The sequence below is a fragment of the Streptomyces cinnamoneus genome, assembly GCF_014650495.1.
Classification (GTDB): Bacteria; Actinomycetota; Actinomycetes; order Streptomycetales; family Streptomycetaceae; genus Streptomyces; species Streptomyces cinnamoneus.
This window is the reverse complement of the sequence record NZ_BMVB01000004.1, coordinates 169,897-225,373: the sequence shown is the minus strand read 5'-3', so window position 1 is coordinate 225,373 and position 55,477 is coordinate 169,897. Positions and strand designations below refer to the sequence as shown.

Here is a 55,477-nt window from a genome sequence, read left to right as displayed (position 1 = left end):
CGCCTCGCGCTGGCGGACGGCCAGCTCGTGCATCGCCTGACGCGTCTCCTCGGAGCGGATGACGACGAAGTCCCACGGCTGCGAGTGGCCCACGCTGGGCGCGGTGTGTGCCGCCTCCAGCACGCGCAGCAGCACCTCGTGCGGGATGGGGTCGGTACGGAAGCCCTTACGGATGTCGCGGCGCTCGCGGATCACCCGGTGCACCGCCGCCCGCTCTGCCTCCCCGAAGCCCTCGGCCGGAGGGCCGAGCGGCTGCTCGGGCACGGAGGGCTCTGCCTCCGCGTCAGCCTCCCCTTCCGCCTCCGCCTCCGCGGCGACCTCGGCTGCGGCTTCGGGTGCAGTTTCAGCTGCGGCTTCGGGTGCGGTTTCAGCTGCGGCTTCGGCCTCGGCTACGGCTTCGGTGGATTCCTCGGGGGCCGGCGCCTGCACCGCTTCGGGGGCCGGGGCCTGCACCGCTTCGGGGGCCGGGGCCTGCACCGCCTCGGGAGCCGGTGCCTGAGCAGGGGCCGCCTCTGCGGCGGTGGGGGCCGGGGCCTCCACCGGGGCGGGTGCCTGCACTGCTTCCGGGGCCGGCGCTTCCGTCGCCTCCGGGGCGGGGGCCTGCACCGCTTCGGCCACGGGCACCTCGACGGCAACTGCTTCGGGGGCGACTGCCTCCGCCTCCGCCACCTCGGCGACGGGAACCTGCACCGCTTCGGGGGCAGGGGCCTGCACCGCCTGGGCGGCGGGCGCCTCCGCCACCTCGGGGACTGCAATCGGCACCGCTTCCGGGGCGGGCGCTTCCGTCGCCTCAAGGGCGGGCGCCTGCGCCTCTTCCGGTGCCGCGGCGTTCGGGTCGGTGGGCGTCCCGGCTGCGGGAACGGCAGGCGCCGCCTCCGCCTCGGGGGTCGCCTCGGCTTCGGCAACGGCCACCGGGGCCGGCGCCTCGGCCTCGGCGCTCGCCTGGACCGGAACCGCCTCCGGCTCGGGAGCCTGAACCGGAACCATCTCTGTGGCCGGCGCGGCCTCGGGAGCCTGTGCAGCCGGCGCCTCGGCCTCGGGGGCCGCCTGAACAGCAGTCACCTCGGCGGGCGCAGCCTCCGGTGCCGCCTCCGCAACGGGCGCGGCAACCGCCGCAGGGGCTACCACCGGCTCCGGCGCGGGAGCCGCAACGGCCGGCTCCTCCGGGGCAGCGGCAGGCACCGCCACGGCCTCGGGCGCGGGCGCGGGCGTGGCGACAGCCACCGGTGCCGGCTCCGGCTCCGGGGCGGGAACCGCCGGAACGGCCTCCGGCGCGGCTGCGGCGGGCGCCGCCTCGGGCGCCGGAGCAGCCTCCGGCTCCGCCGGCTGTGCCGGCTGTGCCGGGGCCACATGGATGATGTCGGGCTCGGGGGCGGCGTCCTGTACGGCGTCCGGGGTCGCCACCGGCTCCGCCGGGGCCTCGGTCACGGCGGGCACCGGCTCGGGGGCCGACTGCTCGTCAGCCGGGGCCTGCGCCGCGGGCGGTTCGGCGGCGGCAACCGGCGCCGTGGCCTCGGCCGCGGGCTGCGGGGCCAGGTTCGGGACCAGACGGTCGACGAACGCCTGTGCCGCGCCGGGGGCCACTCCCCCGGCGGGCGCGACGGCCTGGGCGCGCTGGCCCGGGACGGCCTGTGCGGCGGCGGGTGACGCCGCCTCAGCCACCGGAGCGGCCGCCTCTGCCGTTATGCCGGGCGCCGCGGCACCGGTGCTCTGCGGAGGGACGAAGGCGGGGGCGTCGTCGAGGTACTCGACGCCGCCGACCTGCGGGGCCGGGAAGCCGACGGGCTGCTGGGGGGCCGCCGGGCCGCGGTCGGCGAGGGAACGGACGACACCGCCGGTGGGGTCCGGCACGGGCGGGCCCATGTGGAGCGGGCGGGGCGGCGCGGCGGCCGGCGCCGGGGGCGGGGTGCGCACGCCGGTGTAGTCGAGGGAGCCCGTGTCGCGGCCGCCGGTCTCGTGCGTACCGGCCTGGGGGGCGGGCTGCTCCATCCAGGCGCCCTGGGCGCCGGGCATCAGCAGCAGGTCGTCCTCGTCCGCGGTGTCGTTGTCGAGGAAGGCATACGTGGAGGTCGCGGGGGTTCCGGTGTCGGCAGGGGCTGCGGCGTCCGCGGTCAGCGGCTGGCCGGGCAGTGCGCCTGCGTTCTCCGGCTGTCCCTCGTCCGGGAACCGGCCGGTGTCGGTCATGCGTACCCCTCGCCCATCGGTAGTGCTCCTTCCAACCGCTCACGCCCATAGACAAGAACGAGCGTGGATGCCTCGCGGCACGTTGTGTGCCGTCCGGTGTCACCCTGCCCTGTACGCGCCAAGCGGGGGGTGCGTTCGGACCATTGGCGACTGTGGTGTCGGACACCGAGCGGCTGCCACAACGATCCGCCAGCCTACCCTCCGCAGGTGCCCCCGGACTCAGGGGTGCGTACGACGGCCGCTCAGCAGGAAGGCTACGGCGCGCTCGCGCTCGGTCCAGGCGGTTGTGTCCAACTCCACTGCCTGGAGCAGCGTGCATTCCACGGTGTAGCCGCCCTCGGCGAGGACGCGGCCGATGGCCTCGGCGTCGTCGCGGGTGGCGGCGTGGGCGACGATGCGCTCGGGGCGCCGGTCGGCGCAGGCCGCGACGACGGGCGCGCCGCCGCCGCCGACGCGGACGACGTCGGGTTCGGGCAGGTCTTCGAGGACCTGGGGGGCGGCGCCCTGGACGACCTGGAGCAGCACGCCGTGCCGGCGGGCGGCCGCGTGGGTGCGCCGGCAGGCTTCGGGGTCGTGGTCGACGGCGATGACGGCGGCGCCGAACCGTGCGGCCTCGACGGCGGCGGCGCCGCTGCCGGAGCCGATGTCCCAGACGAGGTCGCCCACGCGGGGGCCGATCCGGGCGAGTTGGGCGGCCCGCAGTTCGGTGGACTCGCCCTCGCCGAGTCCGGGCCCGTAGGTGCCGGCGGGCGGTGCCCAGCCGCGGTCGGCGGGTGCGGTGCCCGGGTCGCGGCCGGCGATCCAGGCGCCGCCGCGGGTGGTGGGCGTGCCGGAGCCGCCGATGACGATGACGACGTTGGGGTCGCGCCAGGTGTGGTCGGCGGCCCGGTCGGAGGTGACGACGGTGACCTGTTCGCGCTCGGTGCCCAGTTCCTCGCAGATGACGAAGGTGCGGTGGACGTTCCCGAGGAGGAGGGCCAGTTCGGCGGGGCCGGCGCCCGGGGAGGTGAGGACGGCGACCTTGGGGTGGGCGCGGCAGACGTTGACGGCGCGCCGCAGGTCGCGGCTGTGGGCGACGACGACCTGTGCGTCGTCCCAGGGCATGCCGGCGCGGGCGAAGGCGGTGGCGACGGCGGAGACGGCGGGCACCACCTCGATCTCCAGGCCGTGCTCGGGTGCGCGCAGGGTGCGGACGACGCCGAAGAAGCCGGGGTCTCCGTCGGCGAGGACCACGGCCGAGCCGCGGTGCTGGGCGATGCGGCGGGCGGCGAGGTCGACGCTGCCGAGACGGATGCGTTCGGCGGTGGGCGGGACCTCGGGCAGGGCCAGGTGGTGGGCGGCGCCGGCCACGAGGGTGGCGGCCCCCAGGGCGGAGCGGGCCGCGGCCGTCAGCGGTGAGCCGTCCCACCCGATCACCGTGACCCGGTCGGCCATCGTCGTCTGTCTCCTGGGCTTGTTCGGGTCGGGGGCCCACGGGGCGCGGCGGGCAGGAGTGAGCGTACCCCGGCCGGACGGCCGGAGCGGGTGGCGGCGTCAGCGCCAGTCGGGGTAGGCGGCGGCGTAGTCGTAGCCGCTGCCGGGGCGGCTCTCGCGGACCTCGTCGAGGTCCTCGGGGAGCAGGCTCCAGACGATGAGGTCGGTGCGGGACTCGGTCCAGCCGGCTTCCTCGGTGCGGGTGCGCGCTATCCAGGCGCTGCGCAGGACGCCCTCGCTGACGCAGCCGGTCTTCTGGGCGACCTGCTGGGCGGCGGTGTTGTCGGCGGCCGTGCGCAGTTCGAGGCGTTCGAACTTCTGGTCGCGGAAGAGCCACTCGGCGACGGCGAGGACCGATTCGCAGGCGTAGCCCTCGCCGCGGGCCCAGGGGGCGGTGACGTAGGCGGCCTCCGTGGCCAGGGTGCGCCAGTCGGTGTTGCGCAGGTGGACGGCGCCCACGAGGCGTTGGGTGAGGAACTCGGTGACAGCAAAGACGATTCCGCGGCCGGAGGTCCGCTCGCCCGGTGCCCGGCGCAGGGCCCAGTCGCGGGCGTCGGCGGTGGTGTAGGGGTACGGGGCGGAGGTCCAGGCCGTGATGAGCTCGTCGTTCATCATCTCGGCGAGGGCCGGGATGTCCCCGGCTTCGAACGGGCGCAGCACCAGCCGGTCCGTACTGATGGAGATGTCCGGAAAGGTGGAAGTCATGCGCTGCTCCAACGCCGGGGCGGGTGGGCTCGGGGGTGATGCGTGTGTGCTCGGGTGCACCAGCATGCAGCATGGGTGGGTGGGTACGCCAAGCGCCAGGCCCCGCGCACGCCGGATGCGTGCGCGGGGCCTGCGGCCGTACGGGCGGCGGAGGTTACAGGGCGTCAGCTCTGCGGGGTGCCGAAGGCGGGGATGACGGCGCCGTTGGCGAACTTCTCCTGGATGAACTTCTTGACCTCGTCGGAGTTGAGGAGCTTGGCGAGCTTGGCGATGCGGGGGTCGCCCTCGTTGCCCTTCTTGACGGCGAGGAAGTTGGCGTAGGGGTTGCCCTCCGCCTTCTCCAGGGCCAGGGAGTCCTGGGCGGGGTTGAGCTTGGCGCCGATGGCGAAGTTGCCGTTGATGACGGCGGCGTCGACGTCGGCCAGTCGGGAGGGGATCTGGGCGGCCTCCAGCTCGGTGAACTGAACGCCCTTCTTGTCCTCGATGTCGGAGAGCTTGGCGTTGCTGCCGACGCCGTCCTTGAGCTTGATGACGCCGTTGTCGGCGAGCAGCTTCAGCGCGCGGCCCTCGTTGGTGGCGTCGTTGGGGACGGCGATGGTGGAGCCGGAGCCGAGGTCGGAGACCTTCTTGTCCTTCTTGGAGTACAGGCCCAGGGGCTCGATCTCGACGTTGACGACGGGGACGATGTCCGTCTTGTTCTTCTTGTTGAAGTCGTCGAGGTAGGGCTTGTGCTGGAAGAAGTTCGCGTCGACGTCGCCGTTCTGGGTGGCGGTGTTGGGGAGCACGTAGTCGTTGAACTCCTTCACCTCCAGGTTCAGGCCGGCGTCCTTGGCGAGCTTGTCTCTGACGAAGTTGAGGATGTCGCCGTGCGGGGTGGGGCTGGCGGCGACGACGAGCTTGGCGGCCGGGTCGGCGTCCTTGCCCTTCTTCGAGCTGGAGGAGGAGGTGTCGGAGGGGGCGCTGCAGGCACTCAGGCCGAGGGTGAGTGCGGCGGCGGCCGCGACGGCGGCGGTGAGCTTGACGGTGGTACGCACGAAGAGTGCCTTCCTTGCTTGGTTTTCTCTTGGTTCCCCGGGTGTTGCCGCCCGGCAAAGGGTCCGGGCTCCTGGGGGGGGTTACGGCCGTGGAGGCCGTGGCTCAGGTGGTCTTGGCGGGCTCCGCGGCCTCGGTGGCGGCGCGGGGCTTGGGTACGGCGGGCGCCCAGAGCCTGCGCAGGCCCACGGGTGCGCTCTGCCGGCCGCTGCGCCGGTTCAGGCGGCGTACGGCCAGGTCGCCGGCGAGCTGAACGACCGTCACGATGGCGATCAGCAGCACGATGGTGACGTTCATCAGGCCGGTCTCGTGGCGCATGTAGCCGTAGGTGATGGCCAGGTTGCCGAGGCCGCCGCCGCCGACCGCGCCGGCCATGGCGGAGTAGCCGAGGAGCGCGATGACGGTGGTGGTCAGGCCGGCGATCAGGGAGGGCAGGGCCTGCGGGAGGAGCACCTTGAAGATGACGGTGAAGGTGCCGCCGCCCATGGACTGCGCCGCCTCGGTCAGGCCGTGGTCGACCTCGCGCACGGCGGTCTCCACCAGCCGGGCGAAGAAGGGCACGGCGCCGATGACCAGGGCCACGACGGCGGCGCTGGGGCCGATGGAGGTGCCGACGATCATGCGGCTGAAGGGGATCAGCCAGACGAGGAGGATGATGAAGGGCAGCGAGCGGCCGAGGTTGACGATCACGCCGATGACCTTGTTCACCACCACGTTCTGCAGCAGTGCACCCCGGTCGGTGAGGACCAGCAGGAGGCCCAGCGGGATGCCGCCGACGACCGCCCAGACGCTGGACCACCAGACCATGAAGAGGGTGTCGAGACAGGCGTCGCGCAGCAGGGGCTGCATCTCGGTCCAGGTCACTTGGCACCTTCCTTCAGGAGCGCGTCGGCAGGTGCCGGGGTCTTGATGTCGGCGACGTCGACCTGCAGGCCCTGCTCGCGCAGGAAGCCGATGGGGACGACGTTCTCCTCGAAGCGCCCGGGCAGCTCGATGCGCATGCGGCCGACCTGCTTGCCGGCGACGGTGTCCATCGCGGCGCCGAGGATCGAGATGTCGATGTTGTACGTGCGGGAGAGCTGGGAGATGACCGGCTGGGTGGCCGCCTCGCCGTGGAAGGTGACGTCGACGACGGTGCGGTCGGGGCCCGACGGTTCGCCGCCCACGGGGAAGAGCTCTGCGGCGAGCTCGGAGCCGGGGGTGGCGAGGATCTCGGAGACGGTGCCGGACTCCACGACGCGGCCGCCCTTCATCAGGGCCGCGGAGTCGCAGATCGTCTTGACGACCTCCATCTCGTGGGTGATGAGGAGGATGGTCAGGCCGAGCTGCTGGTTGAGGTCGCGCAGCAGCTGCAGGATGGAGCGGGTGGTCTCGGGGTCGAGCGCGGAGGTCGACTCGTCGGAGAGCAGCACCTTGGGGTCGCCGGCCAGGGCGCGGGCGATGCCGACGCGCTGCTTCTGGCCGCCGGAGAGCTGGGCGGGGTACGCCTTGGCCTTGTCGGCGAGGCCGACGAGGTCCAGGAGCTCCAGGGCCTTGCGCTCGCGCTCCTTGCCGGAGACGCCGAGGATTTCGAGCGGCAGCTCGATGTTGGCCTGCACCGTGCGCGAGGAGAGCAGGTTGAAGTGCTGGAAGACCATGCCGATGTGGCTGCGGGCGCTGCGCAGCGCGGCGTTGGCGCGCGGGCCGCGGCCGGCGAGGGCGGTGAGGTCCTGGCCGGCGACGGTGACCGTGCCGGAGCTGGGGCGTTCCAGGAGGTTCACGCAGCGGATGAGCGTCGACTTACCGGCGCCGCTCTGGCCGACGACGCCGTACACCTCGCCCTCTCGGACGTGCAGATCGACGCCGTCGAGGGCGGTGACCTCGCGGCCGCGTGAGCGGTAGACCTTTGTCAGGCCCGTAGTGGTGATCACAGGGGTTTCCGTCACTGTCGAGTGCGCGGCGGTAGGGGTGCCGGCACGGGCATTCATTGCGGAAGCGCGGCATGGGATCCCCGGGGCGGGCGCGGGGTGCGCGGCGCGGGGGTTCCTGGTGACGCGGGGCGAGTGGTCCGGTCCGGCGGTTGGATGCCGGGCGCGGGGTCCACGGGGTCTCGCTTCGGGGCGCGAGGCTACAGAACGGGGGCCCTCAGCGGTCACACATTCGACACATGCAACGAGCAGCACCGGGCGTCGTCATCGCCTCGGTCGCAAGGGTGCGGGTGCTCGTCGTGGTCATGCGGGCAAGTAAAACAGACAGGCATGCGAATCGGCCAAGCTTGTCCGAATGCCGGACACGAGTGATCACCAGGTGGACGGGCGGGGTCGGCATCGGGAGGGACGCACCGGGCGATTACAGTCGTCCCATGCCTGTCGAGCCCCCTTCGTCCACCCGCACCGCCCGGGGTGCCCGTTGATCGGCGCACTGACGCTCGCGGCCGGTCTGGCCGCCCTCGCGCTGGCCGCCTGGTGCGGCTTCGCCTTCTCACGCGACCAGCCCACCAAGGACTGGCACTTCATCGGCATGGCCGTGGTGACGGTGCTGGCCCTGCTGCAGCTGGTCATCGGCGTGGTGCGGCTGGCCGGGGGCGACAAGCCCGGCCAGGGCACGGCGATCTTCGTGGCCTATCTGCTGGGTGCGGCGGCCGCGGTGCCGGCGGCGGGCTTCATGTCCCTGGCCGAGCGGACCCGCTGGGGCTCGGCCACCGCGGCGGCGGGCGCCGTGATCCTGGCCGTGCTCGAAGTGCGGCTCTACGACATCTGGGGAGGCTGACCGTGCCGGAGCCCACGACACAGGACGAGGCACAGGACGGGGCGCAGGAGGAGCGGACGGGCCGCGGTCGGGGCGCGGGGGCCGGTTTCGACCTGGGCCAGGGCCCGGGCCGGCTGCTGGTCTGGCTCTACGGGGTCTTCACTGTCGCCGCGGCCTCCCGCTCGATCGTCCAGATGATCGTCGACTTCGACCGGGCGCCCCTGGCGTACGTGCTGTCGGCCGCGGCGGCGCTGGTGTACGCCTTCATCACGTACTCCCTGGTGCGCGGCGGCGAGCAGGCCCGCAGCGCGGCGCTGGTGTGCTGCGCCGTCGAGCTGGCCGGCGTCGTCGTCGTGGGCACCTGGACGCTCGTCGAGCCGTCCGCCTTCCCCGACGCGACGGTCTGGTCGGACTACGGCATGGACTACCTGTTCATCCCGGTGATCCTGCCGGTGACCGCCATGGCCTGGCTGCGCCGGGCCGAGCGCTGAGGCCCGGCCGGCGCGGCGGCCGTCAGGCGCTCGCCACGAAGGCGGGCGCCGGCACGGCCTCCTTCTCCAGGACCACCAGCGTGAGGGCGCGCGAGATGCGCTCGGTGCCGGTGCGCTCGTAGCCGCGGTTGCGGTACAGGCGCAGGCTCACCTCGCTGCGCTGGCCGGTGGTGAGGCGGTACCGCTTGGCGGACCACTCCCCCGCCAGCCGCTCCTCGATCGCGGCCAGCAGCCGCCCGCCCAGGCCGTGCCGCCGCATGCGGGGGTGCACGATGAGGCCGGTGATGACGGCCGTTCCCTCGCCGTCGACGGTGCCGCGCACGGAACCGACGACCTCCTCGCCGAGCCGGGCCACGAGCACGCAGCCGCTGCCCAGTTCGGCGCGCAGGTCGTCGAGGCTCTGCGTGAGGGGCTCGATGGAGTAGTCGCCGTAGAGCTCGGCCTCGCCCTGGTAGCAGAGGTACTGGAGTTTGAGGATCTGCTCGGCGTCGTTCCCGGCCGCGGCCGAGATGGTCACGCTCATGCCCATGTGCGCATGCCTCCCCTTGTGGGTCGCTTACCGCTCCTTTCCCCCGGGTCAAGGAGCCGCAATCTCTGCCATGAGCATTCTGCGCAGGCATCCCAGGCAGCGGGAACGTACAGGTCCTACAGATCCTTGTGACATTCCCAACTTCCCTGCGATTTCCTGGTAGGTCGGGTCACCCGCCGAGAGCAGCGCCCCCAGCAGCGTGGGGCAGCGGCCGGGCAGGCGGCGGACGGCCGCGCGCAGTTCGCGGCGGGCCTCGGCGGCCAGCACCGACTGTTCGACCCCGGGGCCGGCACCGGCGGGCGGGTCGGCGGTGGGGTCGTAGGGCACCTCGCGCAGCGCCCGGCGGCGGGCGGCGCGGGCCTCGGCCCGTACGGCCGTCCGTAACCGGGCCGCGGCGCCGTCCGCGCGGCGGTCGCTCAGCAGCCGCAGCCAGACGGACTGTTCGAGGTCGGCGGCGTCGATGCCGGCGGCGGACGCCTCGGCGGCGCACTCCGCCTTGAGCAGCGGGCCCAGCCGGGTCAGGAGGTCACTCAGCGTCATGGCGGCGGGGACGTCGCCACGCCCGGCGGCGGTTTCCACCGGCGGGGCGAACCACCCTTCCGGGTGGCGGCCCCGTGCACGGTGACGTCACCGCCGCCGGACCGGGTCGGCGGTTACTTGCGGAACGCGTCCCGCGCCATCGCCGCGGTGTCGGGGTTGTCGGAGAAGATGCCGTCGATTCCCGTGGCGAAGTACGTCCGGAACGCACCGAACGCATCACCGTAGGCGTTCGGGTCCGTGCCGCGGCGGAAGTCCGCCGGCAGGAAGCTGTTCTCGTTGCGCATCGTGTACGGGTGCAGGATCAGGCCCGCGGCGTGCGCGTCGCGCACCAGCGTGGTCGGCTTGGTCAGCTTGTCGTTCTTGTCGCGGGGGATGATGAGGTTCAGCCAGGGGCCGATGCCCTGGGCGAAGCCGGAGACCCACTTCAGGCCCTGCGGGGTGATGAGGTCGGCGACCGTGCGGGGGTCCTTGGCCTCGGTGAAGTCCCAGGGGCGGGTCGTCAGGTCGTCGAGCAGCAGGACCTTCGGGCAGTCGACGCCCAGCTTGTTCAGCCGCTGGAGGCTGCTGGGCTCGAAGGACTGCAGGAAGGTGTAGCCGTTGCGGCCGGAGCGCCCGTAGCGGCGCAGCAGCTTGGCCAGGCGCTCCTCCAGGCCGAGGCCGGCCTTGCGGAAGTAGGTGGGGTGCTTGGTCTCGACGTGCAGCCAGATGCGGCGCCCGCGCTTGCGGCCCTGCTCCTCGGCCCACGTGAGGACCTCTTCGAAGGTGGGCACCTGCCAGCGGCCGTCGTAGAGGGTGTTGTGCTGGCGGGTGGCGGGGATGCGCTCCTTGGCGCGCAGCGTCCGCAGCTCGGCGAGGGTGAAGTCCTCGGTGAACCAGCCGGTGTGGGCCTCGCCGTCGACGGTCTTGGTGGTCTTGCGGGAGGCGAACTCCGGGCGCGAGGCGACGTCGGTGGTGCCGGTGATGTCGTTCTCGTGGCGGCAGACGAGGTGGCCGTCCTTGGTGGGGACGAGGTCCTGCTCGATGACGTCGGCGCCGTTGTCCAGGGCGAACTGGTAGGAGGCGAGGGTGTGCTCGGGACGGGAGCCGCTGCAGCCCCGGTGGCCGATGACGGTGGGCACCGGCAGGTCCTTGTACGAACCCCCGTGGCCCCTGCCCGCGTCCGCAGCCGTCCCCGCCGCCACGGCCGGGGCCGCTCCGCCGCCGAGGACGGCCGCTCCCGCGCCGAGGGCCGCCGCGGCCCCCAGCACCGTGCGCCTGCCCGGCCGCTGCTCCTGCTGCATGAACTCTCCTCGTTCCGTGGTGGTGCGTTGGCCGGGCGATCGTATGCACGTACGACTTCCCTGTTGAAGAACGGAAACGGAACGGAGTGAAAAGTCACGTCAACACTCTGTTTCGAGTCGGTCAATCACACGTGCACAAGGGTGGTACCGGCGAGTATCGTCAGCGACCGCGCCCCGTGCGCCTGTCCCGAACATCACGACCGGAGGGTCCGTTGTCCCGCATCATGCTCAAGGCGTTCCTCGGATTGCTCATGCGCGTCCTGTACCGCCCGAAGGTCGAGGGAGCCGAGCACATCGCCGAGAGCGGGCCGGTGATCCTCGCCGGGAACCACACCACGTTCATCGACTCTCTGTTCCTGGCCCTCGTCCTCAAGCGTCAGGTGTTCTTCATCGGCAAGGACGAGTACGTCACGGGCAAGGGCCTCAAGGGCCGTCTCATGGCGTGGTTCTTCTCGTCGTCGGGCATGATCCCGGTCGACCGGGACGGCGGCAACGGCGGTGTGGCCGCGCTGATGACGGGCCGGCGGGTGCTGGAGGAGGGCAAGGTCTTCGGCATCTACCCGGAGGGCACCCGCTCCCCCGACGGCCGTCTCTACCGCGGCCGGACGGGCATCGCGCGCCTCGCCCTGATGACGGGCGCGCCCGTGGTGCCGTTCGCGATGATCGGCACCGAGAAGGTGCAGCCGAGCGGCAAGGGCATCCCGCGCATCGCGCCGGTGACGGTGCGCTTCGGCGAGCCGCTGGACTTCTCCCGTTACGAGGGGATGGACCGCGACCGCTACGTCCTGCGCGCCGTCACCGACGAGGTGATGAGCGATGTGATGCGGCTGTCGGGCCAGGAGTACGTGGACATGTACGCCACCAAGGCGCGGGCGGCCAAGGCGGCCTGACCCGTTCCCCGTCCCGGCCCGGGGTCAGCCCGGGCTCACGCCCCGCCGAGGCACCGCGGCTGGAAGCCCGGGTCGGCGGGGCCCTTGCGGCCCAGGGCGTTCAGCACCCACTGGGCGACGACCGGGTCCTTGGTGGCCTGGTCGTGCATGTAGAGGTCCAGCGGGCACTTGTCCTGGAGCACCACGTTGGTGAGGTGCTCGGCCGGGCCGGTCAGCAGGGCGCTGGTGTAGGGGATGACGACCTCGTCGTAGCGGGTGGTGACGACGGTGTAGTCGGGGCCGGCCGGGGTCTCGTCGCCCTCGTTGAGCTTCTTCAGCAGGTCGGAGCCGACCTGCTGGTCCACGCAGGACGGGCAGAAGGTCCAGCCGGCGGGGATGGCGAGCGGGTTCTTCGTGCCGTGGTTGGAGGGGACGATGCCCACGAGGTCGTCGACCTTGGCGGCGCCGCCGAGGAACTTCACGTAGTAGCGCGGCATCATGCCGCCCTGGCTGTGCCCGACGATGTCGACCTTCTCGGCGCCCGTGGCGCCGCGCACGGCCTCCACGAAGTCCGAGAGCTCCTGGGCGGCCTGCGGGATCGGGTCGGTCTCCATGTGCCCGTAGTTGAAGGCGAAGACGCAGTAGCCCGCGTCCTTCAGTGCCGGGGAGAGCTTGGCCCAGTTCTCGACCATCAGCTTGAAGGTGCCGTTGACCAGCACGACCGGCTGCGGGTGCGCCGAATCCGGCTTGCAGGACCAGTCGTTGGCGCCCCGGGGCGGGATGTCCAGCGGCGAGGCGGAGGCCGGGGTGGCGTTCAGTCCCATGAGGCCCAGGGCGGCCGTGGCCGCGGCGGTGACCAGGAACCGTGCGGTGGTGCGCAGACGCATGGTGGGGGATTCCTTCTGAGCACGGCGTCCGGCTGTGGACGCCCTCGTCCGAACCGCGTTCGACAATGTCGACCGGTGGACGAGATGTTCTCCGGTGCGTCAGGACGGCGTCAATAGGGTTACTGGCCGGTAAACGTCACAGGGGCCGGGGCTTGCCAGCCCCGACCCCTGTGCGGTTTGCTCATCCGAGCTCTACCCGGCTCAGCCGCCGTAGCCCTCCTCCAGCCGTTGCCCGCGCAGCAGGAACCAGGCCGCGACGGACGTGACCAGCAGCACCACGGCTCCGACGCCGGAGGCGATCTGCAGGCCGTCGACGAAGGCGTCCTGCGCCGAGGCGAGCAGCGCCGCGCCCGTGTCCGCCGGCAGGGTGCCCGCCGACTCGACGGCACCGCCGAGGGACTCGTGGGCCTCGGTGGCCTGTGCCGCGGGAACGTCCGCGGGGACGGCGAAGCCGCGGTAGACGCCCGTGACGATCGAGCCCAGCAGTGCGATGCCGAGGGCGGCGCCGAGCTCGTAGGCCGTCTCGGAGACCGCCGAGGCCGAGCCCGCCTGCTCCTTGGGCACGCTGGAGAGGATCACGTCGGCGGTGACGGTGAACGAGAAGCCGGCCCCCACGCCCACCATCAGCAGCACCGCGCCGAGCACGGGGTAGGAGGTGTCGGGCTCCAGCCACACCAGGGCCCCCAGCGCCAGGCCGATCGCCGCGAGCCCGCCGGCCACCACCGACCGCACCGACCAGCGCCGGGCGGCCTGGCCCGCCAGCAGGCCGGCCGTCACCGCGCCGATCGCCGCGGGCAGTTCGGCGAGCCCCGCCTCCAGGGGGCTGCGGTCCTGCACCAGCTGCAGGAACTGGGACAGGAAGAAGACCAGGCCGGACAGGCCCAGCACGGTCAGCAGGTCCGCCATGACCGCGCCGGAGAAGCCCCGGTGGTGGAAGAGCCGCATGTTCAGCAGCGGCGAGTCCAGGGTCAGCTGGCGCCGGACGAACCACCACAGCGCTCCCGCACCCACCGCGGCCACCAGGCCGATCTGCCAGGTCGGGCCGTGCGTGGCACCTTCCTTGACCGCGTAGACGACGGCGATGATGCCCACCATCGACAGCACCACGCTGAGCAGGTCCCAGGGCCCGGGCGCGGGGTCGCGCGACTCGGGCAGCAGCTTGATGCCGACCAGGACGAGCACGGCCATCACCGGCAGGTTGATCAGGAAGACCGAGCCCCACCAGAAGTTCTCCAGCAGGAAGCCGCCCACCACCGGGCCCACCGCGGCGCCCGCGGAGGCCATGGCACCCCAGATGCCGATGGCCAGGCTGCGCTCCCTGGGGTCGTGGAAGATGTTGCGGATCAGGGCGAGGGTCGAGGGCATCAGCGTCGCGCCCGCCACGCCCAGCAGCGCCCGGGCGGCGATCATCATCTCGGGACTGCTCGCGTAGGCGTTGAGCACCGACACCGCCCCGAAGGCCACCGCTCCGCACAGCAGCAGCTTCTTGCGGCCGATGCGGTCCCCGAGGCTGCCCATGGAGACGAGCAGGCCGGCGATGACGAAGGAGTAGACGTCGCCGATCCACAGCAGCTGGGTGCCCGAGGGGCGCAGGTCCTCGCTGAGGAACGGCGTCGCGAGGCCCAGCACCGTGGCGTCGACGGCGACGAGGAGCACGGCCAGGGCGAGGACGGCGAGGGCGAGCCAGCGCCCCGGCCGCGGCGTTTCCACGCTCTCGTGGGCACCGGACGGCGGGGTGCTGGTCCTGCTGCTCACCGGTCCATCCTCCGCTGCGCACCGCCGAGCAACAGCTCGGCGACCATGCGGGTGAGGTCCTTCGCGGCCACCCGCCCATCGTGCACGGCCCATGCCCCCGAGGCGATCAGCCCGTACAGCGCGTCGGTGAGCCAGGCGGGTGACAGGTCGATGCGGAAGGCACCCTCCTCCTGGCCGCGCACGAAGAGCGCGTGCACCCGGGCGTCGAGGCGGTTCCAGCCCTCGTTGATCTCGCCCTCGAAGAGCTGGTTCTCGCTGTAGAGGAAGCCCAGGATGCCGGCGACCGGCTCGGTGCGCTCGATGAGCCGCCGTACGGCCTGTGCCGCGTCGCCTTCGTCGAGGCGGGCCTCGTCCAGCGCCCGCTCGAACTGCTCGATGCCGAGCTGTTCGAGGGCGCGGACGAGCGCGTCGCGTCCGGCGAAGTGGCGGTGGAGGGTGGCCCGGCTGATGCCCGCGGCCTTGGCGATCTCGTCCATGGAGGCGGTCGCCTTGCGGGTGAGCAGGGCTGCGGCTGCTCTCAGGACACGTTCACGGTCGAGGCTCATGACACGACGATAACCCGAATGAGACACTGATGTCTCATTCGGGCCGTCGCCGTGTCGTTTGTTACCGTCGCGAGCCGATGATCAGCTGTGCCGGGCGCCCGCCCACGCGCGCTGGGCGGCCAGGTCCGCCTTGACCTCCTGCAGCTGCACCGCGACGGCCGACGGGGCGGTGCCGCCGCGTCCGCTGCGCGAGGCCAGCGCGCCGGGAACGTTGAGGACCGAGCGGACCTCGGGCGTCAGGTGCGGGGAGATTGCGGCGAACTGCTCGTCGCTCAGCCCGTCCAGTTCGATGCCCTGCGCCTCGCACTCCTTGACGCACTCCCCCGCGACCTCGTGCGCCACACGGAAGGGCACGCCCCGCTTGACCAGCCACTCGGCGATGTCGGTGGCCAGCGAGAAGCCGGCGGGGGCCAGCTCCTCCATCCGGGCGCGGTTGACCGTGAGGGTCGCCATCATCCCGGTGAAGGCCGGCAGCAGGACCTCCAGCTGGTCGCAGGAGTCGAAGACCGGCTCCTTGTCCTCCTGCAGGTCGCGGTTGTACGCGAGCGGCAGCGCCTTGAGCGTGGCGAGCAGGCCGGTGAGGTTGCCGATGAGCCGCCCGGACTTGCCGCGCGCCAGCTCCGCGATGTCGGGGTTCTTCTTCTGCGGCATGATCGAGGAGCCGGTGGAGAAGGCGTCGTGGAGGGTCACGAAGGAGAACTCCTTCGTGTTCCAGATGATGACCTCCTCGGCGATCCGCGACAGGTCGACGCCGATCATCGCCGTGATGAACGCGAACTCCGCGACGAAGTCCCGCGAGGCCGTGCCGTCGATGGAGTTGCCCACCGAGCCGCGCTCGAAGCCGAGGTCGGCGGCGACCGCCTCCGGGTCCAGCCCGAGGGAGGACCCGGCCAGCGCCCCCGACCCGTACGGCGAGACGGCCGTGCGCTCGTCCCACTGCCGCAGCCGCTCCGCGTCCCGCGACAGCGCCTGGACGTGGGCGAGCACATGGTGGGCGAAGAGCACCGGCTGGGCGTGCTGCAGGTGCGTACGCCCCGGCATGGCCACGTCCGGGTGCGCCTCGGCGAGGCCGACGAGCGCCTCCTGGAGGTCGGCGATCAGGCCGCCGACGATCCGCGCGTGGTCGCGCAGGTACATCCGGAAGAGCGTGGCGACCTGGTCGTTGCGGGACCGCCCGGCGCGCAGCTTGCCGCCGAGGTCGGGGCCGAGCCGCTCCAGCAGTCCCCGCTCCAGGGCGGTGTGCACGTCCTCGTCCGCGACGGTGCCGGTGAAGGTGCCGGCGGCGACGTCGGCCTCCAGCAGCCCCAGGCCCTCGATCATCCGCTGCAGCTCGTCGTCCGTGAGCAGCCCGGCCTTGTGCAGGACGCGGGCGTGGGCGCGGGAGCCGGCGATGTCGTAGGGGGCGAGTCGCCAGTCGAAGTGGACGGAGGCGGAGAGCTTGGCGAGGGCCTCGGCCGGCCCGTCCGCGAACCGGCCGCCCCACAGCCGTACGTCGCCGCCTCCGGCGGGGGCCTGCGCTCCGGTGGTCATCGTCGGTTGCTCCTCTGCGTGGCGCGGTGCTGCGGCCTCCCCGGCCAGGGGGCCGGGGAGGCGCGGGGTGGGGGGTGGCGGTGGACTAGTGGGCCAGGTCCCGCTTGGCCGCGATCTTCGAGGACAGGCCGAAGATCTCGATGAAGCCCTTCGACATCGACTGGTCGAAGGTGTCGCCGGTGTCGTAGGTGGCGAGGTTGAAGTCGTAGAGCGACTGCTCGGACCGCCGGCCGGTGACGACGGCGCGACCGCCGTGCAGGGTCATCCGGACGTCACCGGACACGTGCTGGTTGGCCTCGGCGATGAAGCCGTCCAGGGCCCGCTTGAGCGGGGAGAACCACAGGCCGTCGTAGACGAGCTCGGCCCACCGCTGCTCGACCTGCCGCTTGTACCGGGCGAGCTCGCGCTCGACGGTGACCGCCTCCAGCTCCTGGTGCGCGGTGATCAGCGCGATGGCGCCGGGGGCCTCGTAGATCTCCCGGGACTTGATGCCGACGAGCCGGTCCTCGACCATGTCGAGCCGCCCGACGCCCTGGGCGCCGGCCCGCTCGTTGAGCTGCTGGATGGCCTGCAGGACGCTGACGGGCTTGCCGTCGAGGGCGACGGGCACGCCCTGCTCGAAGGTGACGATCACCTCGTCGGCCTCGCGGGGGGTGGCCGGGTTGGCGGTGTAGTCGTAGACGTCCTCGATCGGGGCGTTCCAGATGTCCTCCAGGAAGCCGGTCTCGACGGCCCGCCCGAAGACGTTCTGGTCGATGGAGTACGGCGACTTCTTGGTGGTCGCGATCGGCAGGCCCTTGGCCTCGCAGAAGGCGATGGCCTTGTCCCGCGTCATGGCGTAGTCCCGGACCGGGGCGATGCACGTGAGCTCGGGGGCGAGGGAGGAGATGCCGGCCTCGAACCGCACCTGGTCGTTGCCCTTGCCGGTGCAGCCGTGGGCGACGGTGGTCGCGCCGTGCTTCTTGGCGGCGGCGACGAGGTGCTTGACGATCGTGGGCCGCGAGAGGGCGGAGACCAGGGGGTACCGGTCCATGTAGAGGGCGTTGGCCTTGATCGCCGGGAGGCAGTACTCCTCGGCGAACTCGTCCTTGGCGTCGGCGACCTCCGCCTCCACCGCACCGCAGTCGAGCGCACGCTTGCGGATGACGTCCAGGTCCTCGCCGCCCTGGCCGACGTCCACGGCGACGGCGATGACCTCGGCGCCCGTCTCCTCGGCGATCCAGCCGATGGCGACGGAGGTGTCAAGGCCGCCGGAGTAGGCGAGTACGACGCGCTCGGTCACGGGGTTCTCCTTACGGTGCGGTGCGCTGCGCTCTCATGCGCTGTTAGGCATAACTATGCAGTGCGCCGTATGTTTCGTCAATAGCGCGTGAGGGTGAATGTTCCCGCGTGAACGCCGGAGGGTCGGTCTACGATGCGACTATCGAGAGGCCCGAGTAGGGGAGGTTGGCCATGGCCGTGAAGCACGATTTCCTGCGGGAGACCGTCGAACGCCTTGCGGCGGAGTACGAGGGCCTCAAGATCGAGGTAGTGGGGGACCGGATCATCATGACGCCGCAGAGCAGTGTCCAGAGCTGGACCATCTTCGACGTCCAAACTGCCGCTGTGGCGGCAGGCATCGACAAGCAGCGACTCCTGTCCGATGTGGAGTTCAAGTTCCCCGGGGAGCCCGAGCGGTGCCCAGACGTAGCCATCGTCGAAGAGGGCGCGACTGAGCCCTGGTCGCACGAGGACCTGCTGGCCGCAATCGAGGTCGTCTCATCGAAGAACGATCGGAACGACTACGCGATCAAGACGCGGCAGTACGCCCATTTCGGCGTCCCGCTTTACCTGATCATCGACCCCTTCCGCGGCGAGTGCGACCTGCTCACGCAACCGAAGGGCGACCTTTACGCCCACCGCGAGCAGTACAAGTACGGCGACACCATCCCCCTCCAGCTGGCGGACGGCAGCACAGTCGACATCCCCACGGACACCTTCAAGCGCCGCAGCTGACCCCCACCGGACCCCCGGATTTGGATCACAGCGCGGAACAGGATATTTTCTTTCTGCACGCCCCACCGGGAAGAAACGCCCGGAGGGAACGTCGCACCGGGACGTGGCGCAGCTTGGTAGCGCACTTGACTGGGGGTCAAGGGGTCGTGGGTTCAAATCCCGCCGTCCCGACCAGCGATTTTCGCAGGTCGTAGGCCGTTTCCGCACAGCGGGAACGGCCTTTCGCGTTGGCCGGGACGTTGGCCGGGACGCCCGCGGCGGGGCCGGGGCCCCGCGCGCGGGGGCGCTCAGCGTTCCTTCTGCGCCAGCCTCAGCAGGTGGTCCGCCAGGGCCTGGCCGCCCACCGGGTCGCGGCTGATCAGCAGGACGGTGTCGTCACCGGCGATGGTGCCGATGATCTCGTGGACGCCCGCCTGGTCGATGGCCGAGGCGAAGAACTGGGCCGCGCCCGGCGGGGTGCGCAGCACCACCAGGTTGGCGGACGCCTCCGCCGAGATCAGCAGCTCGGCGGCCAGGCGGCCCATGCGGGCCTCCGTGGCGGACTCGCCGAGGGGGGCGCGGGGCGTGCGGTCGCCGCCCTCGGAGGGGACGGCGTAGATCAGCTCGCCGCCGGTGTTGCGGATCTTGACGGCACCCAGCTCGTCGAGGTCGCGGGAGAGCGTGGCCTGGGTGACGGAGAGCCCGTCGTCCGCCAGCAGCTTGGCGAGCTGGCTCTGGGACCGCACGGCCTGCCTGCTGAGGATGTCCACGATCCGGCGGTGGCGTGCGGTGCGGGTCTGCGGCACGGCCTGTCCGCCGTGGCCCGGCTCGGTCTCCTGCGCCTCGGTCATCGTTGTCGTCAGTCTCCGGATCGTCATTCCTCGTGGGCCCCGCCGGCGGCGGCGTCCAGAACGCCGGGCAGCGCCCGGAGAAACGCCCCCACCTCATCCTCGGTGATGATCAGTGGCGGGGCCAGCCGCACCACGTCGGGCGCGACCGCGTTCACCAGGAGACCGGCTTCCTGGGCCGCCTGCTGCACCGTCGGTGCGAGGGGCTCGCCAAGGACAATACCCAGGAGCAGGCCCGCACCACGGACGTGGTCGACGAGGGGGTGGCCGAGCGCCGCAATCCCGTCACTCAACAGGCCGCCCACGCGCCGGACGTGACCGAGGATCCCCTCACCGGCGAGGGTGTCCAGAACGGCGAGCGCGGCGGCGCACGAGACCGGGTTGCCGCCGAAGGTCGAGCCGTGCTGACCGGGCGTCAGCAGCTCTGCGGCGGGGCCGAAGGCCAGGGTGGCGCCGATGGGCAGGCCGCCGCCGAGCCCCTTGGCGAGGGTGACGACGTCGGGTTCGACGCCCTGCGCCAGGTGCTCGAACCAGTGTCCGGTGCGGCCGATACCTGTCTGGATCTCGTCGAGGACGAGGAGCGTCCCCGTGGCCCGGGTGATCTCGCGGGCGGCGGCCAGGTAGCCGGCCGGCGGTACGACGACGCCGTTCTCCCCCTGGACCGGCTCCAGCACCACGAGCGCCGTGTCGGTGGTGACGGCCGCGCGCAACGCCGCCTCGTCCCCGTACGGCACGTGCGTGACGTCGCCGGGCAGCGGCAGGAAGGGTTCCTGCTTGCCGGGCTGGCCGGTGAGGGCGAGGGCGCCCATGGTCCGCCCGTGGAAGCCGCCGACGGCCGCCACCATGTGGGTGCGGCCCGTGCGCCGTCCGATCTTGAAGGCGGCTTCGATCGCTTCCGCGCCGGAGTTGGAGAAGTAGACCCTGCCGGGCCGGCCGGCCAGTGCCAGCAGCCGCTCGGCGAGCTCGACGGTGGGCTCGGCGGTGAAGAGGTTGGAGACGTGGCCGAGGGTGGCGATCTGGTCGGACACCGCCCGGACGACGGCGGGATGTGCGTGGCCGAGGGCGTTGACGGCGATGCCGCCGACGAAGTCGAGGTAGCGCGTGCCGTCGGCGTCCCACACGGCGCTCCCCTCACCGCGCACGAGCGGGATGCGGGGCGTGCCGTAGTTGTCCATCAGCGCGCCCTGCCAGCGCTTCGTCAGGTCCGCGTTGCTCACGACCTCGCTCCCGCCCTTGCTCATGACTCCCCCTCGGGGTCCGGTACGACCATGGTGCCGATGCCCTCGTCCGTGAAGATCTCCAGCAGGATGGCGTGCTGGACCCGTCCGTCTATCACCCGGGCGGTGGTGACGCCGCCCCGCACGGCGTGCAGGCAGCCCTGCATCTTGGGGACCATGCCGCTGGACAGATCGGGCAGCAGCTGCTCCAGCTCGCTCGCGGTGAGCTGGCTGATGACGTCGTCGCTGTTCGGCCAGTCGGCGTACAGCCCCTCGACGTCGGTGAGGACCATCAGCGTCTCGGCGCCCAGGGCGGCGGCGAGCGCGGCGGCGGCGGTGTCGGCGTTCACGTTGAACACGCCGCCGGCGTCACCGTCGTCGTCGCTGCGCGCGATCGAGGAGATGACCGGGATGCGGCCGTCGTCGAGCAGGGTGCGGACGATGCCCGGGTCGATCCCGGTGACCTCGCCGACCCGGCCGATGTCGACGCGCTCGCCGTCGACGTGGGCGTAGTGCTGAGTGGCCGACATCAGGTGCGCGTCCTCGCCGGTGAGGCCGACGGCGAGCGCACCGTGCCGGTTGAGCAGCCCGACGAGTTCGCGCTGGACCTGTCCGGCCAGGACCATCCGTACGGCGTCCATCGCCTCGGGCGTGGTGACCCGCAGCCCGGCCTTGAACTCCGACTCCAGGCCCAGCCGGTCGAGGTGGGCGCTGATCTGCGGGCCTCCGCCGTGCACGACGACGGGCTTGAGGCCGGACTGCCGCAGGAAGACGACGTCCTGGGCGAAGGCGCCCTTGAGCTCCTCGTCGACCATGGCGTTCCCGCCGAACTTGATGACGACGGTCTTGCCGTGATGGCGCGTCAGCCAGGGCAGGGCCTCGACGAGCGTGCGGGCCTTGGGCAGGGCGGTGTGCCGCCGGGTGCTCGTGGACTTCTCGGTGAGGGTCATGAGGAGTACGCGCTGTTCTCGTGGACGTAGTCGGCGGTGAGGTCGTTGGCCCAGATGACGGCCGATTCGGTGCCCTCGGCCAGGTCGGCGGTGATGCGGACCTCCCGGTAGCGCATGTCGACGAGCTCGCGGTCCTCGCCGACGGAGCCGTTCCTGCAGACCCACACGTCGTTGATGGCCACGTTCAGCTTGTCGGGGTCGAAGGCGGCGGAGGTGGTGCCGATGGCGGAGAGCACCCGGCCCCAGTTGGGGTCCTCGCCGTGGATGGCGCACTTGAGGAGGTTGTTGCGGGCTATGGAGCGGCCCACCTCGACGGCGTCGTCCTCGGTGGCCGCACCGATCACCTCGATGCGGATGTCCTTGCTGGCGCCCTCGGCGTCGCCGATGAGCTGGCGGGCGAGGTCGTCGCAGACGGTCCGTACGGCCTCGGCGAACGCGGCCTCGTCGGGGGTGATACCGGAGGCGCCGGAGGCGAGCAGCAGCACGGTGTCGTTGGTGGACATGCAGCCGTCGGAGTCGACCCGGTCGAAGGTCTGCCGGGTCGCCGAGCGCAGGGCGGCGTCCAGGCCGGGGGTGTCCACGTCGGCGTCGGTGGTGAGGACGACGAGCATGGTGGCGAGGCCGGGCGCGAGCATGCCGGCGCCCTTGGCCATGCCGCCCACCGTCCAGCCGTCGCCCTGGGCGACGGCGGTCTTGTGGACGGTGTCGGTGGTCTTGATGGCGATGGCGGCCTTCTCGCCGCCGTGCTCGGAGAGTTCGGCCGCGGCCTTGTCGAGGCCGGCCAGGAGCGCGTCCATGGGCAGCCGCACACCGATCAGGCCGGTGGAGGCGACGGCGATCTCGCCCGCGCTGTGCCCGAGGACGTGCGCGGCCTTCTCGGCGGTGGCGTGCGTGTCCTGGAAGCCCTCGGGGCCGGTGCAGGCGTTGGCGCCCCCGGAGTTGAGGACGACGGCCGACACCTGACCGCCGCGCAGGACCTGCTGGGACCACAGGACGGGGGCGGCCTTGACGCGGTTGGCGGTGAAGACGCCGGCCGCGGCGAGACGGGGTCCGTGGTTGACCACCAGGGCCAGGTCGGGGCCGCCGTTCTCCTTGATCCCGGCCGCGATGCCCGCGGCCGTGAATCCCTTTGATGCGGTGACGCTCACGCCATCTCCTTGGGTACCGACTCGATGGTCGTCGTGGACTGCTGGTGGTGGCACGGGGTCAGCCGTGCCAGAAGGGTGGCGAGCACCCGGCGTACGCTCACGGCGCCACTCCGGTGGCCGGGAGTCCCAGCTCCTCGGGGAGCCCGAGGGCGAGGTTCATGCTCTGGACCGCGCCGCCGGCCGTGCCCTTGGCGAGGTTGTCGATGGCGCTGATCGCCACGATGCGGCCGGCCGCCTCGTCGAGGGCGACCTGGACGAGTGCGGTGTTGGAGCCGTACACGTGGGCCGTGGCCGGCCACTGCCCCTCGGGCAGGAGCCGGACGAACGGCTCGTCCTGGAAAGCCTTCTCGTACGCGGCCCGTACGCCCTGCGCCGTGACGCCCGGCTTCGCCTTGGCGCTGCACGTGGCGAGGATGCCGCGCGGCATGGGCGCCAGGGTGGGCGTGAAGGAGACGGTCACGGGCTCGCCGGCCACGGCGGAGAGGTTCTGGCTCATCTCCGGGGTGTGCCGGTGGCCGCCGCCCACGCCGTACGGGCTCATGGAACCCATCACCTCGCTGCCGAGCAGGTGCGGTTTGGCGGCCTTGCCGGCGCCGGAGGTGCCGGACGCGGCGACGATCACCGCCTCGGGCTCGGCGAGGGAGGCCGCGTAGGCCGGGAAGAGCGCGAGCGAGACGGCGGTGGGGTAGCAGCCGGGCACGGCGATCCGCCGGGCGCCGCGCAGCGCCTGTCGTCCGCCGGGCAGCTCGGGCAGCCCGTACGGCCACGTCCCGGCGTGCGGCGTCCCGTAGAACCGCTCCCACTCCCCCGCGTCCTTCAGCCGGAAGTCCGCGCCGCAGTCGATGACCGTCACCCCGTCGCCGAGCTCGGCGGCGACGGCGGCGGACTGTCCGTGCGGGAGGGCGAGGAAGACGACGTCGTGGCCGGCGAGCGCCTCGGCCGTGGTGGGCTGCAGGACGCGGTCGGCCAGGGCCGGCAGGTGCGGCTGGAGCGCGCCGAGCGGCTGTCCGGCGTTGGAGTTGCCCGTGAGGGCGCCGATGCGGACCTCCGGGTGCCCCAGCAGCAGGCGCAGCACTTCCCCGCCCGCATATCCGCTCGCCCCGGCCACTGCCGCTCGTATCGCCGCCATTGCATCCTCCTCGGTGATGGCATGACTATACGAATGAATGCAGTTTTATGCAATAGGGGTGTCGGAGATGCCGGCGGGAGGATTGTGGGAACGGGCCGGGAAAGGTGGGAACGGGCCGGGAAAGAGTGCCGCCCCCGGCGGGCAGGGCCGGGGGCGGTGCGATCGTTACGAGCGGCGGCGGGGCTTGCCGCGCTTGGCGCCCTTGGGGGCGCCGGAACCGCCGCGCCCCTTGGCCGCCGGCTGGCCCTTGCCGGCCGCGGGCTTGCGCCGGGCACCCGCCGCGTCGGGGCGCTTGCGCTGCTGCTTCGGCTGCTCCGGGGCGGGGGTACGGCCCCGGGAGCTGTTGACGGTCCGGCCGCGGACGATGCCGATGAAGTCCTCCACCATGTCGGTGGTCTTCTCCTCCGGCCACGACAGCGCGACGCGCGACGCGGGGGCGTCGACGACCGGCCGGTACGTGAGGTCCTTGCGGTGGTGCAGGCGGGCGAGCGACTGCGGGACGACGAGCACGCCGATGCCCGCCGCCACCAGCTCGATCGCGTCCGCCGTGGTGGCGGGGCGCTCGAACGCGGGCTTGCCGGGCAGCTGCTCCCATTCGAGGGTGTCGTCGAGGGGGTGCAGCACGATCTCGTCGGCCAGGTCCTCGGCCGCCACCTCCTCCACCGCCGCCACGAGGTGGTCCTTGGGGACCACGACCACCGTCGTCTCGGTGTAGAGGGGGATGGCGCTGAGAACGGTCTTGTCGACCGGCAGTCGCACGAATCCGGCGTCGGCGCCGCCGTCCAGCAGGAGCGCGGGGGCCTCGGCGGCGGTCACCTGGAGGAGCGTCAGCGGGACGTCGGGCAGCCGCTCGTTCCAGATGCGCACCCATTTGGCCGGCGTCACGCCCGGGACGTACGCGAGGCGGAAGGAAGGGGGTGCGTCGGAGCCTGTCACTCCCCCAGGTTACCGGGCGTGGTCGGAGGTATCGCACACGCTCGCTACTCTTGACACCATGACGTCGCACCACACCGCCCAGACGATGAAGCCCGCAACCGCGGCGAAGAAACTGGGCGTGTTCCTTGAGGCCACCCCCGCCGAGTTCCGCGAGGGTGTCGTCTCGCGCAGCGAGCTCAACGCGCTGCAGACCGATCCGCCCGAGTGGCTGCGCGAGCTGCGGCGCAACGGCCCGCACCCCCGGCCCGTCGTCGCGGCGAAGCTGGGCGTCTCCATCTCCGGTCTCGCCCGCGGCGGCGTGACGGAGGCCCTCACCACCGAGCAGATCGACGCGCTCAAGCAGGACAACCCCGAGTGGCTGCAGAAGGAACGCGCCACCCAGGCCGAGGTCCGCAAGGAAGCGGTGCGCATCAAGGAGAAGAACGCGGAGCGCGCCGCCGAGCAGGCACGCGACCCGCGTTCCTGACCTCCGGCACCTCCGGCCTTTCCGGCTCCGACTCACCGACGCTGCCGGCGGTCCCCCGATGGGGGCCGCCGGCAGCGTCCTTTTTTGGTCCTTACCTTGCGCGCGTTTTGGTCCCTGCTTGCGCGCGCTTGTTGCGCCCGCCCCCGTACGACGTTCATGTACCGCACAACAATGGCCGGACCCCACAATTCCGCCGCCCCCGAGTCCGTGTGCCGCCGCACCCCCGACACCGCGGCGACCTTGGCAAAGTGGCCATCGAGTCGATCTCTCCCGGTGATCATCCGCGGAGAGTGTTGTACGTCTACGACAAAGGGGGTTGTTCGGTGAGCATGTACACCAGCGATGTGGTGGTGACGGGTCTGGGAGCGACGACGCCGCTCGGCGGGGACGTGGCCTCGACGTGGGCGGCGATGCTGGCCGGGGAATCGGGGATCAGCGCGATCGAGGAGGCGTGGGCCGCGGAGCTGCCGGTGCGGATCGCCGGCCGGCTCAAGGCCGAACCGGGCGAGGTCATCGACCGGGTGCAGGCCCGCCGCATGGACCGGTGCGAGCAGATCGCGCTCGTCGCCGCCCGCGAGGCGTGGGCCGACGCGGGCCGGCCCCAGGTGGCCCCCGAACGGCTGGCCGTGGTGATCGGCACGGGCACCGGGGGCGTCCTGACGATGCTGGCCCAGGACGACGTGCTGGAGACCTCCGGAGTGCGCCGGGTCTCGCCGCACACGGTCCCGATGCTGATGGCGAACGGCCCCGCGGCGTGGGTCAGCATCGAGCTCGGGGCCCGGGGCGGCGCGCACACGCCGGTGAGCGCCTGTGCGTCCGGCGCGGAGGCCATCGCCATGGGGCTGGACCTCATCCGGCTGGGCCGGGCCGACGTCGTCGTCGCCGGGGGCGCCGAAGCCTGCGTCCACCCGCTGCCGCTGGCCGGGTTCGCCCAGGCCAAGGCCCACTCCACCCGCAACGACGCACCGCAGCGGGCCTCCCGCCCCTTCGACGCCGACCGCGACGGCTTCGTCATCGGCGAGGGCGCCGCCGTGGTCGTCCTGGAGCGCGCCGACCGCGCCGCCGCCCGCGCGGCCCGGGCCCATGCGACGCTCGCCGGGGCCGGCGTCACCTCCGACGCCCACCACATCACCGCCTCGCACGCCGACGGGCAGGTGCGCGCGATGCGCCTGGCGCTGGCCGCCGCGGGGCTCGCCCCGCAGACCGTCGACCACGTCCACGCCCATGCGACGTCCACCCCCATGGGCGACCTCGTCGAGGCCCGGTCGATCACCGAGGCCATCGGCGGCCACCCGGCCGTCACCGCCACCAAGTCGATGACCGGGCACCTCTTCGGCGCGGCGGGGGCCGTCGGCGCGCTCGCCGCGATCCTCGCGGTGCGCGACGGCGTCATCCCCGCGACGCAGAACCTGGAGAACCCCGACCCGGAGGTGAAGCTCGACGTCGTCACCGGCGGCCCCCGGCGCGGCCCGCTGCGGGCGGCGCTGACGAACTCGTTCGGCTTCGGCGGCCACAACGCCTCCCTGGTGTTCACACCCGCCCCCTGATCCGGGCACGGGCCGGGGCCGGCACCCCCGGCCCGCCCGCGGCGGGCGCGCTGCGGACCGCGTCGCCCGCCGTCGGGTGCAGGCGCAGCGCGCCGGCCAGGGCACCGAGGGAGAGCAGGGCGAGGAGGCAGAACGCGACGCCGTAGGGGGTCGCGGGGGTCGCCGGGCCCGGAAGCCACGCGCCGAGGGGGCCGCCGGCGCGCAGGGCGAGGGTGGCGGCGGCCACGCCGAGGCCCGCGGCGGCCTGCTGGGCGGTCGACTGCAGGGTGTTGGCGTGGCGCATGCGCTCCTGCGGGACGTCGGCGAAGGCGATGACCTGGTAGCAGGTCAGGCCCAGCGAGCGGGCGGCGCCCGCGACGACGGCGAGGACGAGGACGACGGCCACCGGCGTCGCGGCGGTGAGGAAGCCGCAGAGGGCGGTGGTGACGGCGACGCCGAGCGCGGCGGCGATCAGCAGCGGGCGGAAGCCGAAGCGGTCGAGCAGACGGTTGGCGGCGGGCTTGATGGCGATGTTGCCCACGAAGACGAAGAGCACCGCGGCGCCCGACCGGATCGCGCTCCAGCCGAAGGCTTCCTGGAACAGCAGCGGCAGCAGGAAGGGGACGGCCGCCACGACGACCCAGAAGAGCGAGCCCCCGGACACCGAGGCCCGGAAGGTCGTCACCTTCAGCATCCGCAGGTCGATCAGCGGCTGGTCCGTGCGCAGCAGGTGCCGGGCGGCCGCCGCCGTCAGCAGGACGGCCGCCCCTCCGGCGAGGAGCACCTCGGCCCGGTCCGCCCCCGCCTCGGACAGCAGGTGTGCGGTCCAGGTCAGCGCGCCGAGGCCGGTGGAGACGAGGGCGACACCCCACCGGTCCAGGCGCGGCGGCGGGGCGGCGGTGTGCGAGGGGGCGTCGATCAGACGGTGGGCGACGGCGAACGCCACCGCGCCCAGGGGGAGGTTGACGAGGAACATCCACCGCCAGTCGGCGTAGGTGGTGAGGAGCCCGCCGGCCAGGGGTGCGATCACCGGAGCGGCCAGGGCGGGCCAGACGACGTACGAGATCAGCCGGGGCATGTCGGTCTTCTCCGCGCCGGAGACCACCACCAGCCGGCCGACCGGCACCATCATGGCGCCGCCCGCGCCCTGCAGGACGCGCATGGCCACGAGCATGCCGAGGCCGGTGCTCAGGGCGCAGGCGAGCGAGGCCAGGGTGAAGACGGCGATGGCGGTCAGGAAGACGCGGCGGGCCCCGAAGCGGGCGGTCAGCCAGCCGCTGAGCGGTATGAGGACGGCGAGCGTCACCAGGTACGCGGTGACGACCAGGCCGATGGCGGCCGGGGCGACGCCGAGGGCGTCCCCCATCCGGGGTGCGGCCGTCGAGACGATCGTGCCGTCCAGGTTCTCCATGAAGAAGCAGCCCGCGACCAGGAGCGCGGTGTGGCGTCGTTTGGTGTCGATCATCTCTTCCATCGCTTTCCGGGTTCCTGGTCATCGTGGGGCCCGGCACTGTTGACCACAAGGTCTGAATGCTCATGCCAGGATTGATCCTCATGCACCTCCCGGACATGAATCTGCTGCCCGCGCTCGACGCCCTGCTGCGCGAGGGCAGCGTGACGGGCGCCGCCGCCCGCATGAACGTCTCGGCGTCCGCGATGAGCCGCACGCTGGGACGGTTGCGCCGGGTGCTGGGTGATCCGCTGCTGGCGCCCGCGGGGCGGGGGCTGACGCTCACCCCGCGGGCGGTGGAGCTGCGGCCGCAGGTGGAGGCGGCCCTCGCGGGGGCGCTGGCGGCGCTGCGGCCGGCCGGGCCGCTCGACATCGCCTCGGTCGAGCGGGACTTCACGCTCCGCACGAACGACGCCTTCGCCGTGGTCGTCGGCCCGGCGCTCGCCGAGCGGGTCGCCCGCGAGGCGCCCGGCATCCGGCTGCGCTTCCTGCCCGAGGGCGACGAGGACCCCGCCGACCTGCGCGACAGCGTCGACCTGGACATCGGGCACCTGCCCGCCCTCCCCCACGACGTGCGCAGTTCCCCGCTCGCCCGGCACCGCTACGTCGCCGTCTGCCGGGCCGGCGCGCCGCACGCCGAGGAGCCGCTGAGCGTCGAGCGGTTCGCCGCGCTCCCCCACATCACCGTCACCCGCCGGGGCCGCCTGCACGGCGTCGTCGACGACCGGCTCGCCGGCCTGGGCCTCGCCCGCCACGTCCTGGCGACCGTGCCGAGCCATGCGTCGGCGTGCTTCCTGGCGCTGAGCTCGGACGCCCTGGCCCTGGTGGCCGCTCCCGTCGCGGCGCACGCCGCCCGGGTGATGCCGCTGGTCGTCCGGGACGTTCCGCTGTCCCTGCCGGACGTCGAGACGGGCATGGCGTGGCACGTGCGCCTCGACAACGATCCGGCGCACCGGTGGCTGCGGGACGCGGTGACGCAGGCCGACCGCGGGTCCGTCAGCGACCGGCGGTGAGCTCCTCGTACGCCGTGCGCAACCGGCGCACGCCCTCGGCCAGTTCGGCCGTGCCCGCCGCGCCCGCGAAGCACAGGCGCAGGTGGGGGGCCGGGGGCTCGGCGCAGTAGAACGGGCGGCCGGCGTTGACGGCGACCCCGGCGCGGAGCGCGGCGGCGGACAGGGCGCTCTCGTCGGTGCCGTCCGGGAGGCGGAACCAGATGTGGAAGCCTCCCTGTGCCACGACGTCCGGGACGAGGACGGGCAGCTCGCGGGCGAGTTCGGCCAGGAGCACCTCGCGGCGGGTGCGCAGTTCGGCGGCGACCGTGCGGCGGTGGCGGGACCAGGCGGGCGCGCCGACGAGTTCGAGCGCCGTTTCCTGCAGCGGCCGGGGCACGAAGAAGCTGTCGACGACCTGGATGGCCCGCAGCCGTTCCAGGACGGGGCCACGGGCGGCGAGGGCCCCCACGCGCAGGCTGGGCGAGGTGAACTTGGTCAGCGAGCAGACGTGGACGACGACGCCGTCCACGTCCTGCGAGGCCAGCGTGGGCGGCAGCGGCGGGGCGCCCTCGTGGACGAGGCGGCGCGCGAAGTCGTCCTCGATGACGAAGGCCCCGGCCGCACGGGCGATCCGCAGGACCTCCCGGCGCCGGTCGTCGGCCAGCACCGTGCCGGTGGGGTTCTGGAAGAGCGGCTGGCAGACGAAGACCCGGGCCCCGCTGGCCCGGAAGGCGTCGGCGAGCAGATCGGTGCGTACGCCGCGGTCGTCCACGGGTACGGGCACGGGCCGCAGCCCCGAGGCGCGCGCGGCGGAGACCATGCCGGGGTAGGTGGGGGACTCGACGAGCACGGGTGCGCCGGGCGGGGCGAGGGCGCGCAGGGCGGTGGTGAGCGCGCTCTGGCCGCCGGAGGTGATCAGCACGCCGGAGGGGGCGACCGTTCCGGCCGGGCCGCCGATCTCGCGGGCGAACCAGGACCGCAGCTCCTCGACGCCTTCCAGTGGCGGGCGCTCCCACGCACCCGGCCGGCGCCCGGCCCGGCCGAGTGCAGCGGCCAGGGCGCGTTCGGGCTGGAGGCCGGGGTGGAGGTAGCCGCCGCTGAGTTCGATGACGCCGGGGGGCGGGCTGGCGAGGGAGGTGAGGACGCCGCCGGAGTCGACGGAGCGGGGGAAGGACTCGTCGCCGGTCTCGGCGCTGAGGGCGACCTGCTGCCAGGAGGTGTCACCCGTCCGGGCGGGGGCGGCGTGCGGTTCGGCCCGGAAGACGCCCGCGCCGGGCCGGGTGCGGACCAGGCCCTCGGCGGCCAGGGTGGCCAGGGCCTTGGAGACCGTGACGGGGCTGACGTGGAAGCGCTCGACGAGGGCCCGGCTGGACGGCAGCTTCTCACCGGGAGAGTAGCGGTCGAGCTCTCCGCGCAGGATCGCCGCGAGTTCGGCCACGCTGTTACGCTCATGCATGACAGCACAAGATAGCGCTACTGCCCCTTCTCCGATAGCGGTGAGCACCCGCACGGAGGCCCTCCCCGCGGCGGGCGCCGCGGGCCCGCGCGGCCGTTCCGCCGGAGGGACGCTCCTCGCCGTGCTCGGGGTCGGCATGTTCTCGCTGACCTTCCCCGCGACCGCCTGGGCCCTGGAGGGGCTGGGCCCGTGGTCGGTGACGTCCTGCCGGGCCGTGCTGGCCGCGCTGATCGCGGGGGCGTGTCTGCTCGCCGGACGGGTGCCGCTGCCGGTCCGCCGCCACTGGTTCCCCCTGGCGGCCGTGGCCGCGGGCACGGTCGTGGGGTTTCCGCTGCTCACCACGCTGGCCCTGCAGACCTCCACCACCTCGCACGCGGCCGTGGTGGTGGGCCTGCTGCCGCTGACGACGGCCGCGTACTCCTCGCTGCGGACCGGGGTCCGGCACTCGCGCGGCTTCTGGGCGGCCGCACTGGCCGGGGCGGCCGTGGTCGTCGTCTTCGCCCTGCAGCAGAGCGGCGGGCTCCCCTCGCTCGGCGACCTCTACCTGCTGGGCGCCCTGCTGATCTGCGCGGCGGGTTACGCCGAGGGCGGCAGGCTGGCGCGGGAGCTGCCCGGCTGGCAGATCATCGGCTGGGCGCTGGTGCTGTGCCTGCCGCTGTCGCTGGCCGGTGCGGTCCTCGCCCTGCTCGCCGAACCCGTGCGGCTGACCGGGCACGCGGTCGCCGGACTGCTCTGGCTGGGCACGGCCCAGTTCGTCAGCCTGTGGGTCTGGTACCGCGGCATGGGCGTGATCGGGGTGGCCCGGGCCAGCCAGCTGCAGCTGGCCCAGCCGCTGCTCACCCTCGTGTGGTCGGTGGCCCTCCTGGGGGAACGGCTCGCCCCCGCCGCACCCGTGGCGGCCGTCGCCGTGCTCGTGTGCATCGGCGCCACCCAGCGGGCCTCCCGGTGAGTCCCGCACATCCCCGGCCGGCGCGCCCGCCGGGATTTCCTGGGCGCGCCCCATACCGCCGGTCACCCTAGGCTGGGAGTATCCGAGTGCACCTGTCTCTCACGACGAAAGGGTCACGTCGATGCATGCGAGCAAGGGCGACCGGTTGGTGGTGCACGGCCGTGTGGTCGGCAAACAGGACCACACCGTGGAGATCGTCGAGGTCCTGGGTTCCAACGGCAGCCCGCCCTACCGGGTCAGGGACGACAAGGGGCACGAGACCATCATGTCGCCGGGGCCGGACTCCGTGGTGGACCATCGCAAAGCCGCCGACCAGCAGTAGCGGGCACCGTCGTCAGCGCGGTGGACGCGCGCGGTGGGGGTAGTGGTCCTTCACCACGCGCGCCATCGCCCCGATCCGGTCCGTCACGACGTGCCGGGCGGAGAAGTAGACGTTGCCGAGCACTTCGGGGCGGGCCCGGCCCAGGGCGATGTGGCGGGAGAGCTCGGCCGGGTCCTGCCAGGGTGCGGGCTGCGCGGGATCGCCCGCCCGGTAGAGGGCCTCGCCGATGTAGAGGTGGACGCCCGTGCCGCGGACGGTCTCGGCCCACCAGGGCAGGAGCTTGGCGTAGTCGGCGGCGGCGAAGCCGATGTGCCAGTAGCACTGCGGCACGATGTAGTCGATCCAGCCCTCGCGGACCCACGTGCGGGTGTCGGCGTGGAGGTCGTCGTAGGTCTGCACGCCCGCCCGGGTGTCGGAGCCCAGCGGGTCGGTGGCGCGGTTGCGCCAGACGGCGAACGGGCTGACGCCGAACCGCACATGGCGCTTGCGCCGGCGGATGCGCTGCCCCGTCTCGCGCACCAGGCGGTCGATGTTGTCGCGCCGCCAGGACGCCCGGTCGGGGAAGCCGGCGCCGTAGCGCTCGTAGGCGGCCGTGTCGTCGAACGTCTGCCCGGCCACGGGGTAGGGGTAGAAGTAGTCGTCGAAGTGCACGCCGTCCAGGTCGTAGCGCCAGACCGCGTCGAGCATGGCGTCCTGGACGAAGCGGCGGACCTCGGGGAGGCCGGGGTTGTAGTAGAGCTTGCCGCCGTAGGGGACGGCCCAGTCGGGGTGGACGCGGGCCGGGTGGGTGGGGACGAGCCGGCCGGGATCGGTGTGGTTGGCGATGCGGTAGGGGTTGAACCAACCGTGCAGCTCCAGACGGCGCTTGTGCGCCTCGCGCACCGCGAAGGCCAGCGGGTCCCAGCCGGGCGACCGCCCCTGAGTACCGGTCAGGTACTCCGACCACGGCTCGTGGCGGGACGGCCAGAAGGCGTCGGCGGTCGGCCGGATCTGCAGCAGCACGGCGTTGAGCCGGCGCGCCACCGCCGCGTCGAAGAGGGCGAGCAGCTCGGCCCGTTGGTCCTCCGGCGACAGGCCGGGCGCCGACGGCCAGTCGACGTTGACGACCGTGGCCACCCACATGCCGCGGAACTCCCGTCCGCGGGCCGGCGCACCGCCCCCCGCCGGCTCCAGCGCAGCCGCCTCCCCCGTCGCCAGCATCACCGTCATCGCACCCGCCGCCGCCACGGCGAACCCTCTTCTACTGATGTGCCCCATATGTAACCCTCCTTTTCCGCCCGTGTTCGGTCCGTCACACACGTGTGCGCAGAGCATGCCCGCCCCGGCGCCCTCGGCACCGCGCCGCGCGGAGTAACGTCTTTCCGAGGCGGGAACCGGATGACCTCCGGCCGCCGCCCGGACCAAGATCAGCGACTCAGCGAAAGGCACGATGTGACCGACATCGAACGCGTCGGAGTGGTGGGCTGCGGCCAGATGGGCGCGGGCATCGCGGAGGTGTGCGCCCGGGCCGGCCTGGACGTCAGGGTCGCCGAGACCACGGGCGAGGCGCTGGAGCTGGGCCGTACCCGCCTGACCAACTCCCTCGGCAAGGCCGCCGAACGCGGCAAGATCACCGAGGCGGAGCGCGACGCCACCCTGGCCCGTCTGACCTTCACCACGGACCTGGGCGAATTCGCCGACCGCGACCTCGTCATCGAGGCCGTCGTCGAGAACGAGCAGGTCAAGACGGAGATCTTCCAGGTCCTGGACCAGGTGGTCACCCGGCCCGACGCCATCCTGGCGTCCAACACCTCCTCCATCCCGCTGGTGAAGCTGGCCGTGGCGACCTCCCGCCCCGACCAGGTGATCGGCATCCACTTCTTCAACCCCGCCCCGGTGCAGCAGCTCGTCGAGCTGATCCCCGCGCTGACCACGGGCGAGGAGACCATCAAGCGCGCCGAAATACTGGTCGGCAACGTCCTGGGCAAGCACGCCATCCGCGCCCAGGACCGCTCCGGCTTCGTCGTCAACGCCCTGCTCATCCCGTACCTGCTCTCCGCGATCCGGATGTTCGAGTCGGGCATGGCCAGCCGCGAGGACATCGACAACGGCATGGAGCTCGGCTGCGCCCACCCCATGGGCCCGCTCAAGCTCTCCGACCTGATCGGCCTCGACACGGTCGCCTCCGTGGCCTTCAGCATGTACGAGGAGTACAAGGAGCCGCTGTACGCCGCTCCCCCGCTGCTGCAGCGCATGGTCGACGCGGGCCGCCTCGGCCGCAAGACCGGCTCGGGCTTCTACACCTACTGATCCGTCACCCACGGTCACCGGTCACCGGCGCACACCCCCCGCTTCACACGGGGTGTGCGCCGGTGACTCGCACATGCCCCCCGCACACGCTCCCGCCCTGCCTGCCGAAGCGGTTGACTCGGCTCGTCGGCAAGCAGCACAGGGATTCTTCCGGAAGGGGTACGGACAGTGACCACCCATCCCGAGCACGCCGCGAGGGCGGCCGAGCTCGCGGAGCTCAGGCGCAGTCTCGATGTCGGCGTCGTCCGCATCGACGGCCACCTCGCTCTGCTCACCCAGCGCAGCGACCAGGCCGAGCGCGACATCAGCGAGGTCACCCAGCGGGTACGGGCCCTGGAGCACGGCAGGTGGCCGCTGCCCTCGCTCGCCGCGCTCACCGGCCTCGCCGGGCTGGCGGTCGCCGTCTGGCAGGCGGCCGGCCGATGAGCGCAGATCACGGGGACGGCTCGTGAGGGGTGTCAGCCGAGCCGGATGTGGTGCAGGAGCAGCAGCGCGGCCGCCATGTTGGCGGCCGGCACCTCACCGCGGGCGATCAGGTCGGGCACCAGCTTGAGCGGCACCCACTCGCGGCGGTCCGACTCGAACGCGTCCTCGGGGTCGCCGATGTACTCCGCCTCGTCCGACCAGTAGATGTGGTGCCGGGCGTCGGTGAGCCCGTTGGACGGCTCGACGGACATCAGGTGCTGCAGCCGGCCGGGCCGCCAGCCGGTCTCCTCCTCCATCTCACGGGCCGCCGCGAAGGCGATGTCCTCGCCGTCCTCGACGACGCCGGCCGCCAGCTCCCAGCCCCAGTTGTCGGTGATGAAACGGTGCCGCCACAGCAGCAGGACCTCATTGGCCGCGTTGACCACCGTGGCCACGGCGACGGGCCGCAGCCGGATGAGGAAATGGTCGAGATGCCGGCCGTCGGGGAGTTCGACGTCCGCGAGATTGACCCGGAACCACCGGTTCTCGTAGACGGTCAACTCCTTGAGATTCTTCCAACGCACGTGTCTGCCACCTTCCGCCGAGGTGGCCACCGCCCGGGCGCTGTCCTGGCAACATCCCTCACAAGGGCACGCGCAGCGCCCCGTCGATCATCTCGGCGGCCTCGGCCGTGGCCGCGCACCCACTTTCGATCAGGTGCTCGCGCACCGCACGGAGCCGGTCCCGTAAGCGCTGCGATTCCATGCCTCTCGCCTGCTCGGTCATCTCCCGTGCGGTGGCCACCGCCTTGTCCGCGTCTCCCTGACGCAGCTCGATGTGCGTGAGCATGGCGAGCCGGTGGACACGCCCCCGGTCGTGGGCAGGGGTGTCGACGGCCCGGTCCGCGTGCTCACGGGCGGGTCCGAGGTCGCCGAGGCTGAGCAGTGCCTCCGCCACCTGTACGTTCACCAGGCCGGGCTGGACGTATCCGGTCTCGGCGGGCTCCCGGCCGCGGTGGATGCGCTCGGCGGCCGCCTCCGCCCGCCGGATGCAGGCCAGCGCCCCGGCACCGTCGCCGAGCCGTGCGTAGGCTTTGGCCTGCATGGCGTAGAGGTCGGCGGCCAGCGCGGGGGTGAGGTCGGCGCCCCCGGCGCGCAGCGCGGACTCGGCGAAGGCGACCGCCTGCCGGTACTCCCCCATGAACAGCGACTGGTTGACGAGGAGGGCGATCACATAGGCGCCCAGGCCCCGGTCCCCGCTGGCCTTGGCCAGCCGCAGCGCCTGGTGGAAGTAGCGCTGGGCGAGTCCGTGCGCGTCGGAGTCGTACGCGCAGATGCCGGCCACGGCCACCAGCCCGCCGGTGGCGCGGTGGAGCTGGCGCCCCGTGGCGTCGGAGTAGCTGCCGCGCAGCAGGGGCGCCGCCTCGGCGTTGAGGAAGCCGACGACCCGGGCCCGGGTCGCCACGCCGCCCGCCTTGCGGTACATCTGCTCGTAGTGCGCCCGGGCGGCGCGCAGCATGTCGATGTCGTCCATGGAGACCCGGGTCAGGCCGCGTCGCGAGACGTCGGCGTCCTCGGGAGGGTTCTCCCACTCCCAGACCGGGATGACCGCAGGGGTGCCGGTCACCGCGGGGGCCCTGACGACGTGTTCGCGCTGCTGTTCGTCGGAGCGCCACAACGCGGTGGCGCGCTCGACGAAGCCGGACAGCGGGGTGCCGGGCGCCCTGGGGGTGCCGGGGGTGCCGAAGCCGATGTCGTCGAGGGTCAGCGCGCGGTGCAACCGCTCGCCGAGGACCTCGCAGATCAGGTCCGGTACCTGGCCGCGCGGCCGCTGGCCCTTGAGCCAGCGGGCGACGGCGGTGTGTTCGTAACGCAACGCCAGCCCCCGGGCCCGGCCCGCCGCGTTCACATGGGCGGCCAGACCGGCGTGGGATATTCCCGCTTCGTCGAGGACGGCGTCGAGCAGTGTGTTGGGCTCCATCCCTGCCCTCCGGTGCGCTCGGTGGGATCAGCGTAGTGGAGATCCCTTCGCACGGGGTGTGAACGGGCCACGGCCGGACGGGGCCCTCAGGGGCGCAGGCAGGAACGCACGAGTGGTGCGCACGGGCGCTGCGCGGGGACGCGCTCGCGGTCGTTGCGCAGCGCCAGGAGGGCGAAGTCGTCCGAGAGCAGCCCTCCGGTGTGGCGCAGCAGGGCGTCCTGCACCCGCGCGACGACGGCCGCCGGGGCCGGGGCCGTGCCGCGGGCGGCCTCGGCCAGGGCGCCCGCGAAGGGGAAGAACTCCCCGTGGGCGTCACGGGCGTCCTCGGCCCCGTCGGTGTGCAGGACGAGGCCGTCGCCGGGCAGCAGCCGGGTCAGGGCCAGCAGCGGCACGTCGGCGGGGAGCGGGAACATACCGAGCGGCGGCAGCGGTTCGCACGGGGCGAGCGCCGCGGTCCGGGCGCCGTCAGGGATACCGGCGAGCCGGTGGGGCCAGGGGTGCCCGCAGTTGAGCGCCATGACCTCGCCGTGCTCGCGCACCTCCAGGAGGAGGACGGTGGCGAACTCCTCGGTGTCCGCGGTGCGGTGGGCGGGGAGGGCGTCCCCGGCGGCCGGCTGCTCGGCCCGGGCCCGGTCCCGCAGGTGGCGGTGGAAGGCGCGCTCCAGGCGGCGCAGGACGTCGGCCAGTTCGCCCTCGTCGTGGGCGGCGTCGCGGAAACTGCCGAGCAGGGCGGCGACGGTGCCCAGCGCGGGCAGACCGTGGCCGCGCACGTCGCCCATGATGATGCGCACGCCGTGGGGGGTGGACTGCACGTCGTACAGGTCGCCGCCGACGAGGACGCCCTCGTCGGCCGAGAGGTGGCCGCCGGCCAGGGCGATTCCGTCGAGCCGGGGCGGCAGGGGGCGCAGCAGGGCGCGCTGCGCGGTGAGCGCGATCTCCTTGGTCCGCTCCAGCTCGTCCGCGAGCCGCCGGCCGCGACGGCCGGTGAGGTGGCCGGCGCAGGCGAGCGCGAGCGTGGCGGCGAGGAAGGGAACGAGCTGTGCGGCGAGCGGGCTCAGGTGCTCCCGGACGACAACTGCGAGCACCCACAGGCCGGGTAGCGCGAACACCACACCTCGCCAGCGGTGCAGCGCCCCGGTACGGATCATGCCGTGCCCCCCATAGCAGCAATGACGGGCTCGATTCTTGCGGAGCAATCAGGCGAAAGTAACGACCCGACCCCCCGATTCCACCCCATTGAGTGATGTTCGAGCGGTGTTTCGCTGACGGGGCGTGACATGCGAAGGGGCGCCCCGTAGTTCCGGGGCGCCCCTGGCCATCACACGCGGCCCGCGGGCCGCGCGGGCGGCCTGCGCTCCTAGGCGCCGCGCAGCACCGCGCCCGTGCGCTCGACGGCCGTGGCGACCGCGGCGTCGCGGGCGGCCGTGGCCTCGTCGGCGGTCAGGGTGCGGTCGTCGGCGCGGAAGCGCAGCGCGTAGGCCAGCGACTTCTTGCCGGAGCCGAGCTGCTCACCGGTGAAGACGTCGAACAGGCGCAGCGACTCCAGGAGTTCGCCGGCGCCGTCCCGCAGGGCGGCCTCGACGTCGGCCGCGGCGACCGAGGCGTCCACGACGAGCGCAACGTCCTGGGTGGCCACCGGGAAGGAGGAGACGTGCGGGGCCATGAGCGGGCCGGTGCCGGCCTGCTCCAGGCGGTCCAGGTCGATCTCCATCGCGCAGGTGCGCTCCGGCAGGCCGAACGCCTTGGTGACGCGCGGGTGCAGCTCACCGGCGTTGCCGACGAGCACCTCCTCGCCGTCCACGACGACGAGCAGTGCGGCGCAGCGGCCCGGGTGGAACGGTGCCTGCTGGTCCTGGCGGACGATCAGCTCGACACCGGCCTCGCGGGCCACGCTGCGGCCAGCCTCGACGGCGTCCGCCCACGTCGACGGGCGGCCCTTGCCCCACCAGCCGGCCTGCTCGCGGGCGCCGGCGAGGACCACCGCGGCGTGCCGCGGCTGCCGGGGCAGCGCGGCGTTCAGGCCGGCGATCTCCTCGTCGGTCGGGCGGCGGTCGACGGGCAGCCGCACGGGGGCCGTCTCCTCGCCGGTCGGCCGGAAGACCGAGCCGGTCTCGAAGAGCGCCAGGTCGTGCTCGCCGCGGCTGTCGTTGCGGCGCAGGGCGGCGAACAGCCCCGGCAGCAGCGTGGTGCGCAGCGACGGCTCGGCGTCGGAGAGCGGGTTGAGCAGGCGCACGGTGGTGCGGCGCGGGTCGCCGGCCTCCAGGCCCAGGTGGTCCAGGGCCCAGTCCCCGATGAAGGGGTAGTTGAGCGCCTCGACGTACCCGGCTCCGGCCAGCGCCCGGCCGACCCGGCGGTGCAGGCGCTGACGCGAGGTCAGGCCGCGGCCGGCCGGCGGGTGCGGCAGGGTGGCGGGGAGGTTCTCGTAGCCCTCCAGCCGGATGACCTCTTCGGCGAGGTCGTTGGGGTCGGTGAGGTCGGGACGCCAGCTGGGCACGGTGACGATGAGCTCGTCCTGCCCGTAGACGTCGCAGCCGACCTCCTGGAGGCGGCGCACGACGGTCTCGCGGCCGTACTCGACGCCGGCGACGCGGTCGGGGTGGTCGGCGTGCAGGGAGATGGTCCGCGGTCCGCTGGGCGCGATGATCTCGGTGACGCCGGCCTCCGCCGTGCCGCCCGCGAGCAGCACCAGCAGGTCGACCGTGCGCTGGGCGGCCGCGGAGGCCGCCTGCGGGTCGACGCCGCGCTCGAAGCGCTTGGACGCCTCGGTGGACAGCTTGTGGCGGCGGGCGGCCCGGGCGATCGCGACGGCGTCGAAGTGCGCCGCCTCGATGACGACCTCGGTCGAGCCCTGGCCGGCCGCGTGGTCCGCGATCTCGGTGTCGGCGCCGCCCATGACACCGGCGAGCCCGATGGGGCCGCGGTCGTCGGTGATGACCAGGTCCTCGGCGTCCAGGACGCGCTTGGTGCCGTCGAGCGTGGTGAGCTTCTCGCCCGCCCGGGCGCGGCGCACGCCGATGGTGCCCTCGACGCGGGAGCGGTCGTAGGCGTGCAGCGGCTGGCCCAGTTCGAGCATCACGTAGTTGGTGATGTCGACGGCGAGCGAGACCGGTCGCATGCCCGCCTTCTGCAGACGGCGCTGCATCCAGATCGGGGAGCGGGCCTCGGGGTCGAGACCGGTGACCGTGCGGGCGGTGAAGCGGTCGCAGCCGGTGGGGTCGGCGACCTGGACGGGGTAGCCGTAGCCGTTGGGCGCGGGCACGTCCAGCAGGGCCGGGTCGCGCAGCGGCAGGCCGTAGGCGGTGGCGGCCTCGCGGGCGATGCCGCGCATCGACAGGCAGTAGCCCCGGTCGGGGGTGACGGCGATGTCGAGGACCTCGTCGACGAGCTCCAGCAGCTCGATGGCGTCGGTGCCGGGCTCGTACTCCTGCGGCAGCACGATGATGCCGTGCGTGCCGTCGTCGCCCATGCCCAGCTCCTCGCCGGAGCAGATCATGCCGTGCGAGGTCTTGCCGTAGGTCTTGCGGGCGGCGATGGCGAAGTCACCGGGCAGCACGGCGCCGGGCAGGACCACGACGACCTTGTCGCCGACGGCGAAGTTGCGGGCGCCGCAGACGATCTCCTGCGGCTCGCCGGTGCCGTTGGCGTGGCCGACGTCGACCGTGCAGAAGCGGATCGGCTTGCGGAAGCCCTCCAGCTCCTCGATGGTGAGGACCTTGCCGACGACGAGGGGGCCCTTGAGGCCGGCGCCGAGCTGCTCGACGCGCTCGACCTCCAGGCCGGCGGCGATGAGCTTGGCCTGCACGTCGCGGCCGGTCTCACCGGCCGGCAGGTCGACGTATTCCCGCAGCCAGGAAAGCGGGGCGCGCATCAGATCTCCATCCCGAACGGCCGGGTGAAGCGCACGTCACCTTCGACCATGTCTCGCATGTCCTCGACGTTGTGGCGGAACATCAGCATCCGTTCGATGCCGAAGCCGAACGCGAACCCGCTGTACTTCTCCGGGTCGATGCCCGCGGCGATGAGCACCCGCGGGTTGACCATGCCGCAGCCGCCCAGCTCGATCCAGCCCTCGCTGGAGCAGGTGCGGCAGGGGCGCTCGGGGTTGCCGACGGACTCGCCGCGGCACACGTAGCACTCCATGTCCAGCTCGGCGGAGGGCTCGGTGAACGGGAAGTAGTTCGGGCGCAGCCGCGTGGTGAGGCCCTCGCCGAACAGCGAGCGCACCATGTGCTCGATGGTGCCCTTGAGGTCGGCCATGGTCAGGCCCTCGTCGATGGCGAGGAGCTCGACCTGGTGGAAGACCGGGGTGTGGGTGGCGTCCAGCTCGTCCGTGCGGTAGACGCGGCCGGGGCAGACGACGTAGACGGGGGGCTCGCGGTCCAGCATCGAGCGGACCTGCACCGGGGAGGTGTGGGTGCGCAGCACGATGCCCGACTCGTCCTTGCCCTGCCGGCCCTCGACGAAGAAGGTGTCCTGCATGGCGCGGGCCGGGTGGTCCGGCTCGAAGTTCAGGGCGTCGAAGTTGAACCACTCGGCCTCGACCTCGGGACCCTCGGCGACCTCGTAGCCCATGGCCACGAAGACGTCCTCGATGCGCTCGCAGAGGGTGGTCAGCGGGTGGCGGGCGCCGGCCGGGATGCGGTCGTGGGGCAGGGTGACGTCCACCGCCTCCTCGACCAGCACACGGGCGTCGCGCTCGGCCTCCAGCTCCGCCTGGCGGGCGGCGAGGGCCTTGTTCACCGCGCCGCGGGCCATGCCCACGCGCTTGCCGGCCTCGGCCTTGGCCTGCGGGGGCAGGGCGCCGATCTCGCGGTTGGCGAGGGCGAGCGGCGACCGGTCGCCCATGTGGGCGGCCTTGGCCTCGCGCAGGGCATCGAGGTCGGCGGCGGCGGCAAAGGCGGCGAGCGCCTCGTCCCGCCTGCGCTCGATCTCTTCCGGTTTCAGTGCCTCGACCTCGACAGGGTCGTACGACTTATTGGGTGCCGACATTTCTTCCCGTGCTTCCGATTGGTCCCCCAGCTACCGCTGGAGGTGCCCCCAGGCTTCGCTCTGCTGCCCGGCGCTTGCCCGATGACGTTGGCCAAAGGTGGTGCCAAAGGTGCCAAAGGTCGAGTCTAAGGGGCGCGTGTGGTCCGGTGAGCCCGTGGGGCGTGACTTCAGCTCTGGGTGAGGAAGGCCGGGGCGCCCACGGGCAGGGTAAATCGGAACTGGGCTCCGCCACGGGGGGCCCGGCCCACCGTGACCGTGCCGCCGTGGGCCTCGACGATGCCCTTGACGATGTACAGGCCCAGGCCGGTGCCGCCGCGCTTGCTGCCCCGCCAGAAGCGGGTGAAGACGCGGGCCATCGACTCCTCGGGAATCCCGGGACCCTCATCGCTCACGGTGACCGCCGTCCCCTCCGTCCGGGCCTTCATCAGTGCTGGTGCCACCTCTATGGTGACCGTTCCCTCGCCGTGGCGCACCGCGTTTTCCAGGAGGTTGCCCAGCACCTGGTCGATCTTGTCCGGATCGGCCCAGAGGACCGGCAGCGGCTCGGCGACCTCGATGCGGAACCGGTCGGCCCGCAGCCCGGCGCGGGTGTACGCCTCGACGTGGCGACGCACGGCCGCGGCCATGTCGACCGGCTGGCGGCGCACCTCCAGCCGGCCGGAGTCGATGCGCGAGATGTCCAGCAGCTCGGCGATGAGCCGGGTGACGCGGTCGGCGTCGGCGTCGACCGTCTCCAGCATCAGCCGCTTCTGGTCGTCGGTGAACCGCTCCCACTTGGCCAGCAGCGTGGCGGTGAACCCCTTGACGGAGGTCAGCGGGGAGCGCAGCTCGTGGGCGACGGTGGCGATCAGCTCGGCGTGGCTGCGCTCGGTGCGGCGGCGCGCCTCGGTGCCGCGTAGCTGGACCACGACGCGCACGACGGGGCCGCCCGGCCGCTCCCGGACGTACCGGGCGGAGACCAGCACCTGGCGGCCGCCCGGCAGGAGCAGGTTCCGCTCGGGCTGGCCCGTGCGCGTGGCGAGCCCGCCGTAGGGGTCGGTCAGCGGCCACCAGCGGCGGCCGTCGAGGTCCTCCAGCGGCAGGGCGCTCTCCAGGGGCCGGCCGAGGGCCTCGGCCGGGCGGACGGCGGTGATGCGGGCGGCCGCGGCGTTGAAGCACGTCACGCGGCCGGCGGCGTCGGCGACGACCAGACCGTCGGGCAGGTCGTCGGCGTGCAGGCCGAAGGCGCCCGGAGCGCCCGAGGAACCCGGCGCACCGGAGGAGGCGGCCGGGCAGGTGCCGGTGGCCACCACGCTCCCGGAAGTCCTGACGTTTCTCATCCCGCACCCCCTCCCGAGCCCCCGGAGCGCCACCCTACTAGCTGGAGGTCACGGAGCGGCACCCTCCGGACGCGCGCTGCGCACGGGCGGAGGCGTACAGGCACACCGCGGCGGCCGTGGCGAGGTTGAGGCTCTCGGCCTTTCCGTGGATCGGGACCCGCACCACGGCGTCGGCGAGCGCCCGGGTCTCCTCCGGCAGGCCCCACGCCTCGTTGCCGAAGATCCAGGCGGTGGGGCCGCCCATGGTGCCCTCGTCCAGCTCGGCGTCCAGGTCCCTCTCGCCCGCGCCGTCGGCGGCCAGGATCCGTGCCCCGGCGCCCTGCAGCCCGCTCACGGCCTGCTCGACGGGGACGCCCACGGCGACCGGCAGGTGGAAGAGCGAGCCGACGGAGGCCCGCACGGACTTGGGGTTGTACAGGTCCACCGAGGCGTCGGTGAGCACCACGGCCTCGGCACCGGCGGCGTCGGCGCAGCGCAGGACCGTACCGGCGTTGCCGGGGTCGCGGACGTGCGCGAGGACGGCCACCAGCTTGGGCCGGGCGGCGAGGATCTCCTCGAAGGGCGAGTCCAGGAAGCGGCAGACGCCGACGAGGCCCTGGGGGGTCACGGTCTGCGAGAGGTCGGCGATCACCTCGTCGGTGGCGAGGTGGAAGCGCACCCCGGCGGCGCGGGCGGCGCCGACGATCTCGGCGTGCCGCTCGGCGGCCTCGACGGTGGCGAACAGCTCCAGCAGGGTCGGCTCACCGCCGCTGCGGTGGTCGATCGCCTCGCGCACGGCCTGGGGGCCCTCGGCGATGAACCTGCGCTCCTTGACCCGGAAACTGCGCTTGGCCAGCCGGCGGGCGGCGATGACGCGGGGGGAACGCGGGGAGATCAGCTCGGGGGTGCCCATGCGTGGCGGCTCACTTCACTGGGAGGGGTCGTACGGCCTCGCGGACGCGCGAGGGGTGCGCTGCCCGCGCGTGCGCGCGGCGCGGCAAACGGCAGCGGACCCACAGGCCCCGGGGGCCTGCGGGTCCGCTCAATGCCGTGGAGGGCGCCGGATCAGGCGGCGGCCTTCGGGGCGTTGACGTCGGCCGGCAGCGCCTTCTGCGCAACCTCGACGAGCGCGGCGAACGCGTTCATGTCGTTGACCGCGAGCTCGGCCAGGATCTTGCGGTCCACCTCGATGTTGGCGGCCTTCAGACCCTGGATGAGGCGGTTGTACGTCATGCCGTTCTGGCGGGCAGCGGCGTTGATGCGCTGGATCCACAGCTGACGGAAGTCGCCCTTGCGCTTCTTGCGGTCGTTGTAGTTGTAGACCAGGGAGTGGGTGACCTGCTCCTTGGCCTTGCGGTACAGACGCGAGCGCTGGCCGCGGTAACCGCTGGCCTGCTCCAGGATCGCCCGACGCTTCTTGTGCGCGTTGACTGCGCGCTTGACGCGTGCCACTTGTTAACTCCTTGTAGCGGGGTCGCGGGGGATGTTCACACGACCCGAAATCGATTGGGTCCCGGTGCGGACGTTTCGGCGCGGAGCGCCGGACGTCACTTGCCGAGAAGCTTCTTGATCTTCGCGGCGTCGCCCGGGGCCATCTCGGCGTTGCCGGTGAGGCGACGCGTCAGGCGCGACGACTTGTGCTCGAGCAGGTGGCGCTTGCCGGCGCGCTCGCGCAGCACCTTGCCGGAGCCGGTGACCTTGAAGCGCTTCTTGGCACCGCTGTGCGTCTTGTTCTTCGGCATAGCGCCGTTCTCTCCTCATCGGTGGCACTCCACGGCCGGGTAAGGGCGCACGGGAGCGACATCTGTGTCGGTTTGCTGTCCGGGGCGGCTGCCCCGGGTGAGCCGCGGGGCACAGGGCCCCGGGATCACGCCTCTGCGGGCTCCTCGGCGGCGTCCGCGCTGGAACCACCCTGGCGCTCGGCCTTGCGGGCGGCCTGCGCCTCGCGGGCTTCGGCCATCGCCTCGGTCTTCTTCTTGTGCGGACCGAGAACCATGATCATGTTGCGGCCGTCCTGCTTGGGGTTCGACTCGACGAAACCCAGCTCCTGGACGTCCTCGGCGAGCCGCTGCAGCAGTCGGTAGCCCAGCTCGGGGCGGGACTGCTCGCGACCACGGAACATGATCGTGATCTTGACCTTGTCGCCCTGCTTGAGGAACCGTACGACGTGACCCTTCTTGGTGTCGTAGTCGTGCGGGTCGATCTTCGGCCGGAGCTTCATCTCCTTGATGACCGTGTGCGCCTGGTTCTTGCGCGCCTCACGGGCCTTCATGGCCGACTCGTACTTGAACTTCCCGTAGTCCATGAGCTTGCAGACCGGCGGACGTGCGTTCGCCGCGACCTCGACCAGGTCGAGGTCGTACTCCTGCGCAAGCTCCAGGGCCTTGGCAAGCGGCACGATGCCGACCTGCTCGCCACTGGGACCGACAAGTCGCACCTCGGGGACTCGGATCCGGTCGTTGATGCGGGGCTCGGCGCTGATGGGGCCTCCTCGGTAGCACCACACGACGCCCTCACGGGCGGCGCGTAACGTCTTTTCGTAAAGACCAACCGCGCCGGCACATGAAAAATGCCCCGACGGGACACAGGCGGGGCTCCATGAAACCGGAACACCGCCACGGCATGCCGCGGGGCGCATCGGGCGGTTCCATCGTCCGTACGGAACGATGGGGACCACCTGACCGGAGACCTGCCGACCCGTGGTCGGCGAGGTGGGAGATCGGAGCTCCACTTGTGGGCCGGGCACACGAGCACCCAGCCGGTCGTTCACCAACCTTAGCAGCTGGTGAGCGGGCGTGCTAACCGGTGGCGAACCGATTCGTCAACGGGACGTATCGTGTCCGCCATGAGCGACGCGACCCCCAGCATCAACGGCAACGCCGAGAGCGCTGACCAGACGAACCCCGGCTTCGACACCATGACCCGCGACATCGCGGACGTCCCCGCGGTCGAGGTGATCACCACGGTCGCGGTGCACCTGATGAGCGCGGCGGCGGTCAACCTCGGCCTGGCCGAGGAGGGCGAGCAGCACAAGGACCTGGACGAGGCCAGGAAGCTGATCCACGCGCTGGCCGGCCTGGTGACCGCGAGCGCCACCGAGGTCAGCAACTTCCACGCCGCGCCGCTGCGCGACGGTCTGAAGTCGCTGCAGCTGGCCTTCCGCGAGGCGTCCGTGGTGCCGGACGAGCCGGGCCAGGGACCGGGCGAGAAGTTCACCGGTCCGGTCTTCGGCTGACGGGCCGAACGGCCCGGCTCAGGCCCGGCCGCCGAAGTGGGGACGGTCCGGGCGCCCCTCGCCCGGGCCCGCGAGGGGCTCCGGGAGCGCCCGCTCGTCCGCGACGTTGGCCGCACCGTGGAACGGGTGCGTGACGCGGTGCGCGTAGGCGGCGAGGGCGCCGCCGATCAGCGGCGCGATGATGAACAGCCACAGCTGTGACAGCGCCCCGTCGCCCGCGAAGAGGGCGGGGCCGATGCTGCGGGCCGGGTTCACGGACGTGCCCGTCAGCGGCACGCCGATCAGGTGCACCACGGCCAGCGCCACACCCGCGGCCAGCCCGTCGAAGCCGACCATGGCGATGCGGTGGGTGACCGAGAGCACGACGTAGACCAGCAGGAAGGTCATCACGACCTCGGCCAGGAACGCGCCGCCGGTGTTGAGGTGCACCGCCGAGCGGTCGGCGAAGCCGTTGCTGCCGAAGGCGCCGTGCGTCTTGAGTCCGGGCACCTGCTTGGCGAGCAGGAAGAGGATGGCCGCACCCACGATGCCGCCGAGCAGCTGGGCGATCCAGTACTCGATGGCCGTGTGCAGCGAGATGCGCCGCTCCAGCAGCATCCCGAGCGTCACCGCCGGGTTGACGTGGCAGCCGGAGACGGGCCCCAGGGCGTACGCGAGGGCCAGAAGAGTGAAGCCGAAGGTCAGCGCAATGCCGAGCACACCGATGTAATCGGCCGCGAGCACGACGGATCCGACGGCGAAGAACACCAGCAGCAGCGTGCCGAGGAATTCGGCGCTGAGGGTCCTCACCTTCACCTCGTCGAGGTTTTCCAGGGCCGGTTTCACGTTCTTCAGGGCGTCCATGGCGTCCTCCTGAGGATCTCGTGGACCGTCCACTGGCATTGTCGGACGATCCACGACGGGGCGCCTGTCGGGCCCCGGCCCGGCTCAGCGGCTCAGCGGCGGTGGCTCACCGGCTGACGAGGCTCTCCCCCGGGACGTTCGCCCCCGGCGGCAGCAGAGCCAGGTCCAGGCCCCGCACGAGACGGGCCCGCAGCACCTCGTCCGCGGCCAGGGCCTCCGCCACGCGGCGCACCACGTCCGGCGCCTCGGCGCCGTCCGCCAGGGCGAGGGCCAGGGTGCCGTCGGCGTCCTGCGAGGGCATGAGGTGCGCGCGCAGCACGCCGGGCTCGGCCTCCAGGACGGCGCGCAGCGCGGCGGTGACGGCGGGGTCGGCCAGCGGGTCGGCGCTCGCGCGCCCCTCGGCCAGCGCGAGCAGGGCGGGGCCGGTCAGCGGGTAGGTGACCGGGCCGGCCAGATCCAGGACGATGGTGTCCGCCTTCTCGTGCGCGGCCGCCTGCAGCGCCTGGTGCAGCGGGACGGCGACGGGGCGGGCGTCCGCGCGCCAGCGGGCCAGCGTCTCCAGGGAGGTGAAGGCGGGCAGCGCCTTGCGGCCGTCGGGTGCCTGCAGGGTGGGCACGGCCATGTCGCTGGTCTTCTCGCGCTTGAGCCCGTCGGGCCCGGTCTCCACCTCGCCGAGCACGGCCACGACGGGCACGAGCAGCCGCGCCCCGCGCAGGGCGGCGAGCACGCCCGCCTCGGCGGACGGAGCGGACGGATCGGCCGCCCAGGCGGCGAGCGCCTCGGTCAGCGCGGCGTCGGCGGAGCCGTCGTCGTCGGAGAAACCGGGGTCGGGAATGTTCTTGAGGGCCACCCTGCGACCCTATCCGCCCACCGCCTCCCCTCACGGCGCCGGGTGCGGGTGCCCCGGCGGGGGCCGGGGGCCCGGCGGAAGCGGGGGGCCGGCGGAAGCGGGGGGCCGGCCCGGCGGTCCGCAGAGTGCAGGTCGTCCCCCGGACCGCGAGCGGCAGGCAGGGGCCACGTCCGGACGCGTGCCGGCTCGCGGCGGAGCGGGACGGCCGGCCCGCGCCCGGTACGGGGCACGTCAGCGCAGGCCCGGGGCCTGCGCGGCTGCCGGTCCGTCCGGGTTCGTGCCGGCGCGGGGGCGGTCCCGTCAGGGGAACGGGTACGGCGGCGGGGCGGCGGGGCGGGGGCGGCGGCGGTGGAGGACGGCTGCCGTCACCAGCAGCAGGAGGCCCGTGGCACCCGCGGCCAGTGCCGGGACGCCGGGAAGACGGCCCGGGGCGCCGGGCGGGGACGGGCTGGGGCCGTCGCCGAAGTAGCGCGGGGCCTGCGGGCCGCTGCGGCCGTCCACCGGCTCCTCCTGCACGGCGCGTGCGACGGCCGCCGCCGGATCGATCATCCCCGCGCCGAGCTCGTCGCTGCGCCCTCCCGGCGGCGCGTCCTGTGCGGTCTCGGTCAGCAGCTCCCGCACCCGCGCCGGGCTCAGGCCGGGCCGGGCCGCCCGCACCAGCGCCGCCGCCCCCGAGACGAACGCGGCCGCGGCACTGGTGCCCCAGCCCTCGTAGTAGCGCCGGTCCGGGTCGGCGATCACGACGTCGACGCCGGGCGCGCTGACGGTCGAGTACCAGCGGCGGGTGGAGAACGGCGCGCGGCTGCCGTAGCGGTCGACGGCGGTCACGGCGATCACGCCGGGGTAGGCCGCGGGGTACGAGACGTGGTCGCCGTGCTCGCCGCCGTTGCCGGCCGAGGCGACGACGACGGCGCCCTTGGAGAGCGCGTACTGCACGGCGGCGTCCTCGCGCGGCTCGGGGTGGGCGGTGTCGCTGTCGTCGCCGAGGGAGAGGTTGATGACGTCGGCGCCATGGTCGGCGGCCCAGCGGATGCCGTCCGCGAGGGCTCCGCCGCGCGCTCCGCGGGCCTTGGCCCGGGCGGGATCGGTGTCCTCCAGGATCACGCGGACCGGCAGGATGCGGGCGGCGGGGGCGACGCCGGTGACGCCGTCGGCGTCCCCCTCGCCGTGCCCGCGGCCGGCGACGATGCCGGCCATGGCGGTCCCGTGCCGGGCCCAGGGCCGCTCCCCGGGCCCCGCCCCGAATCCGATCAGGTCCTTGCCCGGCAGCACGCGGCCGCGCAGGTCGGGGTGGCCGTCGTCGACGCCGGTGTCGAGGACGGCGACCGTGACCCCGGCGCCCTTGGTCGTCCGCCAGGCGTCCTCGGCGTGCAGCGCGTCGAGCGCCCACTCCTGGGCCCGTATGGCGTCCGCCTGCGCGGGCGCGCCGGCGAGCAGCGCGAGCGCGACGCCGGCCGCGAGGGCGCCGAGCCCGCGCCGCGCACGGCGGGCGGGAGCGGTCCCGCGGGGTGCTCCCGGCCGCCTGCGTGACGTCGGCGACTTCGGTGACGTCACGGTGGTCGGCGATGCCGGCGTCGTCATCGGGAGGCCCCCTTTCGCCCTTCGCGCGCCGCTTCGCGGAAGACGCGCTCGACTTCCTCCGCGAGGGCCGTCGCCTCGTGCCCGAGCCCCGCCTGGCCGGCGACGGTGGTGGCACCGGGGGCCACGGCCTGGGCGGCCGGCTGGGGCGGGACGCCCGTGCGGCCGTCGGCGAAGCCCGTGACGGCGTAGACGACCGCCGGGACGTCCGTCAGGACGTCGACGCGCCAGGTCACGCGCTGCGCCAGGCCGAACCGGTCGGCGACCGTGCCGTGGGGGGCGTACGGGCGGGGCATCAGGTCGGGGCGCTCGTCGAGGCGTTCGTCCGCGAACCGCTTGCGCAGGGCCCGCATGCCGGCCGTGTCGGCCTCGGTGACGAGCAGGCCGACCGTGGTCACGCTGGAGGACGTGACGTCGGTGTAGGTGGCGCGCAGCAGGCGCTTGCACCCGACGGGGGCGAGGGCGGCGGCCAGGACGGGGTCGAACGCCTCGGTGCAGTCGGCGGCCGGGGCGACGCCGACGCGCACCCACTCGCGGGGCGCGCCGCCGGGGCCGGCCGCGTCGCTGCGGACGGTGGGCGGGAAGAGCTGGGCGACCGGGATGTCCTGCCAGAGGGTGGCCCCGCGCTCGTACGTCGCTTCCGCGGCCGAGCGCTCGCCGGGACCGTCCGCGAGGCAACTGCCCGCCACCGCCCCCGCTATGAGGCCCAGGCCGAGGACGAGGCACACCGCGACCGCCGTGGTCCGCCCGCGCACGACGGGCATGTCCGGCATGTCGGGTGGCGGGACGTCATGGGGGACGGTGGGCGGCGGCATGGCATCCGCTTCGGTGCTCACCTGCGCTCCCCCTCGCGAGCCTGTTCGCCGTACCGCCCCGTGGCGGGCGTCGCCACGGCCCGTGAGCGGTGGCGTGCGCGCCACTCTACGGGGCGTGGTGCGTGAGGTGCCATTTCGCCCGTGCAGGACCCCTATCCAGGGCAATTCCGGTCTGGCAGGCTGCGCGCCATGTCGTCCGACAGAGTGCGCTACGACCGGGCCACCGCCCATCTGGACGCCCCGCTGGCGGTGGTGGACCTCGGGGCGTTCGACGCCAACGCCGCCGATCTGGTGCGGCGGGCGCGGGGCAAGCCGGTGCGGGTGGCGAGCAAGTCGGTGCGCTGCCGGGCGCTGTTGGAGCGGGTGCTGGCGCGGGACGGATTCGCCGGGGTCATGGGCTACACCCTGGAGGAGTCGCTGTGGCTGGCTCGTTCGGGGGTGCCGGACGTGCTGCTGGCCTACCCCTCGGCAGACCGGGCGGGCTTCGCCGAGCTCACCTCGGACCCGAAGCTGGCCCGGGCGGTCACGGTCATGGTCGACGACCCCGCTCAGCTGGCGGTGGTCGACGCGGCCCGTGCGGGGCGCGAAGAGGTGCGGGTCTGCCTGGAGTTCGACGTCTCGTTGCGGCTGCTGGGCGGCCGCGTGCGGGTCGGGGCGCTGCGCTCGCCGCTGCACGTGCCGGAGCGGCTGGCGGAGCTGGCCCGGGCCGTGGCGCGCCGCCCGGGCTTTCGGCTGGTGGGACTGATGGCGTACGAGGCTCATGTGGCGGGTGTGGGTGATGCGGTCGGGGGCCGGCCGGTGCACTCCGGTGCGGTCCGCCTGATGCAGTCCGTCGCCCGAAGCCGGCTTGAGGCCCTGCGGGCCGAGGCGGTGGCGGCGGTACGGGACGTGGCGGAGCTGGAGTTCGTCAACGGCGGCGGCACGGGCAGCGTGCAGCACACGGCCGCGGAGGACGTGGTGACGGAGGTCGCCGCCGGGTCGGGGCTCTACGTGCCGCGGCTCTTCGACCACTACTCGTCGTTCCGGGGCCGTCCGGCGGCGCTCTTCGCGCTGCCGGTGGTGCGCCGGCCGGGGGTCGGCGTGGTGACCGTGCTGGGCGGCGGCTACCCCGCGTCGGGCGCGGCCGGCCGGGACCGGCTGCCGGCCCCGTACCTGCCGGCGGGCCTGCGGCTGGCGCCGCGCGAGGGGGCGGGCGAGGTGCAGACGCCGCTGCTGGGGCAGGCAGCCGACGACCTGCTGATCGGGGACAAGGTGTGGTTCCGGCACGCGAAGGCGGGTGAGCTGTGCGAGCGCTTCGCGGCGCTGCACCTCGTCGACGGCGAGCGGGTGGTGGAGACGGCCCCCACCTACCGGGGTGAGGGCCGCACGTTCCTGTGAGGGCGGGCTCTCAGGGGATCAGGCAGTCCTTCAGGGGATCAGGACGAGCCGGACGGGGGCGCCCTCCTTCTTCTGCAGGCGCTCCACGCCGGCCGCCGCTTCGGCGAGCGGCAGCGTGTCGCTGATGGACCGGCCGAGGTCGAGCCGGTGCAGGCGGGCGAGGGCGACGAGCTCGTCCACGTGGAAGGGCGCCGATCCGTAGTGGCCGAGGACGCTCTGCTCGCGGTAGCTGAAGGCGATGCTCTCGCTGACGGTCAGCGGGGTGGGGCTCAGGCCGACGAGGACGAGGCGGCCGCCGTGGCCCAGGCAGCGCACGGCCTGGTCACGGACGGCGGGGACGCCCGCCAGGTCGAGGGCGAGGTCGAGTCCGAGGCCCCCGGTGGCGGCGAGGATCCGCTCGCGCAGGTCGGGGGCGGCGGGGTCCAGGGCGAGGTCCGCACCGAACTCCAGGGCACGTTCCCGGGCGGCCGGCAGCGGGTCGACGGCGATGACGGGGGCGGCCCCGACGAGCCGCAGCAGCTGGACGGCGTGGGCGCCGAGGCCGCCCACGCCCCACACGCCGGCGGGCCGGGCGGGACGCGCCCGGCCGGTGGCGGTGATGGCGGCCCAGGGGGTGGAGACGGCGTCGGGGATGACGGCCGCCTGCTCGAAGGGGAGGTCGTCGGGGAGCGCGACGAGCGTGTGGTGGGTGGCCAGGGCGTACTCGGCCCAGCCTCCGTCGTAGTCGAAGCCGCGCGTGCGCACCGTGGGGCACGGCTCGTAACGCCGGCAGGGCGCGCAGGCGCCGCAGCGCTCCCCCGCCTGGAGCAGGACGCGCTGCCCCGCGGCCCAGGGGCCGGGCACGTCCGGGCCGAGGACGTCGATGACACCCGCCGTCTCGTGACCGACGGTGATCTTGTCGGCGGTGGCGTAGGCGGGCCGGAGGCTGCCGTCCACGAGGTGGACGTCCGACAGGCAGATGCCGGCGGCCCTGACCTTGATCCGGACCTGGCCGGGGCCGGGCTCGGGGACGGGGGTCTCCTCGACGGCGAACCGCCCGGAGCGCAGGTCGAACCGTCCGGCGAGCATGGTGTCGGGCATGGCGGGAGCCTCCTGGGAGTATGCGGTCCGGCGTGCCGAAAACGGATCCATCATGGAGCGGACGCCTCGCGGGGCGCAGGCCCCCGGAAGGAGTCGGAACGGCCGGAAAACGCCGGCAGGGACCGGTGGTGCCGATGGCCACCGGTCCCTGCCCCCTTCCCCTGCGGGAACGTTCCGTCAGATCGTCGGATCCGTCAGAACGCCTTGTCCGCCTGGTCCGGGATCACGCTGCCGTCGGCGCGCCGCACCGGCACCTTCGTCCCGTCGGCCGCGGTGGCACCCGTCGTCGAGCACGGGTACGTCCCGGACTTGCGGGGCATCGGGTCGATGAACATGGGGTTGGCGACCCAGCGGCCGTCCGCGTCGTCGTAGGCGCGGCACATCAGCTCGGACTTGTTGCGGTTGATGGCGACGTGCGCGCCGGTTGCGTCGTTGACGAACGTCACGTCGGTGTCGGCGTCACCGGCGCCGAGGGCGATGCGGTGGGAGAAGTCCTGCTGCTGCCACGCCTTCGCGTCCTTGATCTTGAAGATCTCCTGGTTGATCATGCAGCGCTTGCCGTCCATGTACGGCAGGGCGTCGCCGCGGCCGGTCTCCACGCCGCCGCAGCCCTTGAGGGCCGTGGTCAGCCGGCCGTGCTCGGTGATGCTGCGGATGCCGATGGTGTGCTTGCGGTCGAGGCCGACGCCGCTCGACCACGCCTCGGCGATCGGCTCGGAGGAGGCGGAGACGATGTAGACGTCGAAGCCGGCCGCCTTGAGCGTGCGGATCAGGTCCTTCTGCTGGTCGTAGTAGCGGATGTAGCCGGCGATCGTGTGGGTGCCGACGGTCTGCTTCGTGCCGACGGGCGCGGCGAGCTGCTCGGCGCGGGCCTGACGGGCGAAGGAGGTCAGGGCGGCGGGCGTGTGCCCGGCGAACAGCTGGGGGATCCAGCCGTAGGCGGGGACCGTGCGCCGGTGGTTCCAGTCACCGGCGAAGGCGGCCTCGCCGGCCATGGTCTGGGACTTCTCGCGTATCTCGAAGATCTCGTCGGTGCAGGCGGTGTTCTTCGAGGTGGGCAGCGGCCGGCCGACGGGCACCGAGGTGCCGCACGCCGTGGTGAGGGCCGCCTCGGCGGCCGGGGTGAGCCAGGCGTTGGTGTCGCGCCAGTGCGCGGGCCGCAGGATCTTGTCGTGCTTGAGGGCCCAGGCGAGCGTGGCGTCGGTGATGTCGTTCTTGACGACGGTGTTGTCCCAGTCGAACGCGGCGACCGGGCGCGGGCCGCGGTTGCCGGAGCAGGTGCCGCGCTCGTCGATCATCTTCTGCAGCCGGGCGCGGTTGTCGCCGGCCCAGGGGAGGTTCTTGTCGAGCTGCGGGCAGCTCCGGCGGGTCTCGTGGTGGGCGGGGGCCGCGGTGGCCGTGGCCGCGGTGGTGACGGTCGCGGTGGCGAGGGCCGCGGCGGCAGCGAGGCCGACGACGATGGCGGACTTGGTGCGCATGTGCTCTCTTTGGTGCGTGTGGTGACAGGGCGTACGCCGGGACGGGACGGACGGTCGGTCCGGTCCCGGCGTTTGATCATGGACCCTACAGCGGGGTCACGTAGGCGCCCGCGATGCCACCGTCCACGAGGAACTCGGCTGCGTTGACGAAGGACGAGTCGTCGCTGGCGAGGAAGGCGACGGCGGCCGCGATCTCCTCCGGCTCGGCGAAGCGTCCGACCGGCACGTGCACCAGGCGCCGCGCGGCCCGCTCCGGGTCCTTGGCGAACAGCTCCTTGAGCAGCGGGGTGTTCACCGGGCCCGGGCACAGCGCGTTGACGCGGATGCCCTCGCGGGCGAACTGCACGCCCAGTTCGCGGGACATGGCCAGCACGCCGCCCTTGGAGGCGGTGTAGCTGATCTGGGAGGTGGCGGCGCCCATCACCGCGACGAAGGAGGCGGTGTTGACGATGGAGCCCTTGCCCTGCCGCTGCATGTACGGCAGTGCCGCCTTGCAGCAGAGGTAGACGGAGGTGAGGTTGACCTCCTGGACGCGCTTCCAGGCGTCGAGGCCGGTGGTGAGGATGGAGTCGTCGTCGGGCGGGGAGATGCCGGCGTTGTTGAAGGCGATGTCGACCGAGCCGTAGGTGTCGTAAGCGGTCTTGAAGAGCGCCTCGACCTCCTCGGGGCTGGTGACGTCGACCTTGACGTACAGGCCGCCGACCTCGGCGGCGGCGGCCTTGCCGGCGCTCTCGTCGATGTCGGCGCAGACGACGTTCGCGCCCTCGGAGGCCAGGCGCCGGGCGGTGGCCAGGCCGATGCCGCTGCCGGCTCCGGTCACGACGGCGGTGCGGCCGACGAGGCGGCGGCAGACGGGGGTCTGGTCGGTCACGTGGTCTCCTTCAGGGGGTCGATCGCGATGAAGACGTTCTTGGTCTCGGTGAAGGCGGACAGCGCGTCCGGGCCCAGCTCGCGGCCGAGGCCGGACTGCTTGAAGCCGCCGAAGGGCGTCCAGTAGCGGACGCTGCTGTGGGAGTTGACGGAGAGGTTGCCGGCGGCGACGGCCCGGGAGACGCGCAGGGCACGGGAGACGTCCCGGGTCCACAGGGAGCCGGACAGGCCGTAGTCCGTGGCGTTGGCCAGGCGTACGGCCTCCTCCTCGTCCTCGAAGGGGGTGACGACGGCGACGGGGCCGAAGATCTCCTCGCGGGCGAGGCGGTCGTCCGGGCCGGCTTCGAGGACGGTCGCCGGGTACCAGAAGCCCTTGCCCTGCGGGGCCTCGCCCCGGATGGCGGCGGGCGCGGTCTCGGGGACGTAGGACCGCACGCGCTCGCGGTGCACGGCGGAGACGAGCGGGCCCATCTGGGTGGC

54 protein-coding genes and 1 tRNA gene (2 of these 55 running past the window's edge) are annotated in these 55,477 nt (G+C 73.1%); 14 read left to right on the top strand and 41 right to left on the bottom strand.

All coding sequences use genetic code 11. The features are described from left to right. The 6 genes from cobT to IE182_RS08000 all read right to left on the bottom strand — a co-directional run. A protein-coding gene (gene cobT, locus IE182_RS08025) for a nicotinate-nucleotide--dimethylbenzimidazole phosphoribosyltransferase (protein WP_190108967.1) crosses the window boundary here: on the bottom strand, positions 1–2,184 show its 5' portion. Its footprint begins 1,491 nt before the window's first position; only the first 2,184 of its 3,675 coding nucleotides appear in the window; it begins with the start codon at positions 2,182–2,184; its stop codon lies off the left edge, out of view. A 219-nt stretch (positions 2,185–2,403) separates the two neighbouring features. After that, positions 2,404–3,618, bottom strand: coding sequence for a precorrin-6y C5,15-methyltransferase (decarboxylating) subunit CbiE (gene cbiE, locus IE182_RS08020; RefSeq protein WP_190108966.1), 1,215 nt, complete (start codon positions 3,616–3,618; stop codon positions 2,404–2,406). Positions 3,619–3,717: 99 nt separating this feature from the next. Beyond that, entirely contained in the window at positions 3,718–4,362 is a 645-nt protein-coding gene (locus IE182_RS08015; RefSeq protein WP_190108965.1) for a GNAT family N-acetyltransferase, read from the bottom strand. 164 nt (positions 4,363–4,526) lie between these two features. Continuing rightward, positions 4,527–5,396: a MetQ/NlpA family ABC transporter substrate-binding protein gene (locus IE182_RS08010; protein WP_190108964.1), complete on the bottom strand. Its 870-nt coding sequence runs from the start codon at positions 5,394–5,396 to the stop codon at positions 4,527–4,529. A gap of 103 nt (positions 5,397–5,499) precedes the next feature. Continuing rightward, positions 5,500–6,258 carry a methionine ABC transporter permease gene (locus IE182_RS08005; RefSeq protein WP_229844661.1) on the bottom strand — a complete coding sequence of 253 codons (759 nt, stop codon included), beginning with the start codon at positions 6,256–6,258 and terminating at the stop codon, positions 5,500–5,502. Beyond that, a complete protein-coding gene (locus tag IE182_RS08000; RefSeq protein WP_190108963.1) occupies positions 6,255–7,304 on the bottom strand; it encodes a methionine ABC transporter ATP-binding protein in 1,050 nt (349 codons plus the stop codon). Before IE182_RS08000 ends, IE182_RS08005 begins: the two co-directional genes overlap by 4 nt. Positions 7,305–7,782: 478 nt before the next feature. Between IE182_RS08000 and IE182_RS07995 the strand changes: the two genes are divergently transcribed. Both IE182_RS07995 and IE182_RS07990 read left to right on the top strand, forming a co-directional pair. After that, on the top strand, positions 7,783–8,142 hold the full coding sequence (locus IE182_RS07995; RefSeq protein WP_190108962.1) for a hypothetical protein: 360 nt from the start codon (positions 7,783–7,785) through the stop codon (positions 8,140–8,142). A 92-nt stretch (positions 8,143–8,234) separates the two neighbouring features. Further along, complete coding sequence (locus tag IE182_RS07990; protein ID WP_190109161.1) at positions 8,235–8,612, top strand: hypothetical protein; 378 nt, start codon at positions 8,235–8,237, stop codon at positions 8,610–8,612. Between the two features lie 22 nt (positions 8,613–8,634). On the opposite strand, the gene IE182_RS07985 is transcribed toward IE182_RS07990, so the two are convergent. The 3 genes from IE182_RS07985 to IE182_RS07975 form a co-directional block, all read right to left on the bottom strand. After that, entirely contained in the window at positions 8,635–9,141 is a 507-nt protein-coding gene (locus IE182_RS07985) for a GNAT family N-acetyltransferase (RefSeq protein ID WP_190108961.1), read from the bottom strand. A gap of 48 nt (positions 9,142–9,189) precedes the next feature. Beyond that, on the bottom strand, positions 9,190–9,681 hold the full coding sequence (locus IE182_RS07980; RefSeq protein ID WP_190109160.1) for an RNA polymerase sigma factor: 492 nt from the start codon (positions 9,679–9,681) through the stop codon (positions 9,190–9,192). A 113-nt stretch (positions 9,682–9,794) separates the two neighbouring features. Next, positions 9,795–10,961, bottom strand: a complete 1,167-nt coding sequence (locus tag IE182_RS07975; RefSeq protein WP_190108960.1) for a glycerophosphodiester phosphodiesterase — start codon at positions 10,959–10,961, stop codon at positions 9,795–9,797. A 212-nt stretch (positions 10,962–11,173) separates the two neighbouring features. Between IE182_RS07975 and IE182_RS07970 the strand changes: the two genes are divergently transcribed. Then, complete coding sequence (locus IE182_RS07970; RefSeq protein WP_190108959.1) at positions 11,174–11,851, top strand: lysophospholipid acyltransferase family protein; 678 nt, start codon at positions 11,174–11,176, stop codon at positions 11,849–11,851. A gap of 35 nt (positions 11,852–11,886) precedes the next feature. Here IE182_RS07970 and IE182_RS07965 read toward each other — a convergent pair whose 3' ends face one another. From IE182_RS07965 to IE182_RS07945, 5 genes are all read right to left on the bottom strand, one after another. Next, on the bottom strand, positions 11,887–12,717 hold the full coding sequence (locus IE182_RS07965; protein WP_190108958.1) for an alpha/beta fold hydrolase: 831 nt from the start codon (positions 12,715–12,717) through the stop codon (positions 11,887–11,889). 201 nt (positions 12,718–12,918) lie between these two features. Beyond that, positions 12,919–14,427 carry an MFS transporter gene (locus IE182_RS07960; RefSeq protein ID WP_373303524.1) on the bottom strand — a complete coding sequence of 503 codons (1,509 nt, stop codon included), beginning with the start codon at positions 14,425–14,427 and terminating at the stop codon, positions 12,919–12,921. A 41-nt stretch (positions 14,428–14,468) separates the two neighbouring features. Then, the gene (locus IE182_RS07955; RefSeq protein WP_190108956.1) at positions 14,469–15,017 is read right to left on the bottom strand and encodes a TetR/AcrR family transcriptional regulator; all 549 of its coding nucleotides are present in this window, start codon (positions 15,015–15,017) and stop codon (positions 14,469–14,471) included. An 81-nt stretch (positions 15,018–15,098) separates the two neighbouring features. After that, entirely contained in the window at positions 15,099–16,547 is a 1,449-nt protein-coding gene (argH, locus tag IE182_RS07950) for an argininosuccinate lyase (protein WP_190108955.1), read from the bottom strand. Positions 16,548–16,632: 85 nt separating this feature from the next. Further along, positions 16,633–17,829 (bottom strand): argininosuccinate synthase, encoded by a 1,197-nt coding sequence (locus IE182_RS07945; RefSeq protein ID WP_190108954.1) that lies wholly within the window; start codon positions 17,827–17,829, stop codon positions 16,633–16,635. Between the two features lie 170 nt (positions 17,830–17,999). On the opposite strand from IE182_RS07945, the gene IE182_RS07940 reads away from it, so the two are divergent. Then, the gene (locus tag IE182_RS07940) at positions 18,000–18,542 is read left to right on the top strand and encodes a Uma2 family endonuclease (protein ID WP_190108953.1); all 543 of its coding nucleotides are present in this window, start codon (positions 18,000–18,002) and stop codon (positions 18,540–18,542) included. Between the two features lie 97 nt (positions 18,543–18,639). Continuing rightward, positions 18,640–18,716, top strand: a tRNA-Pro gene (locus IE182_RS07935). A gap of 113 nt (positions 18,717–18,829) precedes the next feature. Here IE182_RS07935 and IE182_RS07930 read toward each other — a convergent pair. From IE182_RS07930 to IE182_RS07905, 6 genes are all read right to left on the bottom strand, one after another. Next, positions 18,830–19,372: an arginine repressor gene (locus IE182_RS07930; protein ID WP_190108952.1), complete on the bottom strand. Its 543-nt coding sequence runs from the start codon at positions 19,370–19,372 to the stop codon at positions 18,830–18,832. Positions 19,373–19,395: 23 nt separating this feature from the next. Continuing rightward, positions 19,396–20,610 carry an acetylornithine transaminase gene (locus tag IE182_RS07925; protein WP_190108951.1) on the bottom strand — a complete coding sequence of 405 codons (1,215 nt, stop codon included), beginning with the start codon at positions 20,608–20,610 and terminating at the stop codon, positions 19,396–19,398. Further along, entirely contained in the window at positions 20,607–21,536 is a 930-nt protein-coding gene (argB, locus tag IE182_RS07920) for an acetylglutamate kinase (RefSeq protein WP_190108950.1), read from the bottom strand. Before argB ends, IE182_RS07925 begins: the two co-directional genes overlap by 4 nt. Next, positions 21,533–22,684: a bifunctional glutamate N-acetyltransferase/amino-acid acetyltransferase ArgJ gene (argJ, locus tag IE182_RS07915; protein ID WP_190108949.1), complete on the bottom strand. Its 1,152-nt coding sequence runs from the start codon at positions 22,682–22,684 to the stop codon at positions 21,533–21,535. Before argJ ends, argB begins: the two co-directional genes overlap by 4 nt. A gap of 97 nt (positions 22,685–22,781) precedes the next feature. Continuing rightward, positions 22,782–23,813, bottom strand: a complete 1,032-nt coding sequence (gene argC, locus IE182_RS07910) for an N-acetyl-gamma-glutamyl-phosphate reductase (RefSeq protein ID WP_190108948.1) — start codon at positions 23,811–23,813, stop codon at positions 22,782–22,784. A 165-nt stretch (positions 23,814–23,978) separates the two neighbouring features. Next, positions 23,979–24,749 (bottom strand): LysR family transcriptional regulator substrate-binding protein, encoded by a 771-nt coding sequence (locus IE182_RS07905; protein WP_190108947.1) that lies wholly within the window; start codon positions 24,747–24,749, stop codon positions 23,979–23,981. A 58-nt stretch (positions 24,750–24,807) separates the two neighbouring features. On the opposite strand from IE182_RS07905, the gene IE182_RS07900 reads away from it, so the two are divergent. Both IE182_RS07900 and IE182_RS07895 read left to right on the top strand, forming a co-directional pair. Beyond that, positions 24,808–25,215 carry a DUF5997 family protein gene (locus IE182_RS07900; RefSeq protein WP_190108946.1) on the top strand — a complete coding sequence of 136 codons (408 nt, stop codon included), beginning with the start codon at positions 24,808–24,810 and terminating at the stop codon, positions 25,213–25,215. A gap of 329 nt (positions 25,216–25,544) precedes the next feature. Next, positions 25,545–26,762: a beta-ketoacyl-[acyl-carrier-protein] synthase family protein gene (locus IE182_RS07895; RefSeq protein WP_190109159.1), complete on the top strand. Its 1,218-nt coding sequence runs from the start codon at positions 25,545–25,547 to the stop codon at positions 26,760–26,762. Here IE182_RS07895 and IE182_RS07890 read toward each other — a convergent pair. After that, on the bottom strand, positions 26,746–28,215 hold the full coding sequence (locus IE182_RS07890; protein WP_229844659.1) for an MFS transporter: 1,470 nt from the start codon (positions 28,213–28,215) through the stop codon (positions 26,746–26,748). The genes IE182_RS07895 and IE182_RS07890 overlap by 17 nt on opposite strands. An 80-nt stretch (positions 28,216–28,295) precedes the next feature. On the opposite strand from IE182_RS07890, the gene IE182_RS07885 reads away from it, so the two are divergent. Continuing rightward, positions 28,296–29,204: a LysR family transcriptional regulator gene (locus IE182_RS07885; protein ID WP_190108945.1), complete on the top strand. Its 909-nt coding sequence runs from the start codon at positions 28,296–28,298 to the stop codon at positions 29,202–29,204. On the opposite strand, the gene IE182_RS07880 is transcribed toward IE182_RS07885, so the two are convergent. Continuing rightward, on the bottom strand, positions 29,188–30,639 hold the full coding sequence (locus IE182_RS07880; RefSeq protein ID WP_190108944.1) for an aminotransferase-like domain-containing protein: 1,452 nt from the start codon (positions 30,637–30,639) through the stop codon (positions 29,188–29,190). The two genes, IE182_RS07885 and IE182_RS07880, sit on opposite strands and share 17 nt — an antisense overlap. Here IE182_RS07880 and IE182_RS07875 point away from each other — a divergent pair. After that, the gene (locus IE182_RS07875) at positions 30,638–31,588 is read left to right on the top strand and encodes a DMT family transporter (protein WP_190108943.1); all 951 of its coding nucleotides are present in this window, start codon (positions 30,638–30,640) and stop codon (positions 31,586–31,588) included. The genes IE182_RS07880 and IE182_RS07875 overlap by 2 nt on opposite strands. Before the next feature lie 121 nt (positions 31,589–31,709). Then, a complete protein-coding gene (locus tag IE182_RS07870) occupies positions 31,710–31,910 on the top strand; it encodes a DUF1918 domain-containing protein (RefSeq protein ID WP_190108942.1) in 201 nt (66 codons plus the stop codon). A 12-nt stretch (positions 31,911–31,922) separates the two neighbouring features. Here the strand turns inward: IE182_RS07870 and IE182_RS07865 are convergent, their stop codons facing one another. Further along, entirely contained in the window at positions 31,923–33,167 is a 1,245-nt protein-coding gene (locus IE182_RS07865) for a glycoside hydrolase family 10-like protein (protein ID WP_190108941.1), read from the bottom strand. A gap of 174 nt (positions 33,168–33,341) precedes the next feature. On the opposite strand from IE182_RS07865, the gene IE182_RS07860 reads away from it, so the two are divergent. Further along, positions 33,342–34,199, top strand: coding sequence for a 3-hydroxybutyryl-CoA dehydrogenase (locus IE182_RS07860; protein WP_190108940.1), 858 nt, complete (start codon positions 33,342–33,344; stop codon positions 34,197–34,199). Between the two features lie 168 nt (positions 34,200–34,367). Further along, a complete protein-coding gene (locus IE182_RS07855) occupies positions 34,368–34,625 on the top strand; it encodes a hypothetical protein (RefSeq protein ID WP_190108939.1) in 258 nt (85 codons plus the stop codon). A 32-nt stretch (positions 34,626–34,657) separates the two neighbouring features. Here the strand turns inward: IE182_RS07855 and IE182_RS07850 are convergent, their stop codons facing one another. The 10 genes from IE182_RS07850 to infC all read right to left on the bottom strand — a co-directional run bounded on the left by IE182_RS07850 (position 34,658) and on the right by infC (position 45,377). Further along, positions 34,658–35,188, bottom strand: a complete 531-nt coding sequence (locus IE182_RS07850; RefSeq protein WP_190108938.1) for an NUDIX hydrolase — start codon at positions 35,186–35,188, stop codon at positions 34,658–34,660. Positions 35,189–35,246: 58 nt separating this feature from the next. Next, complete coding sequence (locus IE182_RS07845; RefSeq protein WP_190108937.1) at positions 35,247–36,584, bottom strand: tetratricopeptide repeat protein; 1,338 nt, start codon at positions 36,582–36,584, stop codon at positions 35,247–35,249. 86 nt (positions 36,585–36,670) lie between these two features. Beyond that, the gene (locus tag IE182_RS07840; RefSeq protein ID WP_190108936.1) at positions 36,671–37,732 is read right to left on the bottom strand and encodes a PP2C family protein-serine/threonine phosphatase; all 1,062 of its coding nucleotides are present in this window, start codon (positions 37,730–37,732) and stop codon (positions 36,671–36,673) included. A gap of 209 nt (positions 37,733–37,941) precedes the next feature. Further along, on the bottom strand, positions 37,942–40,452 hold the full coding sequence (pheT, locus tag IE182_RS07835) for a phenylalanine--tRNA ligase subunit beta (protein ID WP_190108935.1): 2,511 nt from the start codon (positions 40,450–40,452) through the stop codon (positions 37,942–37,944). Further along, positions 40,452–41,573 carry a phenylalanine--tRNA ligase subunit alpha gene (gene pheS / locus IE182_RS07830; RefSeq protein WP_190108934.1) on the bottom strand — a complete coding sequence of 374 codons (1,122 nt, stop codon included), beginning with the start codon at positions 41,571–41,573 and terminating at the stop codon, positions 40,452–40,454. Before pheS ends, pheT begins: the two co-directional genes overlap by 1 nt. 167 nt (positions 41,574–41,740) lie before the next feature. Further along, on the bottom strand, positions 41,741–42,892 hold the full coding sequence (locus tag IE182_RS07825) for a sensor histidine kinase (RefSeq protein WP_229844658.1): 1,152 nt from the start codon (positions 42,890–42,892) through the stop codon (positions 41,741–41,743). Between the two features lie 37 nt (positions 42,893–42,929). Beyond that, positions 42,930–43,784, bottom strand: coding sequence for a TrmH family RNA methyltransferase (locus IE182_RS07820; RefSeq protein ID WP_190108933.1), 855 nt, complete (start codon positions 43,782–43,784; stop codon positions 42,930–42,932). 152 nt (positions 43,785–43,936) lie between these two features. Further along, positions 43,937–44,323 (bottom strand): 50S ribosomal protein L20, encoded by a 387-nt coding sequence (rplT, locus tag IE182_RS07815; protein ID WP_004944290.1) that lies wholly within the window; start codon positions 44,321–44,323, stop codon positions 43,937–43,939. A gap of 95 nt (positions 44,324–44,418) precedes the next feature. Further along, positions 44,419–44,613 carry a 50S ribosomal protein L35 gene (gene rpmI, locus IE182_RS07810; protein WP_086568974.1) on the bottom strand — a complete coding sequence of 65 codons (195 nt, stop codon included), beginning with the start codon at positions 44,611–44,613 and terminating at the stop codon, positions 44,419–44,421. 125 nt (positions 44,614–44,738) lie between these two features. Next, positions 44,739–45,377: a translation initiation factor IF-3 gene (gene infC / locus IE182_RS07805; RefSeq protein WP_184350789.1), complete on the bottom strand. Its 639-nt coding sequence runs from the start codon at positions 45,375–45,377 to the stop codon at positions 44,739–44,741. 339 nt (positions 45,378–45,716) lie between these two features. Here infC and IE182_RS07800 point away from each other — a divergent pair, with 339 nt between their 5' ends. After that, positions 45,717–46,106: a DUF1844 domain-containing protein gene (locus IE182_RS07800; protein ID WP_190108932.1), complete on the top strand. Its 390-nt coding sequence runs from the start codon at positions 45,717–45,719 to the stop codon at positions 46,104–46,106. A gap of 18 nt (positions 46,107–46,124) precedes the next feature. On the opposite strand, the gene IE182_RS07795 is transcribed toward IE182_RS07800, so the two are convergent. The 4 genes from IE182_RS07795 to IE182_RS07780 all read right to left on the bottom strand — a co-directional run bounded on the left by IE182_RS07795 (position 46,125) and on the right by IE182_RS07780 (position 50,213). Then, positions 46,125–46,949 carry an MIP family channel protein gene (locus IE182_RS07795; RefSeq protein ID WP_190108931.1) on the bottom strand — a complete coding sequence of 275 codons (825 nt, stop codon included), beginning with the start codon at positions 46,947–46,949 and terminating at the stop codon, positions 46,125–46,127. A 106-nt stretch (positions 46,950–47,055) separates the two neighbouring features. After that, positions 47,056–47,799, bottom strand: a complete 744-nt coding sequence (locus IE182_RS07790) for an SseB family protein (RefSeq protein WP_190108930.1) — start codon at positions 47,797–47,799, stop codon at positions 47,056–47,058. A 300-nt stretch (positions 47,800–48,099) separates the two neighbouring features. Then, positions 48,100–49,380: a type VII secretion-associated serine protease mycosin gene (gene mycP / locus IE182_RS07785; RefSeq protein WP_190108929.1), complete on the bottom strand. Its 1,281-nt coding sequence runs from the start codon at positions 49,378–49,380 to the stop codon at positions 48,100–48,102. After that, a complete protein-coding gene (locus IE182_RS07780) occupies positions 49,377–50,213 on the bottom strand; it encodes a hypothetical protein (RefSeq protein ID WP_190108928.1) in 837 nt (278 codons plus the stop codon). Before IE182_RS07780 ends, mycP begins: the two co-directional genes overlap by 4 nt. A gap of 168 nt (positions 50,214–50,381) precedes the next feature. On the opposite strand from IE182_RS07780, the gene IE182_RS07775 reads away from it, so the two are divergent. Next, a complete protein-coding gene (locus IE182_RS07775) occupies positions 50,382–51,569 on the top strand; it encodes an amino acid deaminase/aldolase (RefSeq protein WP_373303518.1) in 1,188 nt (395 codons plus the stop codon). Positions 51,570–51,599: 30 nt separating this feature from the next. On the opposite strand, the gene IE182_RS07770 is transcribed toward IE182_RS07775, so the two are convergent. The 4 genes from IE182_RS07770 to IE182_RS07755 all read right to left on the bottom strand — a co-directional run. Beyond that, complete coding sequence (locus tag IE182_RS07770) at positions 51,600–52,649, bottom strand: zinc-binding dehydrogenase (RefSeq protein WP_190108927.1); 1,050 nt, start codon at positions 52,647–52,649, stop codon at positions 51,600–51,602. 194 nt (positions 52,650–52,843) lie between these two features. Next, positions 52,844–54,127, bottom strand: a complete 1,284-nt coding sequence (locus IE182_RS07765) for an HAD family hydrolase (protein ID WP_190108926.1) — start codon at positions 54,125–54,127, stop codon at positions 52,844–52,846. An 85-nt stretch (positions 54,128–54,212) separates the two neighbouring features. Next, a complete protein-coding gene (locus IE182_RS07760; protein WP_190108925.1) occupies positions 54,213–54,998 on the bottom strand; it encodes a 3-oxoacyl-ACP reductase in 786 nt (261 codons plus the stop codon). Further along, positions 54,995–55,477, bottom strand: partial view of an aldehyde dehydrogenase family protein gene (locus IE182_RS07755; protein WP_190108924.1) — the 3' end only. Its footprint extends 894 nt past the window's final position; 483 of the gene's 1,377 nt are visible here — the last part of the coding sequence; its start codon lies off the right edge, out of view — the gene reads right to left on this strand; the stop codon is at positions 54,995–54,997. Before IE182_RS07755 ends, IE182_RS07760 begins: the two co-directional genes overlap by 4 nt.

What these genes read in the sequence shown, in the direction of transcription:
- cbiE (WP_190108966.1), bottom strand. Translation starts at nt 3,618, where the DNA reads ATGGCCGACCGGGTCACGGTGATCGGGTGGGACGGCTCACCGCTGACG.
- IE182_RS08015 (WP_190108965.1), bottom strand. Translation starts at nt 4,362, where the DNA reads ATGACTTCCACCTTTCCGGACATCTCCATCAGTACGGACCGGCTGGTG.
- IE182_RS07985 (WP_190108961.1), bottom strand. Translation starts at nt 9,141, where the DNA reads ATGGGCATGAGCGTGACCATCTCGGCCGCGGCCGGGAACGACGCCGAG.
- IE182_RS07980 (WP_190109160.1), bottom strand. Translation starts at nt 9,681, where the DNA reads ATGACGCTGAGTGACCTCCTGACCCGGCTGGGCCCGCTGCTCAAGGCG.
- IE182_RS07975 (WP_190108960.1), bottom strand. Translation starts at nt 10,961, where the DNA reads ATGCAGCAGGAGCAGCGGCCGGGCAGGCGCACGGTGCTGGGGGCCGCG.
- IE182_RS07965 (WP_190108958.1), bottom strand. Translation starts at nt 12,717, where the DNA reads ATGCGTCTGCGCACCACCGCACGGTTCCTGGTCACCGCCGCGGCCACG.
- IE182_RS07955 (WP_190108956.1), bottom strand. Translation starts at nt 15,017, where the DNA reads ATGAGCCTCGACCGTGAACGTGTCCTGAGAGCAGCCGCAGCCCTGCTC.
- argH (WP_190108955.1), bottom strand. Translation starts at nt 16,547, where the DNA reads ATGACCACCGGAGCGCAGGCCCCCGCCGGAGGCGGCGACGTACGGCTG.
- IE182_RS07940 (WP_190108953.1), top strand. Translation starts at nt 18,000, where the DNA reads ATGGCCGTGAAGCACGATTTCCTGCGGGAGACCGTCGAACGCCTTGCG.
- IE182_RS07930 (WP_190108952.1), bottom strand. Translation starts at nt 19,372, where the DNA reads ATGACCGAGGCGCAGGAGACCGAGCCGGGCCACGGCGGACAGGCCGTG.
- IE182_RS07925 (WP_190108951.1), bottom strand. Translation starts at nt 20,610, where the DNA reads ATGAGCAAGGGCGGGAGCGAGGTCGTGAGCAACGCGGACCTGACGAAG.
- argB (WP_190108950.1), bottom strand. Translation starts at nt 21,536, where the DNA reads ATGACCCTCACCGAGAAGTCCACGAGCACCCGGCGGCACACCGCCCTG.
- argC (WP_190108948.1), bottom strand. Translation starts at nt 23,813, where the DNA reads ATGGCGGCGATACGAGCGGCAGTGGCCGGGGCGAGCGGATATGCGGGC.
- IE182_RS07900 (WP_190108946.1), top strand. Translation starts at nt 24,808, where the DNA reads ATGACGTCGCACCACACCGCCCAGACGATGAAGCCCGCAACCGCGGCG.
- IE182_RS07895 (WP_190109159.1), top strand. Translation starts at nt 25,545, where the DNA reads ATGTACACCAGCGATGTGGTGGTGACGGGTCTGGGAGCGACGACGCCG.
- IE182_RS07890 (WP_229844659.1), bottom strand. Translation starts at nt 28,215, where the DNA reads ATGGAAGAGATGATCGACACCAAACGACGCCACACCGCGCTCCTGGTC.
- IE182_RS07885 (WP_190108945.1), top strand. Translation starts at nt 28,296, where the DNA reads ATGCACCTCCCGGACATGAATCTGCTGCCCGCGCTCGACGCCCTGCTG.
- IE182_RS07875 (WP_190108943.1), top strand. Translation starts at nt 30,638, where the DNA reads ATGACAGCACAAGATAGCGCTACTGCCCCTTCTCCGATAGCGGTGAGC.
- IE182_RS07880 (WP_190108944.1), bottom strand. Translation starts at nt 30,639, where the DNA reads ATGCATGAGCGTAACAGCGTGGCCGAACTCGCGGCGATCCTGCGCGGA.
- IE182_RS07870 (WP_190108942.1), top strand. Translation starts at nt 31,710, where the DNA reads ATGCATGCGAGCAAGGGCGACCGGTTGGTGGTGCACGGCCGTGTGGTC.
- IE182_RS07865 (WP_190108941.1), bottom strand. Translation starts at nt 33,167, where the DNA reads ATGGGGCACATCAGTAGAAGAGGGTTCGCCGTGGCGGCGGCGGGTGCG.
- IE182_RS07845 (WP_190108937.1), bottom strand. Translation starts at nt 36,584, where the DNA reads ATGGAGCCCAACACACTGCTCGACGCCGTCCTCGACGAAGCGGGAATA.
- IE182_RS07840 (WP_190108936.1), bottom strand. Translation starts at nt 37,732, where the DNA reads ATGATCCGTACCGGGGCGCTGCACCGCTGGCGAGGTGTGGTGTTCGCG.
- pheT (WP_190108935.1), bottom strand. Translation starts at nt 40,452, where the DNA reads ATGCGCGCCCCGCTTTCCTGGCTGCGGGAATACGTCGACCTGCCGGCC.
- pheS (WP_190108934.1), bottom strand. Translation starts at nt 41,573, where the DNA reads ATGTCGGCACCCAATAAGTCGTACGACCCTGTCGAGGTCGAGGCACTG.
- IE182_RS07825 (WP_229844658.1), bottom strand. Translation starts at nt 42,892, where the DNA reads ATGAGAAACGTCAGGACTTCCGGGAGCGTGGTGGCCACCGGCACCTGC.
- IE182_RS07820 (WP_190108933.1), bottom strand. Translation starts at nt 43,784, where the DNA reads ATGGGCACCCCCGAGCTGATCTCCCCGCGTTCCCCCCGCGTCATCGCC.
- rpmI (WP_086568974.1), bottom strand. Translation starts at nt 44,613, where the DNA reads ATGCCGAAGAACAAGACGCACAGCGGTGCCAAGAAGCGCTTCAAGGTC.
- IE182_RS07800 (WP_190108932.1), top strand. Translation starts at nt 45,717, where the DNA reads ATGAGCGACGCGACCCCCAGCATCAACGGCAACGCCGAGAGCGCTGAC.
- IE182_RS07795 (WP_190108931.1), bottom strand. Translation starts at nt 46,949, where the DNA reads ATGGACGCCCTGAAGAACGTGAAACCGGCCCTGGAAAACCTCGACGAG.
- mycP (WP_190108929.1), bottom strand. Translation starts at nt 49,380, where the DNA reads ATGACGACGCCGGCATCGCCGACCACCGTGACGTCACCGAAGTCGCCG.
- IE182_RS07775 (WP_373303518.1), top strand. Translation starts at nt 50,382, where the DNA reads ATGTCGTCCGACAGAGTGCGCTACGACCGGGCCACCGCCCATCTGGAC.
- IE182_RS07770 (WP_190108927.1), bottom strand. Translation starts at nt 52,649, where the DNA reads ATGCCCGACACCATGCTCGCCGGACGGTTCGACCTGCGCTCCGGGCGG.
- IE182_RS07765 (WP_190108926.1), bottom strand. Translation starts at nt 54,127, where the DNA reads ATGCGCACCAAGTCCGCCATCGTCGTCGGCCTCGCTGCCGCCGCGGCC.